Source organism: Vibrio sp. 2096, from assembly GCF_033339595.1.
GTDB lineage: Bacteria > Pseudomonadota > Gammaproteobacteria > Enterobacterales > Vibrionaceae > Vibrio > Vibrio alginolyticus.
On record NZ_JAWOUX010000017.1, the window covers coordinates 1 to 56,166 of the forward strand.

45 protein-coding genes are annotated in these 56,166 nt (G+C 42.5%); 24 read left to right on the top strand and 21 right to left on the bottom strand.

Annotated features, from left to right (window positions below; genetic code table 11):
* Nucleotides 1-3,303 (top strand): VWA domain-containing protein (locus R7Q41_RS21490; RefSeq protein ID WP_318144657.1); only part of this gene is annotated, 3,303 nt, incomplete at its 5' end.
* 52 nt (nt 3,304-3,355) lie between these two features.
* Here the strand turns inward: R7Q41_RS21490 and R7Q41_RS21495 are convergent.
* Together R7Q41_RS21495 and R7Q41_RS21500 are read right to left on the bottom strand one after the other, a co-directional pair.
* The gene (locus R7Q41_RS21495) at nt 3,356-4,549 is read right to left on the bottom strand and encodes a class I SAM-dependent methyltransferase (protein WP_318144658.1); all 1,194 of its coding nucleotides are present in this window, start codon (nt 4,547-4,549) and stop codon (nt 3,356-3,358) included.
* A gap of 161 nt (nt 4,550-4,710) precedes the next feature.
* The gene (locus tag R7Q41_RS21500; RefSeq protein ID WP_017821867.1) at nt 4,711-6,114 is read right to left on the bottom strand and encodes a methyl-accepting chemotaxis protein; all 1,404 of its coding nucleotides are present in this window, start codon (nt 6,112-6,114) and stop codon (nt 4,711-4,713) included.
* A 90-nt stretch (nt 6,115-6,204) separates the two neighbouring features.
* Between R7Q41_RS21500 and yccX the strand changes: the two genes are divergently transcribed.
* Nucleotides 6,205-6,477, top strand: a complete 273-nt coding sequence (gene yccX, locus R7Q41_RS21505; RefSeq protein WP_005377386.1) for an acylphosphatase — start codon at nt 6,205-6,207, stop codon at nt 6,475-6,477.
* A gap of 2 nt (nt 6,478-6,479) precedes the next feature.
* Here yccX and R7Q41_RS21510 read toward each other — a convergent pair whose 3' ends face one another.
* The gene (locus R7Q41_RS21510) at nt 6,480-6,809 is read right to left on the bottom strand and encodes a TusE/DsrC/DsvC family sulfur relay protein (RefSeq protein ID WP_005377396.1); all 330 of its coding nucleotides are present in this window, start codon (nt 6,807-6,809) and stop codon (nt 6,480-6,482) included.
* Between the two features lie 408 nt (nt 6,810-7,217).
* Between R7Q41_RS21510 and R7Q41_RS21515 the strand changes: the two genes are divergently transcribed.
* Nucleotides 7,218-7,592, top strand: coding sequence for a chromosome partitioning protein ParB (locus R7Q41_RS21515; RefSeq protein ID WP_005377398.1), 375 nt, complete (start codon nt 7,218-7,220; stop codon nt 7,590-7,592).
* 76 nt (nt 7,593-7,668) lie between these two features.
* Here the strand turns inward: R7Q41_RS21515 and R7Q41_RS21520 are convergent, their stop codons facing one another.
* From R7Q41_RS21520 to R7Q41_RS21540, 5 genes are all read right to left on the bottom strand, one after another.
* Nucleotides 7,669-8,331 (bottom strand): Bax inhibitor-1/YccA family protein, encoded by a 663-nt coding sequence (locus R7Q41_RS21520; RefSeq protein WP_005377399.1) that lies wholly within the window; start codon nt 8,329-8,331, stop codon nt 7,669-7,671.
* 249 nt (nt 8,332-8,580) lie between these two features.
* Nucleotides 8,581-9,330 (bottom strand): amino acid ABC transporter ATP-binding protein, encoded by a 750-nt coding sequence (locus R7Q41_RS21525; protein WP_005377400.1) that lies wholly within the window; start codon nt 9,328-9,330, stop codon nt 8,581-8,583.
* A 23-nt stretch (nt 9,331-9,353) separates the two neighbouring features.
* Nucleotides 9,354-10,451 carry an amino acid ABC transporter permease gene (locus R7Q41_RS21530; RefSeq protein ID WP_017821868.1) on the bottom strand — a complete coding sequence of 366 codons (1,098 nt, stop codon included), beginning with the start codon at nt 10,449-10,451 and terminating at the stop codon, nt 9,354-9,356.
* 1 nt (nt 10,452) lies between these two features.
* A complete protein-coding gene (locus R7Q41_RS21535; protein WP_005377402.1) occupies nt 10,453-11,658 on the bottom strand; it encodes an amino acid ABC transporter permease in 1,206 nt (401 codons plus the stop codon).
* A gap of 218 nt (nt 11,659-11,876) precedes the next feature.
* Complete coding sequence (locus tag R7Q41_RS21540) at nt 11,877-12,905, bottom strand: amino acid ABC transporter substrate-binding protein (protein WP_005377403.1); 1,029 nt, start codon at nt 12,903-12,905, stop codon at nt 11,877-11,879.
* Between the two features lie 460 nt (nt 12,906-13,365).
* Between R7Q41_RS21540 and R7Q41_RS21545 the strand changes: the two genes are divergently transcribed.
* On the top strand, nt 13,366-14,286 hold the full coding sequence (locus R7Q41_RS21545; protein ID WP_005377406.1) for a bifunctional precorrin-2 dehydrogenase/sirohydrochlorin ferrochelatase: 921 nt from the start codon (nt 13,366-13,368) through the stop codon (nt 14,284-14,286).
* 102 nt (nt 14,287-14,388) lie between these two features.
* Here R7Q41_RS21545 and R7Q41_RS21550 read toward each other — a convergent pair whose 3' ends face one another.
* Nucleotides 14,389-14,871, bottom strand: coding sequence for a YajQ family cyclic di-GMP-binding protein (locus R7Q41_RS21550; RefSeq protein WP_005377415.1), 483 nt, complete (start codon nt 14,869-14,871; stop codon nt 14,389-14,391).
* Between the two features lie 21 nt (nt 14,872-14,892).
* Nucleotides 14,893-15,951 carry a 3-deoxy-7-phosphoheptulonate synthase gene (locus R7Q41_RS21555; RefSeq protein ID WP_005377417.1) on the bottom strand — a complete coding sequence of 353 codons (1,059 nt, stop codon included), beginning with the start codon at nt 15,949-15,951 and terminating at the stop codon, nt 14,893-14,895.
* Between the two features lie 372 nt (nt 15,952-16,323).
* Here R7Q41_RS21555 and R7Q41_RS21560 point away from each other — a divergent pair, with 372 nt between their 5' ends.
* Nucleotides 16,324-16,821, top strand: coding sequence for a DUF4442 domain-containing protein (locus tag R7Q41_RS21560; protein ID WP_005377418.1), 498 nt, complete (start codon nt 16,324-16,326; stop codon nt 16,819-16,821).
* Nucleotides 16,822-16,854: 33 nt separating this feature from the next.
* Here R7Q41_RS21560 and R7Q41_RS21565 read toward each other — a convergent pair whose 3' ends face one another.
* Nucleotides 16,855-18,207: a hypothetical protein gene (locus R7Q41_RS21565; protein WP_005377421.1), complete on the bottom strand. Its 1,353-nt coding sequence runs from the start codon at nt 18,205-18,207 to the stop codon at nt 16,855-16,857.
* 192 nt (nt 18,208-18,399) lie between these two features.
* Between R7Q41_RS21565 and R7Q41_RS21570 the strand changes: the two genes are divergently transcribed.
* Nucleotides 18,400-19,233, top strand: a complete 834-nt coding sequence (locus R7Q41_RS21570) for a S1 RNA-binding domain-containing protein (RefSeq protein ID WP_005377423.1) — start codon at nt 18,400-18,402, stop codon at nt 19,231-19,233.
* 283 nt (nt 19,234-19,516) lie between these two features.
* On the opposite strand, the gene rsmF is transcribed toward R7Q41_RS21570, so the two are convergent.
* The 4 genes from rsmF to R7Q41_RS21590 form a co-directional block, all read right to left on the bottom strand.
* A complete protein-coding gene (gene rsmF / locus R7Q41_RS21575; RefSeq protein WP_005377425.1) occupies nt 19,517-20,953 on the bottom strand; it encodes a 16S rRNA (cytosine(1407)-C(5))-methyltransferase RsmF in 1,437 nt (478 codons plus the stop codon).
* A gap of 150 nt (nt 20,954-21,103) precedes the next feature.
* Nucleotides 21,104-23,752, bottom strand: coding sequence for an MlaD family protein (locus R7Q41_RS21580; protein ID WP_005377427.1), 2,649 nt, complete (start codon nt 23,750-23,752; stop codon nt 21,104-21,106).
* Nucleotides 23,745-24,995, bottom strand: a complete 1,251-nt coding sequence (locus R7Q41_RS21585) for a paraquat-inducible protein A (protein WP_005377429.1) — start codon at nt 24,993-24,995, stop codon at nt 23,745-23,747. The genes R7Q41_RS21580 and R7Q41_RS21585 overlap by 8 nt, the downstream gene beginning before the upstream one ends.
* Before the next feature lie 24 nt (nt 24,996-25,019).
* A complete protein-coding gene (locus R7Q41_RS21590) occupies nt 25,020-26,816 on the bottom strand; it encodes an ABC transporter ATP-binding protein (protein ID WP_005377431.1) in 1,797 nt (598 codons plus the stop codon).
* A 92-nt stretch (nt 26,817-26,908) separates the two neighbouring features.
* Here R7Q41_RS21590 and R7Q41_RS21595 point away from each other — a divergent pair, with 92 nt between their 5' ends.
* The 14 genes from R7Q41_RS21595 (at nt 26,909) to rmf (ending at nt 48,048) form a co-directional block, all read left to right on the top strand.
* The gene (locus R7Q41_RS21595) at nt 26,909-27,382 is read left to right on the top strand and encodes a GAF domain-containing protein (RefSeq protein WP_005377433.1); all 474 of its coding nucleotides are present in this window, start codon (nt 26,909-26,911) and stop codon (nt 27,380-27,382) included.
* 97 nt (nt 27,383-27,479) lie between these two features.
* Entirely contained in the window at nt 27,480-28,106 is a 627-nt protein-coding gene (proQ, locus tag R7Q41_RS21600; protein ID WP_005377435.1) for an RNA chaperone ProQ, read from the top strand.
* A 17-nt stretch (nt 28,107-28,123) separates the two neighbouring features.
* On the top strand, nt 28,124-30,130 hold the full coding sequence (gene prc, locus R7Q41_RS21605) for a carboxy terminal-processing peptidase (RefSeq protein WP_005377437.1): 2,007 nt from the start codon (nt 28,124-28,126) through the stop codon (nt 30,128-30,130).
* Nucleotides 30,131-30,324: 194 nt separating this feature from the next.
* Nucleotides 30,325-30,990: a hypothetical protein gene (locus R7Q41_RS21610; RefSeq protein ID WP_005377438.1), complete on the top strand. Its 666-nt coding sequence runs from the start codon at nt 30,325-30,327 to the stop codon at nt 30,988-30,990.
* Between the two features lie 226 nt (nt 30,991-31,216).
* A complete protein-coding gene (gene pepN, locus R7Q41_RS21615) occupies nt 31,217-33,823 on the top strand; it encodes an aminopeptidase N (RefSeq protein WP_005377439.1) in 2,607 nt (868 codons plus the stop codon).
* A gap of 65 nt (nt 33,824-33,888) precedes the next feature.
* Nucleotides 33,889-34,107, top strand: coding sequence for a DUF2835 domain-containing protein (locus R7Q41_RS21620; protein WP_005377440.1), 219 nt, complete (start codon nt 33,889-33,891; stop codon nt 34,105-34,107).
* Nucleotides 34,108-34,308: 201 nt separating this feature from the next.
* Complete coding sequence (locus R7Q41_RS21625) at nt 34,309-39,150, top strand: NAD-glutamate dehydrogenase (RefSeq protein WP_005377441.1); 4,842 nt, start codon at nt 34,309-34,311, stop codon at nt 39,148-39,150.
* Between the two features lie 311 nt (nt 39,151-39,461).
* The gene (gene pyrD, locus R7Q41_RS21630; protein WP_213907255.1) at nt 39,462-40,472 is read left to right on the top strand and encodes a quinone-dependent dihydroorotate dehydrogenase; all 1,011 of its coding nucleotides are present in this window, start codon (nt 39,462-39,464) and stop codon (nt 40,470-40,472) included.
* Nucleotides 40,473-40,640: 168 nt separating this feature from the next.
* Nucleotides 40,641-41,183 (top strand): cell division protein ZapC, encoded by a 543-nt coding sequence (locus tag R7Q41_RS21635; protein ID WP_005377444.1) that lies wholly within the window; start codon nt 40,641-40,643, stop codon nt 41,181-41,183.
* A gap of 487 nt (nt 41,184-41,670) precedes the next feature.
* Nucleotides 41,671-43,791 (top strand): bifunctional 23S rRNA (guanine(2069)-N(7))-methyltransferase RlmK/23S rRNA (guanine(2445)-N(2))-methyltransferase RlmL, encoded by a 2,121-nt coding sequence (gene rlmKL, locus R7Q41_RS21640; protein WP_005377445.1) that lies wholly within the window; start codon nt 41,671-41,673, stop codon nt 43,789-43,791.
* A gap of 21 nt (nt 43,792-43,812) precedes the next feature.
* Nucleotides 43,813-44,055 (top strand): glutaredoxin family protein, encoded by a 243-nt coding sequence (locus R7Q41_RS21645; protein ID WP_017821808.1) that lies wholly within the window; start codon nt 43,813-43,815, stop codon nt 44,053-44,055.
* Nucleotides 44,033-45,952, top strand: a complete 1,920-nt coding sequence (locus R7Q41_RS21650) for an ABC transporter ATP-binding protein (RefSeq protein ID WP_005377449.1) — start codon at nt 44,033-44,035, stop codon at nt 45,950-45,952. Before R7Q41_RS21645 ends, R7Q41_RS21650 begins: the two co-directional genes overlap by 23 nt.
* Nucleotides 45,953-45,959: 7 nt before the next feature.
* The gene (locus R7Q41_RS21655) at nt 45,960-47,693 is read left to right on the top strand and encodes a DUF3466 family protein (RefSeq protein WP_005377451.1); all 1,734 of its coding nucleotides are present in this window, start codon (nt 45,960-45,962) and stop codon (nt 47,691-47,693) included.
* Between the two features lie 181 nt (nt 47,694-47,874).
* Entirely contained in the window at nt 47,875-48,048 is a 174-nt protein-coding gene (rmf, locus tag R7Q41_RS21660; RefSeq protein WP_005377453.1) for a ribosome modulation factor, read from the top strand.
* Nucleotides 48,049-48,188: 140 nt separating this feature from the next.
* Here the strand turns inward: rmf and fabA are convergent, their stop codons facing one another.
* Both fabA and R7Q41_RS21670 read right to left on the bottom strand, forming a co-directional pair.
* Complete coding sequence (gene fabA / locus R7Q41_RS21665) at nt 48,189-48,707, bottom strand: bifunctional 3-hydroxydecanoyl-ACP dehydratase/trans-2-decenoyl-ACP isomerase (RefSeq protein ID WP_005390081.1); 519 nt, start codon at nt 48,705-48,707, stop codon at nt 48,189-48,191.
* A gap of 70 nt (nt 48,708-48,777) precedes the next feature.
* Nucleotides 48,778-50,418, bottom strand: coding sequence for an AAA family ATPase (locus R7Q41_RS21670; protein WP_005377458.1), 1,641 nt, complete (start codon nt 50,416-50,418; stop codon nt 48,778-48,780).
* 210 nt (nt 50,419-50,628) lie between these two features.
* Here R7Q41_RS21670 and matP point away from each other — a divergent pair, with 210 nt between their 5' ends.
* From matP to R7Q41_RS21690, 4 genes are all read left to right on the top strand, one after another.
* Entirely contained in the window at nt 50,629-51,078 is a 450-nt protein-coding gene (gene matP / locus R7Q41_RS21675) for a macrodomain Ter protein MatP (RefSeq protein ID WP_005396497.1), read from the top strand.
* Nucleotides 51,079-51,093: 15 nt separating this feature from the next.
* Nucleotides 51,094-51,405: a DUF3634 family protein gene (locus R7Q41_RS21680; RefSeq protein WP_005377468.1), complete on the top strand. Its 312-nt coding sequence runs from the start codon at nt 51,094-51,096 to the stop codon at nt 51,403-51,405.
* A 115-nt stretch (nt 51,406-51,520) separates the two neighbouring features.
* Entirely contained in the window at nt 51,521-51,844 is a 324-nt protein-coding gene (locus tag R7Q41_RS21685; protein ID WP_065274540.1) for a hypothetical protein, read from the top strand.
* A 499-nt stretch (nt 51,845-52,343) separates the two neighbouring features.
* Nucleotides 52,344-52,709, top strand: a complete 366-nt coding sequence (locus R7Q41_RS21690) for a regulator (RefSeq protein WP_213893856.1) — start codon at nt 52,344-52,346, stop codon at nt 52,707-52,709.
* A gap of 52 nt (nt 52,710-52,761) precedes the next feature.
* Here R7Q41_RS21690 and R7Q41_RS21695 read toward each other — a convergent pair whose 3' ends face one another.
* From R7Q41_RS21695 to R7Q41_RS21710, 4 genes are all read right to left on the bottom strand, one after another.
* Entirely contained in the window at nt 52,762-53,298 is a 537-nt protein-coding gene (locus tag R7Q41_RS21695; protein WP_213893855.1) for a hypothetical protein, read from the bottom strand.
* Between the two features lie 218 nt (nt 53,299-53,516).
* Entirely contained in the window at nt 53,517-54,092 is a 576-nt protein-coding gene (locus tag R7Q41_RS21700) for a hypothetical protein (RefSeq protein ID WP_213893854.1), read from the bottom strand.
* Nucleotides 54,089-54,808 (bottom strand): AHH domain-containing protein, encoded by a 720-nt coding sequence (locus tag R7Q41_RS21705; RefSeq protein WP_050450751.1) that lies wholly within the window; start codon nt 54,806-54,808, stop codon nt 54,089-54,091. The genes R7Q41_RS21700 and R7Q41_RS21705 overlap by 4 nt, the downstream gene beginning before the upstream one ends.
* Nucleotides 54,809-54,958: 150 nt before the next feature.
* Nucleotides 54,959-55,885: a hypothetical protein gene (locus tag R7Q41_RS21710; RefSeq protein ID WP_318144659.1), complete on the bottom strand. Its 927-nt coding sequence runs from the start codon at nt 55,883-55,885 to the stop codon at nt 54,959-54,961.
* Between the last annotated feature and the right edge of the window lie 281 nt (nt 55,886-56,166).

Genomic DNA, 56,166 nt, shown 5'->3' on the forward strand with positions numbered 1-56,166 from the left:
GAAGGCCCTGAAGATTTCAGTGTGACAGTAACCGGCATTGCCGCAGTACAAGGCAGTGATACGGGTACGGCAACGATTATTGATAATGATGCTCCTCCTTCTATTTCAAATGTTGTGAATGCAGTTGTTTCGGAAGAAGGTTTAGCTAATGGTATCCCTGATAATACAGGATCACCTTCAGACACTACTAACTCCGCAAGTTTCTCAGGAACATTCACAGTTGCCGATCCAGACACGGCGAATGTTTCAGTGGTATTGGCAGGTCCTAACAACCTAACATCAGGAGGGGAGCCTATATCGTGGACGTGGGACAACAGTACTCAAACGCTGACTGCGAAAACTGCTCACCTGAGCGTTGTTGCTACTGTTGTGCTGAGCGAGCCTTCAGCTTCAGGTCAAGGCTCTTGGGACTATACTATTACTCTGTTTGAGCCACTTGATCATCCTGTTAATGATGTGGAAGACATCATCAACTTTGATTTACAGATTTCTGTAAGTGATGGACAAACAACAACATCTCAAAGCTTAAATGTGGCCGTTGAAGATGATTGCCCATACGTGCCTGTGGTTGTTCAACCCGTCGATGTGTCGCTTACTGGTGCACCTAACGTTCTGACAGGGCGCATAGATTTTGCAGGAAGTGAGGCAGACGCAACCAGTCGAACATTTGGGGATGTTGTTGTGACTGCAAACGGTTTTGTGTCTGACGAATCTGTGATGCTGGGAACAGCTGAAATCAATCAATCATCAGAAGGGATTGGCGTTAAAAGTTCTGGTAACAACGGCTTCCAATTAGAAAACGAAGTCGATTATCGATTCGCGGGTAATGAGGGTGTATCAGAGCAGTTAATCATAGACTTAGGCAATAAAGTTGCTTACGGAGCAGAAATAGAATTTGAGAAAATGTTTGGTGGTGAACTTGAGAAAGGAATCGCATCTTTTTATAGAGATGGTGTATTAATTGCTCAGCAATCGTTCAGCTCTGACGCAAGCAGTGGTGATTACGCGGCAAATTTCAATGTTCAACAGGGAGGCTTTGATAAAATCATCCTCGAGGCGACCAGTAATGGCAATGGCCCGGATACTGAAGACAACAGTGACTTTACCGTTAAATCAATAACCTTTACAGGTGCGTACTCTGGCGTGCCAATTGCTAGTGCGGATGGGAACCTCGGTGCTGTATATGGAGCTGATGGCCCTGGTTCTATAGTTTTAAATGGAGGTGAGGTTGGTTTAGAGACTCTAGATGGTAAAGACGTGTTGATATACGTCGATCCACAAAACTCTAATAGACTGATTGCAGAGGCTGATGGAGAGCTTGCATTCGAAGTTCAACTTACACCTAGCACTGGAAAGTGGGAGTTCTTCCAATACTTGCCTTTGACCTCACCTTATGGCGATGGGGATATCGATTTTAACTACACGATTACTGATAATGATGGTGACAGTAAAACGGGGTACTTTTCTGTCAACCCTTACGCCCCACCAATTGTAGAAGGTGTAACACTAAACGTTTCTGAGGAAGGCTTAAGCAACGCCATTGCTGATGACTCTGCTCTAAACGGCTTTGATGACACAACTGACTCGAGTACTGATGTAGAACAATTGACGCTGGGTCAAACCGTTGATTCTGTTACGCTCAGTGAACCATCTACGGCTCTTACTAGTAACGGGGTCTCTGTAACGTGGACGTTATCAAATTACGACCAAATGCTTATCGGTTCAGCGAACGGTGAAGAGGTTATCAAAATATCAGTCAATGATACTGGAGTGGTATCTACGGAGCTTCTTGGTCCGATTGATCACTCCAACCCATCTGGAGAAGACACCTTAAATATTGAGGTGCCTGTGCTTGTCTCGAATGCTCGTGGTCTTACTAACTCCACAACGGTCAACGTTATTGTGGAAGATGACTCACCAGATTCTGCATCTATTATTCACGATGTAGTTGCAGAAACTAAAGAAAGTGCCAACGTTCAGCTCATAATGGATGTCTCGGGTTCTATGCGAACGGATAATCGCTTGCAGATAATGAAAGATTCGGCAACTCAGTTATTGAATCAATATGAGTCTATCGGTCAAACGCGAGTTCAAATTATTACTTATAGCAGTACAGCATCCACTTACGCTATAGGTGCTGCGACGTGGCTGACGGTCGAGGAGGCCAAAGCGTATATTGAGACGCTAACTGCGGGTGGCGCGACTAACTATAACAACGCGCTAAATGAAGCAAAACAGTCATGGGATGATGTAGGTAAGTTAACCAGTGCGTCGAATGTTAGTTACTTCTTGTCAGATGGTCAGCCAAACCCTGCGTCATCATTTATAAACGACGCTCGCGAGCAGAGTTGGATTGATCACCTAACCGATCCTGATAATCAGATCACAGCCCTAGCGTATGGTATGGGCGTTAATCTTATGCCGGAGCAATTAGATCGCGTAGCATATGATGGCTTTTTGAATCAAGACCTTGATGGTGTTGTGGTTCCTGACGTAACTCAATTACCTCCGGTTATGTTGCAGTCAGTGATTCAACCTGTTGGGGGGAACTTGATGTATACCACTTCTCCAGATACAGGTATTGGTGCAGATGGTGGTTATATTAGCGAAATAGAACATGACGGTGTCACTTATTCGTTTGATGGTACAGACCTAATAGTAACTGACAATAACGATGGTATTTCGCATGCATTTGACGACACAACGATGCAGCTTACTATCTATATCGACAGCAAACATACTCTGGAAATCGACCTAAACGATGGTGCGTATGCATTTTATGGTGCGGTGGGTGATACAGTTGAAACGTTAGACTTCGATTATGTATTGACGGATAACGATGGCGATCAAAGTGAGAATACCCTGCAATTCGTTATTGATGAAAACGGAGGAGTAAATGCTTCAAGTAATGGCTCTGCAAATATTATTGAAGCTGAAGTAGACGTAAGTCATGACATCTTGATCGGTAATGATAACGAGGCAGATGTCTTTAAATGGGTCAACGACTCCTTGGATACAGGAACAGATCTAATTAGAGGTTTTGAGAGAGATTTGGACACCTTAGATCTGAGTGAAGTCGTTGAAGATGCAGGGCACAATACGATAGAAGAACTTCTTAATAGTATTGACTTGAACATTGATGGCGATGACTTATCTCTAGAAATAACCCATAACGATGGAAACTCAATTCAAACTATCGTAATAGAAAACGGGGCGACAGAGTTTAGTGATTTAATCGTGGGAAATGCGGACTTTGAGAGAGATGTGTTATCCGCACTAACTAAGGTTAACTTAGAGCCATAATGAAAAGGGCCAGTAGGCCCTTTTCTTCTGCTTTGTCTTACTTATTCGTAGCCTAAAGCACTTTACATGCAAAACCTTTTAAGTAGAAGCCTTCTGGATATGCTGTATCGGTTGGGTGGTCAGCGGCTTGCTCAAAACGCTCCACAAACTTTACTTGGCGGTTAGCGTCTACGGCTGCATCAGCGATGATTTTCTGGAACAGAACTTGATCCATCAAGCCAGAGCACGAGTAGGTCAGTAGCGTGCCGCCCGGTTTTAGAATTTGCATTGCTAGCATGTTGATGTCTTTGTAACCACGACATGCACCGTTTAGTTGTGCTTTGCTCTCTGCGAACTTCGGTGGGTCCATAATAACCACATCGAACTGAGTTCCTTGATCGCGATACTCACGAAGTAGCTTAAACACGTCTGCATTTAGGAACACGGCACGCTTCTTCGAAATATCAAACTCGTTTAGCTCTGCGTTGAATTTTGCGGTATCTAAAGCAGGTTGCGACACGTCAGCGTTAATCACACGCTTTGCATCACCTTTTAGAGCGTAAAGTCCGAAGCCACCTGTGTAAGAGAAGCAGTTAAGAACTTCTTTGCCTTTCATATATTTCATCGCTTGCTGGCGACTATCACGTTGATCTAGGTAGAAACCTGTTTTGTGTCCGCCAACGATATCTACACTAATCTTTACGCCATTTTCTTCGATGACGACCGATTGAGGTGGCTCTTCGCCGTGCAAGACGCCCGTGATCTCTTTTAAACCCTCTTTTTTACGAACGGCCACGTCAGAGCGCTCGTACACATTACAATCAGGGAAGCACTCAACCAGAGCGTCAACAACAGCCTGCTTATTGTGTTCTGCGCCAGCACTGAGAAGTTGGCACACTAAGAAATTTTGGTAACGGTCAATCGTAACGCCTGGTAAGCCGTCAGACTCTGCTGCGATAAGGCGATAACCCGTAAGGCCATCACGTTCGATAATGTCTTCACGAAGAAGTTGTGCGTCTTTAAGTCGTTTAACGAAAAACGCGGTGTCGATTTCTTCTTTATCAAAACTCCAAATACGAGCACGAATTTGTGAAGCTGGCGAATATGCCGCCTTAGCTAGCCATTTACCGTCGTGAGTGAATACATCAACCGTTTCGCCAAGAGCAGGTTCGCCCTCAACTTTGTTGATGCCTCGAGAGAAGATCCAAGGGTGCTTGCGCTTGACCGATTTCTCACGACCTTTAACCAAATAGATAGCAGCTGTCATTTCATTAGCTCTTGTTGAATTTTGAAAGGGGCGTATTGTCCGGGATGTGAATGGTAAAAGCAATATCCCTCGGCAATCCAGTACATTGTAGTGACTTTTAAATACAAAAAAGGTCACTAAAGTGACCCTGTTATTTGAATTTGCTGTAACAGATTCCGTTGCTATGCTTTAAGTCCAGTAAGTAGAGCTTCCATTGTGTCGCTTTGCTTACGCAGTTGATCAACGTTTTGTGAAGTCGTGCTTATCATATTGCACACGTTATCTGCTTGAACTCGAATTTCTTCAACGCTTGAGGCGATATTGTCCGCGACTACACCTTGCTCTTCAGCTGCTGTTGCAATTTGAATGCTACTGTCGGAGATAGTTTGATTTTTATCTGCCAAAGAGCCGATTTCGTGATTCACTTCCGTCATGAGGTTTTGTCCCTCATTTGCATTATTAACTGTCACTTCCATCAGCTTAGTAAGCGACTGGCTGTTACGCTGTAACGATTCAATCATCGTTTGGATTTCAACTGTCGCTTGCTGAGTGCGTCCCGCAAGAGCGCGAACCTCATCCGCAACGACCGCAAATCCACGACCTTGTTCTCCAGCACGTGCAGCTTCAATAGCCGCGTTCAGAGCAAGTAGGTTGGTTTGCTCGGAGATCCCATTGATGGTTGTCACGACTTCATCAATTTGTGCGGCATTGGCATCTAACTCGGCAACGGCTTGAGACGCAGATTGAATCTCATTAGAAAGGTTCGAAATCGAGTGAAGCGTATTCTCAACTTTCACTTGTCCAGACTGAGCCACGTTACGTGCATCATCGGTTTGCGTGCTTGAATCGTGAGCTAGTGTCGCGACTTCTCGAATCGTTGATGCCATCTGTTCAGTTGCACTCGCAAGAGAGTTGAGGTGTTCCTGCTGAGTCGCTGAAATATCTGAACTGTGATGAATCGATTGATTCAGGTCTGAGCTAATTTGTTGCATTAACGCCACAGACTCTTGAATCGACAGCACCATTTGTTGCTCTCGTTCTGCAACTTTGTCTATCGTAATAGCAATTTCACTAAACTCGTCGCGAACAGGGAAGAAGTTCATTCTCGCAGTTAGGTCGCCACCAGCAAGAGTGTTTAAGGCTTTGTTCATCGTGAACATCGCGCCGCCAATAAACGTCATGATGTAGTAAACGCCAAGAGCGAGAATAAACAAGCTCACACAGATGATGCTTACTTGAGTCGTTGATAGGGCAGTCCATAAAGAAAGTTCATGGTTCGCAACCAAACTGTACGCACCATTTAAAACAGACACGGATTGCGAACCAGAGCCAATAGAAACGGTTTCTGAACCCGCTATGAGGCTTGCTACTTGAGATTGAGAAAGGTTGCCTGCCTCTATCAGACCTTTCATAAGCATGAGCTCTTCTTGGTACATACTTGAGATCAGTGTATTAGCCGCGCTATTAAGGACGAGAGTGAGAATGACTAAAGCAAGAAGAGGGAGAACGAAGAGCAAATAGAACTTTTCTTGAATCTTTAAGTGAATGAGATACTTATCAATCCAGCGGAATGGAATTTCTTTCATAATTATAATAACCGTGCAAAAACCCACTATCCTTAGTGGGGTGAATAGACGAAAAGAATATATCACTCAGTAAAAAGAAGCGGTACAAAGATGAACGTAAAGTGTGAGAGATTTATAGTAAAAGGTCACGTTCAAGGCGTCGGCTTTCGTTACCATACTTCCCATCAAGGATTGAAGCTAGGGTTAACAGGTTATGCGAAGAACCTAAACAATGGTGATGTTGAAGTGATGGCGTGTGGAACAGACGCGCAAATAGTTGCGTTTTCGGAATGGTTACAAGAAGGACCGCGAACGGCAACAGTAGAGCAAGTGATGCAGGAGCCTGCGTCGTATAAGCCGTTACGCGGTTTTAAAATTTTATGAATCTACAAGCATTTAGCTGGCTTTGGTAGGCCGGCTAATTTGGTTGCTTGTTTGGCTGGTCCCTTTTTAAACAGCTTGAATAGATACTTACTGTTACCTTTTTCCGGGCCGTGCGCTTTTTCCATCGCTTTCACAAGCATACGCACTGCAGGGGAGGTATTAAACTCTTCATAAAAGTCTCGCACAAAATGCACAACTTCCAAATGAGCATCCGTAAGCTCGATGTCTTCTTCTTTTGCTAAAAGCTCAATCATACCTTCTTCCCATTGAGTATGATCCAATAAGTAGCCTTGAGCATCCGTTTCAATTTCTTTGCCGTTGTAAACGAACATAACGTTTTATCCGTTAAGTAAACATGGATGTTTATAGATTAGCGACAGCCGAGAATGTTCTCAACAAAAGAATCTCGAAGTCGTATCGAGCGAAGCAAAAGCGTACAAAATGGTGAGTGCTTTTTGACAGAGCTAGGCACTTTGATATAAATGCTCTTTTATTCAAATAAATAGGAAACTATTCAGTTTGTTAGAAATTTTACGGGGTGAGTACCAACGAAATTGCATGGATACCCAGGCTTATTCGTTTTTGTTTTGGTTTTTTCTTGGCTACTTGTCTGATTATGGGATTTTATGGGTGAATGAATAGCTTAAACGTTGTGTTTGTTTTCATAGACCGATATTCTCATTGGATTAATAAAAGCCTGTATTCAGGTTAGAAACAACAATGATGACAAGGAGTTAGTCATGTCGAAACAACGTTACATTGAGATTAATGACAATGTAAAATCCACTTGGTCCATCGAGCGTATTTGGCAACTTGCAGAATCCTTACCTGTAGAAGAAATTTCGATTGATGATATCAAAGGCCCAAATGAAGTGACTTGGTTTAGTCATGAAGGGCCACAGCCAACCTGCCGTGAAATTGCAAAACATTGCCAACGAATCAACAATGCTGATTTGTCGTATCCGGTAATCTTAACCAGTGACTATCGTGTTTTTGACGGTATGCACCGAATCGCCAAGCAAATCATGTTAGGAGAGGAAACGATCAAAGTGAGACGCTTTAGAGAAAATCCAGAAGCTGACGAAGTTATCGAGTTGTCAGTAGAGCAGGCGTAATACACTGAATTGCACACAAAGAAAAAGCCCGAAGGAATTACCTTCGGGCTTTTTGATTCTACTTAACGAGAAACGATTAATCGTCGTTCATGATGCCTAGAATGCTTAGTAGGCTGATGAAGATGTTGTAGATTGATACATACAAAGTTACTGTCGCAGAGATATAGTTTGTTTCACCGCCACGAATAATGCCTTGTGTTGTCATCAGGATCGCCATAGTAGAGAAAATGATAAACAAGCTGCTCAACGCCAAGTGTAAAAGGGTTGATTGAATAAAGAAGCTTGCAATCATGCCCACAACCAGCACAACAAATAGTGATAGCATTAAGCCACCCATCATCGATAGGTCACGTTTCGTTGTTAGTGCGTATGCCGATGCTGCCATGAAAGATAGTGCCGTACCACCGAGTGCGGTTAATACGATATCGCCCATGCCGGCACCGATGTACATGTTTAGAATAGGGCCAACGGTGTAACCTAAGAAGCCAGTAAATAGGAACGTAAACACAAGGCCAAGACTGTTGTTACGGTTTTTTTCTGTTAAGAATAATAGGCCGTAGAAACCAACCAGCATTAGGATGATACCTGGATGTGGAAGGTTAAATGCCATTGCAACGCCAGCAACGACTGCCGACCATAAAAGTGTCATTGAAAGTAGAGCGTAAGTATTACGCAATACTTTGTTCGTTTGTAGAGCACTTTCTTGAGTTGAAGTGCGGGTAAACATTGGACTGTTCATAATCTTCCTCGATAAGAGACTTTCTTTTAAGTACATTTATGGGATTGAAAGTTCAAAAAATCAAGCCCTAACCATACGTAACTTAGATAAAATAATAATAGAAATAAGATGTTATGTATTTGGCAACTTGTAACACAATATTACTGCCTAGCATAGCTATGTTGATTCTTACACAGATTTTTGAATTTAGTAACAAAAAGCACTGGCTTCATAGAAACCAGTGCTTTTTTATGTCGATTCGGCTAAATCTTAGTGGTGTAAGATTTGCGCTAGGAAATTTTGGGTCCTATCCGATTGAGGATTTTCGAAGAAATCAACAGGGTTGTTTTCTTCGATGATCTCTCCTGCGTCCATGAATATCACGCGATCGGCAACTTCTTTAGCAAAGCCCATTTCATGTGTCACACAAAGCATAGTCATGCCTTCCTCGGCGAGTTCGACCATTACATCCAGTACTTCGCGAACCATTTCCGGGTCGAGTGCAGATGTTGGCTCATCAAAAAGCATGACTTTAGGGTTCATACACAAAGAGCGAGCAATCGCCACGCGTTGTTGCTGACCACCAGACAGCTGACCGGGATACTTCTCCGCTTGGTCTGGAATTTTAACACGTTCCAGATATTTCATCGCAACTGCTTCTGCCTCATCTTTTGGCATCTTCTTCACCCAGATAGGCGCGAGCGTACAGTTTTCCAGTACGGTTAAATGAGGGAAGAGATTAAAGTGTTGAAAGCACATGCCCACTTCTCGGCGTACTGCTTCAATGTTCTTTAAGTCTTCAGTTAATTCCGTACCAGAGACGTAAATGCTGCCTGCTTGGTGCTCTTCAAGGCGGTTAATACAGCGAATCATCGTTGATTTTCCCGACCCAGATGGGCCACAGATAACGATTTTCTCCCCGCGCTTAACGTCGAGGTTAATATTTTTTAGTACGTGAAACTCACCATACCATTTATTCATGTCCTTCAATTGGATCATGTAATCTTGTTGTTGCGTCATAATACGTCCTTGATCTTGATGAGTTATCGTTTGTGACCGGTATGAAGTTTGTTTTCAAGCCATATCGAATAGCGCGACATGCCAAAACAAAATACCCAAAACACTAACGCGACAAATACATAACTTTCTGTAGCAAAACCTAACCATTCAGGGTCGGTGTTTGCTGCTTGCCCTATACCGAGTACGTCAAACATACCAATGATGAGTACCAAACTGGTGTCTTTAAACAAACCGATGAAGGTGTTCACGATAGAAGGAATAGTAATCTTTAGCGCCTGTGGCAAGATAATCAGCCCAGTCTTTTTCCAGTAACTTAACCCAAGCGCATCAGCGGCTTCATATTGACCTTTCGGAATGGCTTGTAGACCACCGCGTACCACTTCTGCCATGTAAGCGGAGGCAAACATAACCACACCGATAAGGGCGCGAATCAGTTTATCTGTCTCTGAACCTTCAGACATAAATAATGGAAGCATAACCGAAGCCATGAACAAAACCGTAATCAGCGGAACGCCACGCCAAACTTCAATGTAGACGGTACAAATGCTGCGAATGATCGGCATCTCTGAACGTCTACCAAGCGCAAGTACCACACCAATTGGCAGTGAAACTACGATACCAACTAACGCAATAATGAGCGTAACGAGTAATCCACCCCATTTGTGTGTATCGACCACTTCTAGTCCAAAGACACCCCCGTACAACAGCCCAGCGATGATGAATGGGTAGATGTTTACGAAGAAAAGCCAAATCCACATCCGTTTCGGTGTCTTCTCATACGCGAGTAAAACAGTAAACATGGCCAATGTGATATAGAAAAGGCGAGGGCGCCATAGTTCGGACTCTGGATAAAAACCATACATGAACTGCTCCCAGCGCACGCTGATAAATACCCAGCAAGCACCATCTCGGCTACAGTCGTCACGCGTTGAGCCAATCCAGTCTGCGTTAATAAACGCCCAATCCACGATATACCATATTGCAGTTACGACAATATACGCAAGAATGACAGTAACAATGGAATTGATAGGGCCATTAAATAGATTTTTCCGCATCCAACCAACGAAGCCTACAGTATTGGCGGGTGGCGGGAGATCCGGTTGAAATTGATGAGTACTCATATTATCTCTCCACCAGCGCGACTTTACGGTTATACAAGTTCATTAATGCAGACGTAATCAGACTTAATGTCAAGTACACGCCCATCGTCATCGCAATGATCTCAATCGCTTGTCCCGTTTGGTTCAGGGTAGTACCAGCAAACACAGAGACAAGATCTGGATAACCAATCGCCATCGCTAACGATGAGTTTTTGGTGAGGTTGAGATATTGACTGGTTAAAGGTGGAATAATAATTCGTAACGCTTGAGGAATGACAACAAGCTTTAAAGTTTTCGAGCGTGGTAAGCCTAGCGACATCGCTGCTTCGGTTTGACCATGGCTAACCGCATTAATACCAGAGCGCACAATCTCAGCAATGAAAGAAGCTGTATAAACACTCAATGCCAAAAGTAGCGCAGCCAATTCAGGAATAATGCTAATACCACCTCGGAAGTTAAACCCTTTTAGTTCAGGATAATTCAGTGAAATTGGCATACCAGCAAGGAAGTACACAACCAATGGAAGGCCAACAACTAAACCCAAAACTATTCTTCCCATTGGGGTTTGTTGCCCAGTGAGACGTTGCTTATTATTCGCCCATACATTAATTAATAAGCTTGCGATTACCCCGAAGATTAACGCGGCAATAACGTAGCTACTGCCAGGTTCCATAGTCGGTGCAGGGAAATATAAGCCACGAACGTTCAGGAAAATAGCTTCACCAAGACTTAAGCTTTGGCGTGGTGAGGGTAATGCTTGAAGAACAGCGAAATACCAGAAGAATATTTGCAGAAGAAGGGGGATATTTCGGAAAGTTTCGATATAAACTGCCGCTAAACGACTAACTAACCAGTTAGAAGAAAGGCGGGCAACCCCCATGGTAAAGCCAATCACAGTAGCCAGAATAATACCTAATACAGAGACTAACGCCGTATTAAGAAGGCCGATGATAAATGTTCTACCGTAAGAGTACGTTTCATCGTATTCAATTAATGTTAACCCAATACCAAACCCGGCTTCTTGATTCAGAAAACCGAAGCCCGTTGCAATACCACGAGCATCTAAGTTATTGAGAGCGTTGTTTACAATCGTGTAAAAGAAAAATACCAGTGCAGCAATGGCAATGATCTGGAAAATAGCAGAACGAAAGGCAGGATTATAAATCAGGCTCTTGCTTCCGCTTGGTTTGGACATCGTACTTGGCGATGCATCTTGTGTCGGTTTCATACAGCGATAACCTCAAACCTTAGTTATAGATATCGGCCTGTATAACGAAGTTTCGTCCTTGCTGGCTAAAGAATAACGCTCTCATGTCTAGCGGCTTACGAACCTTTAAAGCCGTTCCACAAAGCGAGCGCTTTTCGCCATCCAATGAGCGATCCTTACTCATACAGTGAGATATAATCAAGAAAAAGGGCGGCATGAACCGCCCTGATTAACTCTTTCTATCGGATTGGTGGCGCGTACATAAAGCCGCCTGCATTCCATAGCGCATTAACGCCACGAGAGATTTCTAATGGCGAACCAGTACCGACTGTACGTTCGAAGCTTTCACCATAGTTACCAACTTGTTTGATAACCTGGTAGCCCCAATCGTCACGGATACCCAACCCTTTGCCTTTAGGGCCATCAACACCGAGGATACGTTTGATGTTTGGATCTGTTGACTTCAGCATTTCATCCGCATTCTTCGAACTAATACCGTATTCTTCAGCGTTAATCATCGCAGACAATGTCCACTTAGCGATGTTAAACCATTGATCATCGCCTTGACGAACGACTGGACCTAGTGGCTCTTTAGAGATGATTTCTGGAAGAACGGCCGCAGAGGACGGATCTTTCAAATTCAAACGTAGTGCATAAAGGCCAGATTGGTCAGTTGTTAATACGTCACAGCGTCCCGCATCAAAACCTTTCGAAGTTTGCGCCGCTGTGTCGAATACCACTGGTTTGTACGCCATGCCTTGGTTGCGGAAATAATCTGCAAGGTTTAGCTCGGTTGTTGTACCTGATTGAACGCATACCGACGCACCATCAAGCTCTTTAGCACTTGATATACCAAGTTCCTTCTTCACCATAAAGCCTTGACCGTCGTAGTAGTTCACACCTACGAAGTTTAGGCCCAGTGCAGTGTCACGGTGGAGAGTCCAGGTCGTGTTACGGGAAAGCACATCAATCTCACCAGATTGAAGCGCAGTGAAACGTTCTTTTGCGGTTAGGGGTACATATTTAACTTTCGTTTTATCCCCAAGAACGGCTGCAGCCAGTGCTTGGCAATATTCTACGTCGATACCTTCCCATTCGCCTTTTGAGTTAGGGTTAGAGAAACCAGGTAGACCGGTACTTACGCCACAAGTAAGAAAGCCTTGTTTTGTGACTTTGTCCAGAGTAGTGTCTGCTGCTTGAGCTGATGTTGCCATCATCGCAGTAGAAGCCGCTACGACGGAAGCAAGAACTGTGAGTTTATTTGCCATTTGTATCCTTCCTGTATGATCCATGTTTAATCAGGAGTGACCTGAAATAACGTGTCCAATTCGTTAGAGTTATCGTCCTACGTGATTGATTTTCGAAGAAACGGCATTCGATAGATCAACCAGTTATAAGCGTAGGAAAGGATCTGTTAATTCTCAAATATATAATTTAAATGAAGTTTTGAGAGAACTTACAAAGTGCCTTGAGATTTAGAATGACGAAATGTTAATTGTTTGTAAATAGTGCAATTCATGGACAATTTGGTGCATCAGAACAATCAATAGAAGAGTGAACAATACAAAAGAATAAAAAGTTGTTATTAAAACTGTCATTAGCTGAGCAAGGTGAAGTTCAGTAAAAATTCAAACAAAAATTATTTGTGATGCCGAAACAGGGTGATGAGCTTGCCCCATTTTTGGTAGCATGGTCTACAACAGCTAATTAGAGTAATCATGGATTGAAATGCGATATTTTCCTCTGTTCTTAGATTTAATTAATAAACCCGTTCTCGTCGTGGGTGGCGGTGAGGTGGCAAGCCGAAAGGTGGAAGCGTTGCTAAAGGCTGGGGCGGATGTGACTATCGTTTCTCCGACGTTGGTTGATTTTCTGTCTAAGCTTGCTTCTGAGCATCAACTGCGCTGGGTACAACGTTTCTATTCGAGTGACATTGTCACTAAAAACTTTGTTCAAGTGTGGGCGACGACAGACAATCCTGAGCTAAATCACCAAGTGTACAAAGATGCCAAAGAGCTAGGCATCTTGGTTAACGTTGTGGATGATAAGCCTTATTGTGATTTCATCACGCCGTCTATGATTAATCGTGGCCGCATCCAAATCGCTATCTCTAGTGGTGGAGCTTCGCCAGTTTTAATTCGAAACATCCGTGAAAAACTTGAATCGATACTGCCACAAAACATGGGGTTGATGGCGGATTTTGCTAACTCAAAGCGAAACTCAATTAAAGAGGCGCTGCCTAGTGTCGATTTACGCCGCAAGTTTTGGGAGCAATTCTTCTCGAATCCCGAGGTGGAAAACGCGCGAGATAATCGTGAGTTAGAAGCAATTTACCAAGCGACCATGGCAACACCCTTAGATGAAAAGGGAAGTTGTACTTGGGTTCATGTTGGGAAAGATGTTGAGATGTTGCCAATAAAAGCCGTACGCTATATGCAACAAGCGGAGCTGGCTCTGTACTCAACTCGATGTGAAGCGAATGTGTTAGAACTAATACGAAGAGATGCAGAAAGAGAAGCTTTCTCGAGCGCTGCTGAGCTTTCGGATATGCTGGCCAAGGCTAAAGCTGAAAAGCTTCGAATTTGCGTGTTCATACCACAAGGAACGAGCGAATTCGTATTGCTGCAAGGGCAGGACTTGGTTATCTAGCAATGCCAAATGCTAAAAGTGGATACGTAGTTCGTTACACAAAAGCCAATAAAAAACGCCAGTGGATTATGCGCTGGCGTTTTTACTTACTTCTCAGATTGATTAATCACGGAAGTTGTTAAACTGGAATGGGATACCCATCTCTGCTTCACGAATCGCTGCCATTGTCGCTTGCAGGTCGTCGCGTTTCTTACCAGTAACACGTACTTTGTCGCCTTGAATAGAAGCTTGTACTTTTAACTTTGCGTCTTTGATAAGTTTCACTACTTTTTTCGCCGTTGGAGTATCAATACCTTGACGGAAAAGCAGAGTTTGGTGCCAGTTTTTACCAGTAACGTCTGGGTCTTGTGCATCCATTGCGTTCGCGTCAATGTTACGCTTCGCTAAGTGGCCGCGTAAAATGTCGCGCATTTGCTTAAGTTGGAAGTCACCTTCCGCAGACATTTTTACGTTTTCTTCTACTAGCTCAAAGCTCGCATTTACGTTGCGGAAATCGAAACGAGTAGACAATTCACGGTTAGCATTATCAACGGCGTTACGTAGTTCAACCGTATCGATTTCAGAAACAATATCAAACGATGGCATGAAGATTCCTTGATTATTTTGTTATAGGGACTTTCGGGACTTAACAGCGCTTGCCAGCATATCTAGCATTGTAGCAGTGTCTTCCCAACCTAGGCACGGATCTGTAATAGACTGACCATACGTTAGGTTATTGATGTCAGTCATTGGCTGATTGCCTTCAAGAATAAAGCTTTCGGCCATGATACCCGCAATACGAGTGCTGCCTGACTTAATTTGGTTACAAATGTCTTGAGCTACGTCGATTTGTTTTCTGTGTTGCTTCTGACAGTTTGCATGGCTGAAATCCACAACCAAACGTTGTGGCAATCCAAACTCAGCTAAAGCATCACATGCTTGTTTGACTGATGCTTCATCAAAGTTAGGGCCTTTTTCTCCACCGCGCAGAATAATATGACCGTAAGGGTTGCCACTTGTGCGGTAAACCGTCATTCGACCGTTCTTATCTGGCGAGTAGAAGTAATGCGATGCTTTCGATGCGCGAATTGCATCAATTGCAATTTTTACGTTGCCATTTGTGCCATTTTTGAAACCAACTGGGCAAGATAGTGCCGACGCCATTTCACGGTGAATTTGTGATTCCGTTGTGCGAGCACCAATCGCGCCCCAAGTAATCAAATCCGCGATGTATTGACCAGTGATCATATCAAGAAACTCAGTAGCAGTCGCAAGACCAAGCTTGTTGATATCCAGTAGTAGTTTACGAGCTTTATGAAGACCAGCTTCAAGTGCGTAAGAACCATCTAGGTTAGGGTCCGTAATCAAACCTTTCCAACCAACTACTGTACGAGGCTTTTCAAAGTAAGTACGCATCACGATAAATAGCTCGTCTTTGTACTTGTCTTGGATTTCACTCAGACGAGTGGCGTAATCAATGGCAGCTTCAGTGTCGTGAACAGAACACGGACCTACAATCGCAAGAAGGCGATTGTCTTCACCCGATAAAATGTTTTCAATCTGACGACGAGATTGAGCGATACGGTCTGCAACGTCATCCGTAATAGGATGTACACTACCTAGCTCTGCTGGGGTAGGCATTGGACCCAAAGGTTGGGTTCTCAATTCATCTGTTTTTATAGGCATGTTATAGCTTTATTCTCTATTGCGAAGGGGTAAAGATAACGGAATTACAGGCAGGAATAAACCGTTTCACGGGAATCTTCGCCAGGAAATACCGAATTGTATACAAAGGTGTAGGTATTCATTTAAATGACTTATGTATAAATGACAAAACTTGATCATTAAATCAATATATATACATTTGAATTTATAACCATTTTCTCTATCTCGCTGTAAGGTAATCTAAGTAACTGCGATAAACTTCATACCTTACGGGTGACGCCGTCACTTCCTGAAGGTTAAATAACTCGTGAGATCGAGCTTTTGTTAACATTTCTTTGACATCTATTTCTTTCGTTGATTAACTGGTCTGACTAGATTGGTAAGGAGACCAAAATGTTATCAGCTCTACGTCGTGCGAATTTGTATCTAAATCTGTTTGGCTTTTCAAAAGTGCCGCTGATTTGGCTTTGCCACCCTAAAATCATTGCGATAGATAGCAAGCATGTTGAGGTTCGTATCCCATTGCGCAGAAGGACGAAGAACCACCTGAATAGCATGTATTTCGGCGCTTTAGCCGTTGGCGCTGATGTTGCTGGTGGTTTTCTTGCTATGAGTAAAGCGCAAGAAAAGGGAGAAGCGATCTCGCTGGCATTTAAAGGGGTGAAAGCCGAGTTTTTAAAGCGCCCGGAAGCCGATGTGCACTTTGTTTGTAACGATGGTCATGTCATTGATGAGATGCTCGAGCACACCTTGGCAACGGGTGAACGAGTAAATCGTGACGTAAAAATTGTCGCGCTGTGTCCTAACTTACATGGTGACGAGCCAATGGCTGAATTCTCGCTTACTCTTTCGATAAAAAAAGCAGCCCAACAAAGAAAAGAGGCTGCCTAGTGGTTTGTGGCTCGTTTGTTTAAAGGCGTTGGCTTAATTGAGTTCAATCTTCTCGATAGAGACGATTTTGGAGCGATTTAAGACCACTTTCCAGCGGTAATAAACAGGCTCATCGGTGTGGTTGTCCTCTTTGACAATCACATTGAGCAAATGACGTTTCTCTACTGACTCTTTGGTTACTTGACCTTCATTTAAACGGTAAACTCGGTTTGAGCTTTTATCCATCAAGCGGATGATAGGGCGTAAACTGATGTTCAATGTTTCTCTCGTTTGTTCGTAACCACTCAAGAAAAGAGAGGTCGCCATTTCGGTTTTCTCGTGATAATGAAGAATCTGCTCTTCACGTTGAACGACGCGTTTTTTACGTATTCTTTGAATCTTATCCGGCAAGCTACTTAAGGTACGATAATCGAGCCACTCCAATTTTTTGCCAACCACTTTTTTCGTCGTTGGATCAACATACTTCTTACGCCATTTTGGCTTGCCTTTACGGATCCATCGCCACATGGCATCGCGTAAATCATCTTTAAAGATTTCTCGTAAAGCGTAAATAAAAGACATCGCGATAATGAATGAGGCAGAAATTTCCCCCAGATAATCGCGAGCGAGAATCACTGTCGAGGTCACGACAACCATCACTAAACCGGTTGCAATACCTTTGATAGCGCGCTTAATGTTGTTACCCATCGATATGGTTTCTTCACGAAGCACGATAGGGTGTTCAATCAATCGCCTTAGCAAGCGCATTTTGTTAGATAGGCGAGTAACGTCTTCAACGACTCTTGATGAGTTGTATTTGTTGAGTTTACGATGGGCTTGCTCTTTCTCACATAGCGTGATCAGGCGCTTCTTGATCGTGCCATAGTCGCCTTCACGTGGGAGATGAGCCACCAGTGACAGGAACTTTTGCTCGGTATACCAAGACAGATAGTTATCGATGTTAACGTAGTAGCGTTTTAAGTTCTCTTCATAAGGAATAGAACGCCGCAAGCGCTTTAAGATCTCAAGCGTGAGCTCGATAACTTCGTCCACTTCATCTTCCGTTACCGAGTTGTTCTCATGCTTGTTTAAACTTGCTACCGCTTTGTCTAGCGCGATAACGTATTGGTAAGCGAACAAACTCAAACTTACTCGGTATTGCTGATTCGACAGGCGTCCACGTTTGGCAAGTCGACTGTGTACTAGCGGAAGAAGGATTTCAGTACTGTAATAAGATCGTTGCTGTGTGATTGAGGTGTAATAAAATTCGGATTCACTGATGATATCGGCGTTTAAACCAAGCTCACCAGGTATAAAAAAGTAAATATCTAGGTCGACACTTTTGCTCTTTGCGAGTGCATGACTGATTTTTAATGTTATTGAGTCTTGTTTATCGACGGTGACCAAAGAAAGCTCCTGACTTTGCTAAAGCATTCTTAACTTATGCGTTCCGTTGAGCAGGTAAGTATAAGAGTGCTAAAAGAGTGACTGGGGCATATAGCTGAACGACAACAGCATAACAGAGCACTATGCTTTTCTCTCTGATTTTCTTGTTAGTTTAGGTATAATTCCACGTAAATTTAAAAAGAGACAAAATCAATGATTAAAATTGGTCAAATTAACAGCTTAGAAGTCATTAAAAAGGCTGATTTTGGCGTATTTCTGGATGGCGATGATTACGGTTCTGTTCTACTACCTAGTAAGTATGTACCAGAGAGTACTGAAATTGGTGAGCATGTAGACGTATTTCTGTACTTCGATTCAGAAAGCCAACTTGCTGCGACCATTGAAAGACCAATTGCCCAAGTGGGTGAATGGGGTTTAATGAAGATTGAGGGTGTGAATGCGACAGGTGCTTTTGTAAATTGGGGCATCAAAGAAAAGGACTTACTGATTCCTTTTAGTGAGCAACGCACTCGCTTCTCTGCCGGACAAACCATTTTAGTGTATGTTTATACCGACAAAGCGTCAGGTCGCATTGTTGGTACGACTAAGTTCAATAAATGGTTAGATAAAACTCCAGCGAATTATGAAGTTAACGAACAAGTTGATTTGATCATCGCAGAGCGTAGTCAACTTGGTTATAAAGCTATCGTTAACGGTAAGCATTGGGGCATGATTTTCCCATCGGATGTTTTTGGTAAGCTTTACATCGGTAAAAAGCTGAAAGGCTTTATTAAGCACATTCGTGAAGATGGCAAAATCGACCTTGCTCTACAAAAAGTCGGTGTGGCGAAAATGGACGATCTTTCTAGTAAGATCCTTGACCTGCTAGAGAAGAAAGGCGGATTTTTGCCTTTGAATGACAAGTCGTCTCCTGAAGCGATTTTTGATGCTTTCCGCACAAGTAAAGGGACTTATAAAAAGACCATCGGTGGCTTATACAAGCAGGGTAAAATTGTCATTGAGAAAGACGGTATTCGTCTAGCGTAGTCCAAACTCACGTATAGCGGATCTACAGCCAAAAAAACGGCCCAAACTTTTCCTTTTTTTGGGCCTAGGGGAAACGGCTCCGCAGAGCCTGCGCTAAACTTGTCCAACAATAATTTTGTTGGTGAACATAGAGAGAAATGCCACATCAAAGCATTACTTTGATACAACTAGTTTAGTACAGCGTGTCCGGATCGCTAGCGAGCCCACTTGCTTTCATACTTACGAATTAAAAAGCCATCGCAAATACGATGGCTTTTTAATTATTTATGGTTCGTTACGTCTTTTAAAATAAGTTCTTATCTCGTACTAATTCGCGAGGGAGGCCATTCTTTATTCGGTTGCTTACCCACTTGCCAAGGCCAATAACTGCGCCTTGATAGGTGACAAGTACTTCGCCTTTACCTGTTTTCATTCCCTCAGGAATGGTTTGTGGGCGAACATCACGCCCCATGTACCATTCGCGCGCTTCTTCAATACTGAGTTCAATGGCGTTGCTTTCAGAACCTGTCGCCAGGGCAGTCGCGACTTGGTGTTGCCAACGGTAGCCATTTTTATGGGCTTCCGCGATCTTTATACCCATACGGGAGAAGCGTAATTCGCCGATCATCGGTTCTAAAGCATTAGGGAATAACCAGACATCTTTATCGCGAAGCCATACAGAACTGTCATTTGGAAGTTTAATACCTAACGCGCTTTGGAGTTGTTGAGCAATTTCTGTCGATTCTTTTTTTGAAGTTTTAGCAAAGGGGAATTTCCCCATGCGCTTTTTGACTTCTGGCGCCTCAACAGCAGCCTGTTTGCGAATTCTTGCAACAAAGAACCCTTCACTGTCGTAGACCTGCGGGAAAATATGCAAAAAGCCTTCTTCAGTTAGAGCTGCCTCTGCGTTTTCAAACAAGTTCTCAAGCCTTTCAAACTCTACAGCATCCCCAAAGGTTTCTTTCAAGTGTTGACAAACTTGTTGGTTTTCTTCTGTACTGAGCGTACATGTTGAGTAAACCATCACACCACCGGGCTTTAATGCATGGAAGGCGCTTTCAATAAGATCTTTCTGTGTGTCAGCGATGTCGAGTACGGAAGCTTGCGTCCAGTTTTTCATCGCATCTTCGTCTTTGCGAACGGTGCCTTCTCCAGAGCAAGGCGCGTCGAGCAAAACCGCATCAAATTGTTCTGGTAGCCAACCGCCAAAAACGCGTCCATCGAAGTTACTTAGTGCGGCGTTACGTACCCCACAACGTTCCACATTAGCGTGCAGTACTTTTACACGACTTGCGGCGTATTCATTGGCCACAAGTACACCTTCGTTGTTCATTAAAGCTGCAATTTGAGTGGTTTTTGAGCCTGGAGCGGCTGCGGTATCTAACACGGCATCGTAAGATTCATCATTCATAAACAGAGCAGATACCGGCATCATCGAACTGGCTTCTTGAATGTAGAATAAGCCAGACATGTGTTCTGCTGTGTTGCCTAATGGTACAACTGACTCATCCGCTTCAATCCAAAAACCTGTGTCACACCAAGGCACAGGAGAAAGCTTCCAGCCTTTTGTTTCTGCTCGTTCTAGAAACGCTTCAACACTGATCTTCAACGTATTAACTCGAATACTTTTGCGCAGTGGCTTTTGGCACGAAGCGATAAAGTCTTCCATGTTGAGGTGAGCAGGAAGGATGGTTTGGATTTTTTCCAGAAACGCGTCTGGGATGTAAACATTAGGATGCAATGTGGGATCTCGTTTGCAGAATTTGTGGCAAATAATATACGAAAGCGAAGCAGAAACGAATAGTGACAAGGGCCGAGCAATAAAAAAGAGCAGCGATTGCTGCTCTTTTAAAGTGATCAAACTTCAATTGTACGTGAATTGAGCTTTATTCTACGGCTTAGGAATCGCTGTACGCCATTGAGTCCAACCTTCTTCAGCTTGTGGATACAAAAAGAAAGATTGCCCACTCTTTGCCGCTGGTGGAATAGTCGATTGCTCTGGCGTTGAAAACGCAATTCCTCCGCGAACTAAACTATCAAAGGTTCCCGCTTTGATGTTAGCGCCGGTAAGCCCGATGGAAACATCTACTCCTGAAACATTCCAGAACACACTGTTTTGACGAACGAGGTAAGCATATTCAGGCTGTATTTTGATAGTCGTGACGATGCGATCAGCAAATTCTCCTAGGCTTACGTCGGTCACTTGGCCAACTTCCATCTGGCGGTAAAGGATAGGGGTACCGACTTGTACTGAGCCTCTTTGTTCACTTTGTAACGTAAACATGATTCCATGCACGCGTTCTGAACTATTTTCTAACTGAAAATCAAATTTGGCTTTACCTTTACCTGGTTCAACACTGATGGATTTCGACACCAACGCTCCGAGGTTTTTAACGCCACCTAAACCAATTTCTGGTTCAGTTAGCCAAAAATGTGAACCTTCAACCGCAATGTTTTCTACGTATTCAGGTAGGATCCTTGCAGTGACTTCAACCATGTTACGACGAAAATTCGGTACAACCAGAGTGATTTCACCAACTTTAACACCTTGATATTCAATCGGCATTCCTTTAGCAATCTCTTGTGAACCGTCGGTTTCTAAAGCAATGACGCGCCCAAACTTGCGAGCGGTTTTTTGATCAGAATACAGCTTCCAGTTTTCTCCGATTTTGTTTTCAACGCCTGGCACGGAGTCAAAAGCGATGCCACCTTCGATTAACGACTTCAAAGGGTGTGCTTTCACACTGACGCCAGCTAATGATGCATCTATCTCAATCCCTGAACGATTCCAAAAAACGGTTTTTGGCGTTACAAGATAAGCGAAGCGGTTTTCGATAGTAGCCTTAATTAGTACTCCGCCATCAACTAGTTGGAAATCGGAGACGTTACCAACTGGAAGATTACGATAGAGTAGAGGACTGCCTTTGGAAATCGGCGGCAATTCAGAAGCAAATAGTGTTAGCGCCCTAGAGCCACTTTGATTGTACTGCGCCAATTCAGCCAATGATTCATTTTGGAACAGTTGATACTCTTTTTGAATATCTTGCTTGCCTTCGCTCACAAAACTAATTGACCCGGTTAACAACTGCTTTGCTGGAGGAACGGTAACGCTGAGCCCGGATTCAGTTAACTCTGCTGATGCACTGCCGGTTACATAAAAACGATTGTTTGATTTGATCAGATGTTTGTATTCATGGTCAATCAATACATCCATAAATACTTCGTGTTGTGATTTTTTATCTTCCTTAACTAGGCCCACTTTGATGATTGAACCAACAACGATGCCTTTATAAAGTACATTGGCACCGCTATCTAGGCCAAACGAATTGTCGGACACCAACCGAATCGCGATGGACTTTTCTTGCTGTTGGTTAAACACGTTTTTACGAATGGCAGTAAAGCGGCGAGAGCGTTCACCCGCGCCCGGCACGATCGTTAAGAAGTTTCCTCGCACTAAATTAGCAATGTTTTCAACACCAGAAAGGGACACTTTTGCTTCTTCTAAGACAAATCGAGTACCTGTCGTCAGCATGTCACTAAAAGCGGGTTGAATTGCCGCTGACGCCAATATCACTTCTCGGCCTTCGGAAAGGCTCAAGTCCGTAACTTGGCCAATTTCGATTCCGCGATACATAATTGGAGCGCCTTCTCCGCTGATCTTGCTGTCATCAGGTAGGACGATTTTAACCGCGATGCCTCGACCAGCAGTTTTCAAATCTTTATACAAACGGAACTCGGTGTTCTCTTCTACAGGCTCACCATCATCCGGAGAGTCGACGGCGATGGCGCCACCTAGTAAGGCACTCATGCTTTCTAGTCTTACATCGACACCTTCAAAACCGATGCTGGCACCAATTCCACTGACGTTCCAGAATCGACTGCGGTTGTTAATGATATGTCGGTATTGATCCTGAATGTTGGCTTGAATAGTGATAGATTTTGCATCTTCATCTAGCTGGTAACTGTACACTTCACCGATTGGGATTTTCCTATAAACAATTTGAGAGCCAACCGATACACCACCTAAATCACGGCTTTTGAGCTTAATATTCAAACCTTGAGAAACGCGTAAATCTGTTGGGGCAGAGTCTAACGCATGGAATGTTGTCTCAAACTCTTGACCATCTCCGGGTTGAATCGAGATGTAGTTACCTGAGACGAGCGCATCCAGTCCGGAAACTCCCGTTAGGCTAGCTGTTGGTTTTACTAACCAAAAGCGTGTTTTATCGTTCAGTAACTTTGCAGCTTCAGGATAGATATCAGCATCGACATAAATACTGCCGAGATCTTCGGTGAGGTTAATGTCTCTTACCATGCCGACTTCTAATCCTTGGTAACGGATAGTGGTTCGGCCGGCGACAAGACCAGCGGCATCAGAAAAATAGATTTGCACTCGTTGTCCTGCATCGTGTATCGACTTCACAACAAGCCAGCCAGCTAAGACCATGGTCAAAATTGGCAACAGCCAAAGAGGAGATATGCCTTTACTCCGCTTTACATCTGGTACGTATGACGTTTGAGAACTGTTCTGATCACTCATTCATTGACTCTTTTTCTGATTGTTTTGGGCTTGTTTGGTCCCAGATTAGCCTTGGATCAATACTTTCTGCTGCAAGCATGGTCAACACTACGACAACACCAAATGCTACGGCGCCATATCCTGGTGTGAAATCCAGTATCTGACCACGATCGACTAAGGTCATCATGATAGAAATAACAAACAAATCCATCACAGACCATTTACCGATCCATTTAACAACAAAGTAAACCATCATTCGTTGTCTCTTAAACACCGAACGTTTGAATTGGATGCAAAGCATGATGTAGGCGAGCCCAAGTATTTTAATCACCGGGACAACGATACTGGCAACAAAAATGATCGCAGCGATTCCATACATGCCGCTTTTTACCAAACCAGCCACGCCTGAAAAAATAGTGTCCTCCAAACGCTTACCATTGGTAAGCAAGATGGAAATAGGGATCAGGTTAGCGGGGAAGATGGCGACCGTTGCTGCGATGAGGTAAGCCCATGTTTTCTGAATGGAGTTTGGCTTGCGATGATATAACTCGTGATGACAACGCTGGCAATGGTCACCTTCAGGCTGGGACAAGTGGCATTCATGGCAATGCACATCTTTATGCTCAAAAGCATATAAACTTTCTGGTTTCCAAGCTTCCCAATAACGACGCACGCTGATTCTTGAAACTAACAAAACGGTAAATATCTGCAAAAGAACCAGACCAATTAACCCTGGGCCGACGAAAATGTCGGAATAATCTTGGAGTTTAAAACAGGAAATGGCGATGCTAACTAAGAACACATCCAACATAACCCAATGCTTCAAATGTTGAATTAGCCACAGTGAGATACGAAGCCCACGGAACCATCGTTGATGTAAAGAAATATGCGCCGTTACCACTGAAACACAAACCGTCAGTGGCGCTAGAGAGCTACAAAATAGAATGAGCAATGAAAGAAGAACAAATCCTTCTTCCATCAATGTGATCATCCCTGAAGGCAGGGTGGCCGGAATCATCACACCAAAGAGTCGGATGCTAATAAAGTTAAAAAAGTGCGATGGAATAAATAGTAGGATACAGGTTATCGCGACGGCTAGATTACCAGAGAGGCTAGGGCTACCTCCGCGATATAATTGTGTACCACAACGAGGGCAGTGTGCATTTTTGCCATGGGGTAAGTCGACGATGTCGACAGGCAATTCACAACCTTGGCACAAACGTACGTTATTGGGTTGCATGGCGTGCTTAGACAGAGAGGTCATAACGACCTCTCTAGCTTGAACGATTTAAGCGTGGGATTGTATGCCCCCATATAAGGTTTGATATAAGCCTTCTTGCTCAACTAACTCACCATGAGTACCTGTTTGCGTCACTTTCCCATCTTCAAGCACGTAGATCAAATCGGCTTGTTTCACAGCGGATAGTCGGTGCGCAACGATTAATGTTGTTCTACCACGTAAGAACTCGGTCAGTGCTTTGTGTAAAGCCGCTTCAGTAGCGGTATCTAGCGCAGACGTGGCTTCGTCTAAAATAACAAATTGAGGATTACTCAGCACCATTCTAGCAATGGCAAGCCGTTGTCGTTGACCTCCTGACAAACGAATGCCATTACGACCAACTTGAGTATCCAAGCCGTGGTTAAGTTGAGAAATTACATCATGCAGCTGAGCCACTTCAAGCGCACGCCAAAGTGACATTTCGTCAAAATTCCCACCAAGCGTTAGATTATGCCTCAAGGTATCGTTAAATAGTATAGGTTGCTGTAATACCACGGCAATTTTGTCGCGAATTACTTCAAAACCAATATCTTCTGTTAATTCATCATTAAAGCGAATGCTACCGGAGTTTTGACGGTAAACCCCAATAAGTAATTGTATCAAGGTTGACTTACCACCGCCGCTTGCACCAACCAACGCCACTTTCTTTCCTGCCGGCATATGTAAAGAAAGATTATCTAGGACTTTGTTTTCATTATTGTAAGAGAAATTAATGTTTTCTACTTTAACATCAACTTCTCTACCTTCTTTGAAAGGATTTACCTTAGGAACCGGTCTCTGCTCTTCTTCTAACTCTAATAAGTCGTTGATGCGTTTTAATGCCGCTTTAGCGCTATACCAAGAAAACTGAATCCCAAGCAACTCTTGAACAGGAGACAGCATGAACCATAGGTAACCAAAAACGGCAAATATTTGGCCAATAGTAAGGTCACTGAACATGACCATTAACATTGCGACAGCTCTGAATAATTCAAAGCCGATCAAAAAGAGAAGGAAAGAAACGCGACCAGCCGCTTCAGATTGCCAAGCATACTTGTCTGCATCAACGCGAACTTGGTTCGCACTGTCTTTGAGTTGCTGGAGAAATTCTCGCTCTTTATTGGCCGCGCGTAGTTGGTAGATTCCATCTAATGTTTCAACTAAACGGTTTTGGAAAATTTCAAAAGAATGATTTTCCTTCCGTTTCAGATGTTTAACCATACTGCCTAGTTTACGTGAGAAGTAAATGACAATAGGGTTAACTAACAGGATAAACAGACCAAGTCGCCAATCGAGCCAAAGTAGAACGATAGCAGTACCAATAACAGTCAGAAAACTGATAACGAATTTTGCTAACGTAGAACCAATAAATTTATCAATGGTCTCAATGTCAGTGATAAGGTGTGCGTTGATTCCTCCGCTACCTTTGGTTTCGTATTGTCGGATGCTGATACGGCCGAGTTTGTCGATCATTTTACTGCGCATCTCAAACGTGATGGTTTTTGAAACAAGCGTAAATTGTCGGCTTTGAAGGATATTTAATCCTTGGCTCGCAGCTCGCATAAGAACAACCAAGAACAGGGTGAAGAAAATATAGCCTGTCGGAGTGTGCCACGCTTCAGGGAGAATGGCATTCATGGCATCTAAGCCTTTTGCAGGTTGGTCCAATAAGACCTCATCAACCATCAAAGGCATGAGGAGGGGAATTGGAACACTAATCAAGGTTGCAAGCACCGCTATCAAGTTCGCTATGATCAGCTTGGACTTGTGCTTTTTTACTTGTGTTATCAACCAAGAACGGCTAATAGTGTCATTTTTCAGAAGCATTGTAATTGAGAATAAGTCCTATTATAAAGTAGGGCTGCATTTTAGCGCCATACATTGAGAATGGAAGCTTTTATAGTAAGTAGGAAGTTAATATGAACTTAGAACAATACCAAAGACTAACCAAACAAGCTGTTGCTCTAATTGAGTCTGAACCAGACTTTATTGCGAACCTAGCAAACTTGAGCTCATTGCTTTTCATGGAACTTGACGATCTTAACTGGGCAGGCTTTTACCTAACAAAAGGTGAAGAGCTTGTTCTTGGTCCGTTCCAAGGAAAACCAGCTTGTGTTCGTATCCCAATGGGTCGAGGCGTCTGCGGTACTGCTGCACAAACTAATACTATACAAAGAGTATACGACGTTCACGAATTTGAGGGGCATATTGCGTGCGATGCAGCGAGCAATTCAGAAATTGTGATTCCATTTTCTATTAATGGAAAGGTGGTTGGTGTACTTGATATTGATAGTCCAAGTATTGGCCGATTTAATGAAACAGACGAAGAAGGTCTCACTCATTTCATGGTTGAAGTAGAAAAGCTGCTTAATTCACACGCGAACGACGCATAAATTAGCCTTCGAGTGTGGTTTTTCCTTGGCATGTCACTATAATACGAGAATATTTTTTCTTAATGCTCGCGGAAATCCGCTCAAATCAGGACCCCTCATGACTGAAAAGTTAAAAAACAGCAAAGAAGTTATTGCATATATTGCTGAATGTTTCCCTAAGTGCTTTACTTTAGAAGGTGAAGCAAAACCTCTGAAAATTGGTATTTTTCAAGATCTTGCGGAACGTCTAAATGAAGACGAAAAAGTAAGCAAAACACAGCTTCGTGCAGCGTTAAGACAGTACACTTCATCATGGCGTTACCTACACGGTGTAAAACCAGGTGCAGTACGTGTAGACCTAGATGGCAACCCTTGTGGTGAGCTAGAAGAAGAGCACGTTGAACACGCGAAAGCGACACTTGCAGAAAGCAAGGCGAAAGTTCAGGCTCGTCGTAAAGAACAAGCACAAAAAGCTCGTGAAGAGGGTAAGGCGAAAGCGAAACCTGCGGCTAAAAAGCCTCAACAGCCTCGTCGTACTAATAAACCAAAAGTACAAAAACCAACTAAGCCTGTAGAAACGCGCGCTCTAAATGCTGATGAAATCACAGTAGGTAACGCAGTTAACGTGAACATGGGCAAAGGAAACATGGCAGCGACCATTGTTGAAATCAATAAGGATGATGTACGTGTTCAACTTGCTAACGGCCTACAAATGGTTGTGAAAGCGGAGCACTTGCGCGCATAAAGGAGATACTCCTACGCATGAATTGCCGTTCAAAAGTGACCCTGATTGCTGCTAGCTTATGGCTAGCAGCATCAGCTCAGGCTCTTGAAGCCAAACTACATAAAGATGACCTGCCGGTTCTTTCTCCTGAAGTTCAGCATGAAACAGCTAGCAAACGAGTCACCTCGCGATTTACCCGCTCTCATTATAAGCACTTCAGCCTCAATGATGATTTCTCTAAAGCGATCTTTGAACGCTATGTAGAGTTGCTTGATTACAATAGAAATATTTTCACTCAAGCAGACATCGACTCATTTAAAAATTGGTCAGTCGAGCTTGATGATCAGCTTAAATCGGGCAACAACCAAATTGCTTTTGATGTTTACAACCTCTCAATGCAGAAGCGTTTCGATCGTTTTGCTTATGCGTTAACTCTACTCGATGAAGAGATCAAGTTTGATACCGATGACGAGATAGAGTTAGACCGCTCTGACGCCGCATGGCCAAAAGACGAAGCAGAGCTCAACGAGTTGTGGCGCAAGCGTGTGAAATATGACGCGTTAAATCTGAAACTGACTGGCAAAGAGTGGCCAGAGATTAAAGAAGTTTTAGAGAAGCGTTATAACAACGCGATGAAGCGCATCACACAGACCAACAATGAAGACGCATTTCAGTTGTATATGAATGCCTTCGCGCGACAGGTTGACCCTCATACAAGCTACCTTTCTCCACGTAATGCCGAGCAATTCCAATCGGAAATGAACCTTTCTCTAGAAGGCATCGGCGCCGTTTTGCAAATGACAGACGATTACACAGTAATTCGTTCACTTGTTGTTGGCGGTCCGGCGTCGAAGAGTAAGCAACTTGGTGAAGGGGACCGAATCACTGGTGTTGGACAAGACGGTGAAGAAATTGTCGACGTGATCGGTTGGCGTCTGGATGATGTTGTTCAGTTAATCAAAGGCCCTAAAGGCACAAAGGTTAATCTACAGATCTTGCCAGAAGGTAACGATGCGAAGAGTTACATTGTCACAATTGTTCGTGACAAAGTTCGCTTAGAAGATCGTGCGGTTAAGTCAGAAATCATCAAAAAAGACGGTAAGAAGATTGGTATTTTAGAAGTACCAAGTTTCTACGTCGGCTTATCGAAAGACACCGATAAATTACTAGCTGAGTTGAAAACCAAAAACGTTGACGGCGTAATCGTTGATCTACGTAACAATGGTGGTGGTGCGCTAACAGAAGCGACGGCATTGACAGGTTTATTCATTAAAGAAGGTCCTGTAGTTCAAGTTCGTGACAGCTATGGCCGCATCAAGGTGAATGCCGATACCGATGGAAAAGTGAGTTATGATGGCCCATTGACGGTATTGATTAACCGCTACAGTGCTTCAGCATCTGAAATTTTTGCAGCGGCAATGCAAGATTATAATCGTGCAATCATCTTAGGTGAAAACTCTTTCGGTAAAGGTACAGTTCAGCAACATCGTTCACTGAATCATATTTACGATCTTTTCGATAAAGAGCTAGGTTATGTTCAGTACACGATTCAGAAGTTTTATCGTATTGACGGTGGAAGTACGCAAAATCGTGGTGTTGCACCAGATATTTCGTACCCAACGCCAATTGAGGCTTCTGAAACAGGTGAAAGTGTTGAAGACAATGCTTTACCTTGGGATCAGATTGATAAAGCACAATATCAAACGTTTCCAAGTAACGACGCCTTAGTTGAAAAACTTACTGCTCTTCATAACAAGCGTATTTCTGATGAAATGGAGTTCCGCTTTATCAATGAAGACATCGAGAAATATCGTAAAGAAAAAGACGATAATACTTTGTCTTTGAACGAAAAAGTTCGTAAAGCTGAATCGGATAAAGCGGAAGCCCTTCGATTACAACGCATAAATGAACGTCAAGTTGCTTTGGGTAAAAAAGCATTCAAAACATTGGATGACATACCAAAAGATTACGAGGCTCCTGATGTTTATTTAGATGAGTCTGTCGCGATTATGGTCGATCTACTTAAGCAGGAAAATCAGTCATAATAACTGGCAATTTAGAATAAAAAGAGTGAGTCTTTCAGATTCACTCTTTTTTTATGCCTTTTTGTCTCCCGCTGTCTCGATATCGAGCAAGATATTCGCTTATTTTCCCCCAATAATTTACGTGATCTACATCTAAAATTTCGCGAAAGTGAGGACTACTGGCTAAGCTAAAAGAAAACGATAAGGATGCCGATATGAAGTGGTTCTTTATTTTACTTAGCTTTTGCTGCTTTAGTGTGTTTGGTGGAGAAAACACCAGAGAAGATGAATTAAGTCACTTTGACACGCCGTTTCTCATCGGAGACTGGTATTTGATGAACCCAAACCCCGAAGAGTCGGCTGAAAACTTTCGTGCGATCAAACTCTCATTAGGTTCTGACTACAGCTTTTCTATTGATATTCAAAAGAAAGACTATTCCGTTGACCATTGGGAAGGGCTGTATAACGCAAATGAAGACACCATCGTTCTTGGTTTAAACACCGACGAGCCTCAAATTTATGCCTATCGCAACAACCATAACACGCTTGATCTTAATGGTGTAACATTCACTAAGGGATTATCCAATTCACTTGCAGGTATTTGGTCTAGCTCTCACGTATCTGGCGACGGTCTTGTGGCAAACAACATTAATCAGATGGATTTGATACTTCAACCTGATTTCGTGTTCATGTTTAGGGTTTCGAACGAAGAAGGGGATGAGTCCATCAAACAAGGTGTGTTTTACACAGAAGATGAGTTTTTGGTTCTGTTGTATGAAAATGGCGAGCATGGAACCACGTATAAGCTCAACAAGAATGAGCTAACGATCGAAGATTCCAATGGTGATATGTACGCCGTACTCAATAGAGTTACGCCATGATGCCTTTAACATGCGCCAAATTACGCGTGCGTACGGTAAGTCATTAATGTTGTTTAAATGTTAATCAAAAAACGGAGCTAGAGCACTAAAAGCTCCGTTTTTTGATGGAAAGACTTGTATTCTGATACCACAACCCCTACAAATAGCTTATATAGTGATACCAGAACTGCATTTTTGATCATGCAGTCTGGTATTTTTGTTGTTCGACATACAAGGATTTATGCTCATGTCTCAAGCTCCCCAGGCCAAATATCGTAAAGATTATAAAGAGCCATCTCATGCGATTACTGATATCGATCTTACTTTTGATCTATATGACAATGACACAATCGTTACGGCGGTATCAAAAGTTGCTCAAAAAGGCGATACAACAACGCTAGAACTCGATGGCGAAGGACTTGAGCTACACGCTGTAAAAGTAAATGGTGAGGATTGGGCTCATCACGAGGTGAAGGAGTCATCGCTGGTACTGACCGATCTTCCATCCGAGTTTGAACTTGAAATCGTCACCAAAATTGATCCTGAAGCGAATACAGCACTCGAAGGTTTGTACAAATCAGGCGGCGCATTTTGTACTCAGTGTGAGGCTGAGGGCTTCCGCCGTATCACGTACTATCTAGACCGTCCGGATGTTCTAGCAAAATACACAACAAAAGTGATCGCAGATAAAGCGGCTTACCCATATTTGCTGAGCAATGGTAACCGAATTGCAGAAGGTGATGCAGAGAACGGTCGTCATTGGGTTCAATGGCAGGATCCGCATCCAAAACCAGCTTACTTGTTCGCCCTTGTTGCAGGCGACTTTGATGTATTGCGTGACAAATATACAACGATGTCAGGTCGCAGTGTTGATTTAGAAATCTTTGTTGATAAAGGTAACTTAGATCGTGCAGGTCATGCGATGACATCTTTGATCAACTCGATGAAGTGGGATGAGGAACGCTTTGGCCTGGAATACGATCTGGATATTTATATGATCGTTGCTGTTGATTTCTTCAACATGGGTGCAATGGAAAACAAAGGCTTGAACATTTTTAACTCAAAATATGTTCTGGCGAACGATCAAACTGCGACAGATCGTGACTATTTAGGTATCGAAGCTGTGATCGGTCATGAGTACTTCCACAACTGGACTGGCAACCGTGTCACTTGTCGTGACTGGTTCCAACTAAGTCTAAAAGAAGGCTTAACCGTATTCCGTGACCAAGAATTCTCCTCTGACTTAGGCTCTCGTGCTGATAACCGTATTGATAACGTACGTATTATTCGTGGTCCTCAATTTGCGGAAGATGCAAGCCCAATGTCTCACCCGATTCGTCCTGACAAAGTCATTGAGATGAATAACTTCTACACGCTAACGGTCTATGAAAAGGGCAGCGAAGTTATTCGTATGTACCATACACTCCTTGGCGAAGAGGGCTTCCAAAAAGGAATGAAACTTTATTTTGAACGTCACGATGGTACCGCCGCGACGTGTGAAGACTTTGTTTCTGCAATGGAAGATGCCAGCGGTGTTGATTTAAAACAGTTCCGTCTGTGGTACGGCCAATCGGGTACACCAACGCTGCGCGTAAATAGCGAATACAACGCTGATGCAAAAACTTACGCACTAACGGTAGAGCAATTTACGGAGCCGACGCAAGACCAAGCAGAAAAACAAGCGCTGCATATTCCGTTCGATATCGAGTTGTATGATTCGAAAGGTCGAGTTATCCCATTGATGAGTAACGGTGAATCTGTTCATAACGTGCTGGATATTAAACAAGATAAGCAAACGTTCGTATTTGAAAATGTCGAAGAACAGCCAGTGCCATCTTTGTTGCGTGAATTCTCGGCACCAGTCAAATTAGAATACGATTACAGCGATGACGAGTTAGTCTTCTTGATGAAGCACGCAACGAACGATTTTGCTCGATGGGACGCTAGCCAAATGCTATTGGCTAAATACATTCGTCAGAATGTGAAAAACGTTCAAGCGGGACAAGAAGTATCGCTTTCTGAAGGTGTGATAGATGCTTTCCGCGGTGTGCTGTTGGATGAAACGCTTGAGCCAGCTTTCATTGCTCAAGTTTTCTCTATGCCTTCAATCAATGAGATTACTGGTTGGTACCAGCAAATTGATATCGATGCCGTAGACAAAGTGCTAAACAGCATTACAGTGTCACTTTCTAAGGAATTAGAAGATGAGCTAAGTGCGACTTATCACACGCTTAAGCAAGCAGAGTATACGATCGACCATGCTGCTATTGGCAAGCGTGCTTTACGTAACCGTTGCCTACAGTACCTAGCACATACGGCAAAAGGTAATGATTTAGTCAATGCGCAGTACGCATCTGCAAATAACATGACAGATACGATTGCTGCGATGAGTGCTGCAAATAACGCTCAGCTTGAGTGTCGTGAAGCACTTATGGCTGATTATAGCGATAAATGGAAGCACGATGGTTTGGTTATGGATAAGTGGTTTGCACTTCAAGGTAGCAATCCTGCAGAGGATGCTCTTGAAAAAGTAAAAGCAACCATGAACCACGAAGCATTTAGTTTGAAAAATCCGAACCGTACGCGCAGCTTAATTGGCTCGTTCTTAAGTGCGAACCCTGTACGTTTCCATGATACATCCGGCGTAGGTTACCAATTTGCCGGTGAAATTCTTCGCCAACTAAATGATTCGAACCCACAAGTAGCTTCTCGAATGATTGATCCTTTGCTTAAGTTCCGTAAATACGATGAAGCTCGCCAAGCAATGATTCGTGCAGAACTTGAAAAGCTCAAAGCAATGGATAATCTTGCTAAAGATCTATTCGAAAAAGTGACTAAAGCACTAGACGAATAGTAAACAACACAATAGGGTGGTCATTAAGACCACCTTATTTGTTTATGTCACTTAGTTTTCACTTCATGAACTATTACTACTTCAATCTCAACATTTCATATCAAACGTTTTTATCTCATTACTCTGGTGCGGCAAGTGTTGTTCAAGTTGTCACACACAACGGTTTGCGTTTGCAGTTACCCGCCGCGAGATTTAGACCATTTCTTAGTCAATTGGGCGTTAGAGGCCAGTTTAGACTAACAACTGACCAAAATAATAAGTTTCTTAAGTTAGAAACTCTGTGATGTATTGTATTTGCAGAGAGTTAAATAGGAATCTTAGTCACAGAATCGGACATTTCACCTCTTACCACTACGATTAGTTGTTAAACATTTGTAATTATGCTTTTACAATGGGCACATGCATTACCTATGCTTAGTTTCTAAGGTAACAACCTAGCTACTAAGTCCCCCTACAAAACAACAATTCTAATGTGGAGTGTGAATATGACCGCGCGTGAAAATGTAGTGCCGGTTCTGCTTGAAAAGGTTTACCAACTGATTCAAGACAAACTCGAGCTTTCTCACCAAACGCTTGTAACTAAACTTGCTCAACACTTATTCAGTAACATTGCTGATGATGATCTAATTCAGCGAAACGAATCCGACCTTTATGGTGCTGTCGTTAGCCTTTGGCACCATATCAATGAAAAAAAACCAGAAGAGATTTCGGTTCGAGTATTTAACCCGACCGTAAGTCGTCAAGGCTGGCAATCCACACACACAATCGTAGAAATTGTTGTTCCAGATAGTCCATTCTTAGTGGACTCAGTCAAAATGGCTTTAGCACGTTTGGATCTTGTTTGTCACCTAATGTTGAATAACCCAACACAGATTCAGCGTGATAAAAAAGGCCAAGTTACAGACGTAAACGGTGAGGGTGGTGTTCTTCAATCACTTTTCCACATAGAGGTAGACCGCCTTACTAGTAAAGACGAGATGCAAGCGCTTAAAGAAGAGCTGTTAAGAATTCTATCTGATACTCGCTTAGTCGTTGATGACTGGAAGCAGATGGTTGATAAGCTTAAGTTTGTTACTGATGAACTTGAGAAAAATAAAGATCGTGTTTCTATCCAAACTGATCGTATGGATGAAACGATCGCATTTCTTCGTTGGCTAGAAGATCATAACTTTACCTTTATGGGTTATAAAGATTATGACTTAAAAGAGGTCAATGGTGATACCGAACTTGTTCCTGCTAAAGAAAAAGGACTAGGTCTGTTTGCTGATGACAAGCGCGTGCGTAGCGTCAAGCTCTCTGAATTATCAGATTCAGCGCGATTAGAAGCGAAAAAACCATACGCTCTGATCATCACCAAAGGTAACAAAGCATCTCGTATCCACCGTCCAGCTTATACTGATTACATCGGTATTAAGAAGTTTGATGAAAACGGTAAAGTAATAGGTGAGCATCGCTTTACTGGTTTATATACCTCCGCCGTTTACAACCAAGCGGTACAAAGTATTCCTCTGATCCGTGAAAAAGTTGACCGTATCCTTGAAGCAAGTGGATACCGTCACGGATCATACTCATACAAAGCATTGCACAATATCTTAGAAAACTACCCACGCGACGAGTTGCTTCAAGCTAATGAAGAAGAGCTGCTTGAGGTGGGAATGGGTGTTGTACAAATGCAAGATCGTGACTTGCTGCGTTTGTTTGTTCGTAAAGACCCATTTGGTCGTTTCTTCAGTTGCATGGTTTATGTCACTAAAGATCGTTACAACACAGAATTGCGTCGTCAAACTCAACGCATTCTTAAGCAGTACTTTGGTTGCGAGCAAGAGGTTGAATTTACAACGTACTTCTCAGAAAGCCCACTAGCGAGAACACATTACATTGTTCGTGTAGACAATAACAACATTGACGTAGACGTGAAAAAGATCGAGCAAAATCTAATGGAAGTTTCTACCTCTTGGGATGACAGACTAAAAGAATCCATCATTGCTAACTTTGGTGAAAGCAAAGGCCTTCCTCTTTCAAAAGAATATATGAGTGCGTTCCCTCGCTCATACAAAGAGGACATGATGCCAGGTTCTGCGGTTGCAGATATCGAGCGCTTAGAAGCGTTAAGTGATGATAATAAACTTGGCATGTTGTTCTACCGACCTCAAGAAGAGGGTGCAGATTCCAAAGCTGTCCGCTTAAAGTTATACCATCGCGATGAACCAATTCACCTTTCTGACGTAATGCCGATGTTGGAAAACCTTGGTTTGCGTGTGATTGGCGAATCGCCATATGAGATCGAGAAAAACAACGGGCAGACTTTCTGGATCCTTGACTTCTCTATGCTGCATAAGAGCGAGAAAACCGTTGACCTTCGTGAAGCTCGTGATCGTTTCCAACAAGCATTTGCTGCCATTTGGGCGGGTAATCTTGAAAGTGATGGTTTCAACCGATTGTTATTAGGTGCGTCGTTATCTGGCCGTGAGATTTCCATTCTTCGTGCTTACGCACGATACATGCGCCAAGTCGGCTTCCCATTCAGTCAGCAGTACATCGAAGACACGCTAAGCCACTACCCAGACTTAGCGACAGGTCTAGTCAAGCTGTTCACCAAGCGATTTGATCCGAAACACAAAGGCAGCGAGAAAGGCCAAAACGATCTAATTAAAAAGCTAACAGAGCAGTTGGATCGTGTAGAGAGCTTGGATGATGATCGTATTATTCGTCGTTATATTGAAATGATCATGGCGACGCTTCGTACCAACTACTACCAAGTAGACGAGAATAAGCAGCCTAAGCCTTGGTTATCTTTGAAAATGAAGCCAAGCGATATTCCTGAGATTCCGCAGCCTGTACCTGCATTCGAGATCTTTGTTTACGCACCAGATATTGAAGGTGTTCACCTTCGTGGTGGAAAAGTGGCTCGTGGTGGTTTGCGTTGGTCAGATCGTCAAGAAGACTTCCGTACGGAGATTCTTGGCTTAGTAAAAGCGCAACAGGTTAAGAACACTGTAATTGTACCAGTGGGTGCAAAAGGCGGCTTCGTTTGTAAACGCCAGCCATCTCTCACCACTCGTGATGAAATTTTTGCGGAAGGTCAGCGTTGTTACAAACGCTTTATCCGTGCACTGCTAGATGTGTCAGATAACATCATTGAAGGAGAGGTGGTACCACCACAAAACGTTGTTCGTCACGATGAAGATGACCCATATCTAGTAGTGGCTGCCGATAAAGGCACAGCAACCTTCTCAGATTTGGCAAACTCTGTTTCTGCAGAATACAACTTCTGGCTAGGTGACGCATTCGCTTCAGGTGGTTCAAACGGTTACGATCACAAAGCAATGGGAATCACCGCAAAAGGTGGTTGGGAATCTGTTAAACGTCACTTCCGTGAAATGGGCATCAACTGTCAGACCACTGATTTTACTGCAATCGGTGTAGGTGATATGGCAGGTGACGTGTTCGGTAACGGTATGCTGTTATCGAAGCATATTCGATTGCAAGCTGCGTTTAACCACATGCACATCTTTATTGATCCAAATCCAGATTCAGCCAGCAGCTGGGAAGAGCGTAACCGCTTGTTTAATTTGCCAAGATCAAGCTGGGAAGATTACAACAAAGACTTGATCTCTCAAGGTGGTGGCATCTTCTCTCGTCGATCAAAATCGATCCAGTTGACGCCAGAAATTCAGAAAATGTTAGGTACTAAGAAAGCATCTTTAGCGCCTAACGATCTGATAAAGATGATCTTGAAAATGAAAGTCGATCTGCTTTGGAATGGTGGTATCGGCACTTACGTTAAATCATCGACAGAAACTCATACAGATGTTGGCGACCGTGCTAACGACATGCTGCGCATTGACGGCCGTGACTTAAGAGCCAAAGTGGTTGGCGAAGGTGGTAACTTGGGTATGACTCAGCTTGGTCGTATCGAATACGCACTAACTGGCGGTCGAGTGAACACGGACTTCGTTGATAACGTAGGTGGCGTTGACTGTTCGGATAATGAAGTCAACATCAAGATCTTCCTCAATGGACTGGTTTCAAATGGCGATCTTACGGTTAAGCAACGTAACCAAATTCTAGAGTCTATGGAAGACGAAGTGGGTGAAATTGTCTTGGATGATGCTTACCGTCAGTCGGAGTCGATCTCTGTTACTGAACAGCAAGGTGTTGGCATTGTTAAGGAGCAAATTCGATTCATCCACACTATGGAGAAAGCAGGGTACTTGGACCGTGCTCTCGAATACATTCCTGATGATGAAACGCTAATCGAGCGTGAAAAACAGGGACTAGGTCTGACTCGCCCTGAGCTATCAGTGTTAGTTGCCTACGGTAAAATGGTACTTAAACAGCAACTTGTTACGGATGAAATCGCAAATGATGAATTCCATGCAAAACAACTTGTTGAATATTTCCCAAGTGCGTTACGACGTAACTATAAAGATCAAATGGTTAATCACCCACTGCGAGCTGAAATTATCGCTACAGCATTGGCTAACCAGATGGTTAACGAAATGGGCTGTAACTTCGTTACTCGTTTGCAAGAAGAAACTGGTGCAAGTGTTGTCGATATTGCCAACGCTTACAGTGCGGCTAGAGAAATCTTTGATTTAGAAGAAATCCTCAAGCAAACTCGCAAACTTGATAACGTTGCGACAGCGCAAGCTCAATACGAAATTATGTTTTACGTGCGCCGAGCACTGCGTCGAATTGCACGCTGGTTGCTTCGTAACCGTAGCGGCAAATGCACGGTCGGTGAGTTGATTGCTATCTACAAGCAAGATGTCAATGTTATCACTGAAACCCTAGACACTATGTTAGTTGAGTCTGAAGTTGAAGAACACAATGAGTTGGCTCAAGGTTGGATAGAGAAAGGGGTTGAAGAGAAACTCGCTCACCAAGTTGCCCGCTTATCAAGCTTACAATCTGCACTGGATATTTCATCAGTAGCAAGTGAAACAGGTAAAACGGTTGAGCAAGCATCGAAACTCTACTTTAACTTGGGTGACCGTTTATCGTTGCATTGGTTCTTGAAGCAAATTAATAGCCAAGCCGTTGATAACAACTGGCAAGCACTTGCAAGAGCGGCATTCCGTGAAGATCTGGACTGGCAACAACGTCAACTTACCGCTCAGGTACTGACTTGTGGCTGCTCAACCGAAGAGCTTGACGTGATGGCTGCGTTAGAAGATTGGATTGAAACTAACGAACAATCGTTGCACCGCTGGGAGAGTATCTTAAACGAGTTCAAAGTTGGCTCAGTACACGAATTTGCTAAGTTCTCTGTAGCACTTCGAGAGCTAGTACTTTTAAACCTCAACTGCTCATCGAAAGAGTAGTGGAATAATCAAGTCATAAGTAAAAGCCTCGTTATTTAACGGGGCTTTTTATTATCTATTATTCACATTTGGAACGAAAATAGTTACATTGTCACATTGAATTGAAATTAAAACAGAGTGAAATCGATTGCTTTTAAGCGGTTAGTTACGATTTTTATCGCAGAAACTTGATTGTAATTGTTTGTTTTATATTTAAAAATCTTATAAAGATATAGGTTTTTACTTATTACGTTCATTTTCATTGAATTACGATGAAAAACGGTAAATAATATTGTCCCGTTTATACGGGGCTTTTTTCTTTCGGAGGCACAATGCTTTACCGTCTAGCCAGAACTGGCTTTTTCCAACTCGATGCCGAGAAGGCACATGATCTTGCAATCAAGAACTTCCAACGCTTTAACGGCACACCACTTGATCTCTTTTACCGCCAACAGTTACCAACTCGTCCAGTTGAGTGTATGGGTCTAACATTCCGTAACCCTGTTGGTCTTGCGGCTGGTTTAGATAAAAACGGCGAATGTATTGAAGCATTTGATGCCATGGGCTTTGGCTTTGTCGAAGTCGGCACTGTAACGCCACGACCACAACCAGGTAATGATAAACCACGCTTATTCCGTTTAGTGGAAGCAGAAGGGATCATCAACCGCATGGGCTTTAATAACCTAGGCGTTGATAATTTGATCGAGAATGTTAAACGAGCAAAATTCAATTGTGTTCTCGGAATTAATATCGGTAAAAATAAAGATACGCCAATTGAGAAAGGGGCAGAGGACTACCTGATTTGTATGGAAAAAGTGTATGAGTATGCTGGCTATATTGCAGTAAACATCTCATCGCCAAACACTCCAGGTCTTCGTTCACTTCAATATGGTGAAGCGCTTGATGAACTGCTTTCCGAATTAAAAGCGAAACAAGCGGAGTTATCAGAGAAGTACAACAAGTATGTCCCGTTAGCATTAAAGATTGCGCCAGATTTAAGTGACGATGAAATCTGCCAAATCTGCGATTCTTTATTGAAAAACAATATAGATGGTGTGATCGCGACTAACACAACTTTGGATCGCACGATCGTAGAAGGGATGAGACACGCCAATGAGGCAGGTGGCTTGAGTGGTCGCCCTGTGCAATCACGCTCTACGGAGGTCGTACGTAAGCTTCATGAAGAGCTTGGAGACAAACTTCCAATTATCGGTGTTGGTGGTGTAGATTCCTATGTTGCAGCCAAAGAAAAGATCATGGCAGGCGCTAAACTTGTTCAAGTCTACACTGGCTTTATTTACCACGGCCCAGGTCTCGTAAGTGATATTGTTAAGAATCTTTAACATATACATCAAAAACTACTGAAAAATCAGTACCTGTTACATAAAAAAGAGGACTTTGTTTCCTCTTTTTTTTTATCCGTTCGTTTGTAGAATTTAAAAATCACGAGTAGGTAATTAAGCGTCTTACCTCTTTACCACTGATTTAACTAGTCAAGAGAGAACGGAATAATGCTTAAACCCAGCGACAAATGGAATTGGTATTTTGACGAGCAAAAAGCTTGCTTAATGCTGGATCTGGGGGAGGAAATGATTTTCCAAACCAATCTATCCCGAAAATTGTTGGTTAACTGTGCCTTCTCAAACAGTGAATTTACCGTTGATGACGCCAGCGCATTTCAAACGTTTAATGAGCGCATTCGCTGTCTCGATATCAGTGAATATCGCCAAGCTGAATTAACACTGTATTGTGTTGCTGCAAAGCGTTTTCATAAACCTGTACAGCCTAAGAGCTGGTTCTTCGATGCACAGTCCTCTGATTATGAACCTCAAGAAGGGGACATGGTCTTTCTCACAAATCAATATTCTGATGGTATGTTCATCGTTCTAGAACCAGGCGAAACATCGAGCTTATGTGCTTATGTTAACCAAGAAGCCTTTGTTCTTGATGGCAATAAGGCGCTTCAATTTGGGCAGCCGATTAAAGTAATGCATGATCGCATGGCTTGTGCAAATCACCTCTTTGCAATGACCCCTATGGCAATGGTGGGTTAAAGCTGTTTAATTTTTCTTTATTTCGTTCCTTTGTTTGCCTTAATCGACCTTGTTGGGTCGATTTTTTTTTGTCCTTTCCTCTGACACTCCAATCCGAAAGACCATGAAACTGTTTGTTTTCTATGCATGCAAACATGAAGCTGGTCACTTTTATTTTACTTATTTCAATTTGATTACTCCTTTAATTAGGCAACCTAGCGCCTAAAACAACCCTATTTATTCCCCTATAAAGGGCATTTGTAAGTAATTTACATCAACCAATCACGACTGGTATATACCAAAATGCATGTAAATAAGTATTCACTTCTTCTAAAGGAAACAAAATACGTTCATGAATGAAAAACATTCAAACTAAAGATGTTGAAAGTTTTAGATCATTTGAGTGGTGATGATTTGAACTAACGGGTGGGAAAATACCTTTAAAAACGAGGCATTGATCGTAAAGTCAGGTATAATTGAAGCCATTTTTTATCAGCGAAAGAACACTATGAATCAATATCTCGCGGTAACTTCAAATGGCATGGAAAATTTGCTTGTTGAAGAACTGACTAAACTAGGCATTGAAAATGCGAAACCAGTACAGGCAGGCGTAAAATTTAAAGCGACAAACGAACAGGTTTATCGCTGTTGTTTGTGGAGCCGTTTAGCGTCTCGATTTGTACGTGTTTTATCTGAGTTCACGTGTAACAACGACATGGACTTGTATCTATCCACTTCCACTATTAACTGGGTTAACCAATTTCATAGCTCTAAACGCTTTGTTGTGGACTTTAACGGCACAAACCGTGAGATTAGAAATAGCCAATACGGAGCTATGAAGGTCAAAGATGGCATCGTAGATTGCTTTGAGAATAAAGGCTTGCCACGTCCTAATATCAGCAAAGAACGCCCAGATATTCGTATTCACGTTCGTTTGCATAAAGATAAAGCGTTGCTTGGGATAGACATGGTAGGTAGTGGTCTTCATCAGCGTGGTTATCGACCAGAATCGGGTCGTGCGCCATTACGTGAAACGCTTGCTTCTGCGATTATCATGCGTTGTGGCTGGGATGGGCATCAACCATTACTCGATCCAATGTGTGGTTCTGGTACTTTGCTTATTGAAGCGGCAATGATGGCAGCCAACATGGCACCTGGCGTTAAGCGCAAACAATGGGGCTTCGAAGTTTTGGAAGACTTTGAACCGGAGACCTGGGCTGAGATTAAATCAGAGGCTAATGTTCAAGCTAGACGGGGTGTCAAGAAAGTTGACGCTAAGTTTTTTGGATTCGATAACGACCCCAAAGTATTAAAAGTCGCTCAAGAAAACGCCCGCAGAGCAGGTGTTGAAGAGTTGATTGAGTTTGCGCAAGGTGATGCTGCAACTATTACTCGTCCCGCAGGATTTGAACACGGTGTTATCGTTTCAAACCCACCTTACGGTGAGCGTCTAGGAACTGAGCCGGGGCTGATTGCGCTCTATACCGCATTCGGTGGACAGCTAAAATCTGAGTTTGGCGGATGTAAAGCATCTATCTTCTCTAGCTCGGACGAGCTCTTGAGTTGCCTTCGTATGCGCGCTGATAAACAGTTTAAATTGAACAACGGTGCGTTACCGTGTCACCAAAAGAACTACAGCATTGCCGAGCGCAGCGCTGATGAAGTTAAAGGTGCAGATACTAACGTTCAAATCGCACCAGACTTCTCAAACCGTTTGAAGAAAAACATTGGCAAGATTGGCAAGTGGGCTCGTAAAGAGAAACTAGACTGCTATCGTATCTACGATGCAGACCTTCCAGAATACAACGTAGCGATCGACGTGTACGGCGATCAAATTGTGATTCAAGAGTACGCAGCACCTAAGAACATCCCTGAAGAAAAAGCCAAGCGTCGTCTAACGGACATTATCCGTGCGACGATTCAGGTGACCGGTGTTGAAGCGAACAAAGTTGTACTGAAAGTTCGTGAGAAGCAGAAAGGTCGAAGCCAGTACCAAAAATTAGGTCAGGTATCAGAGACGCTCGAAGTAAACGAGTACGGTGTGAAGCTGATCGTGAACCTTCATGACTACCTAGACACAGGCCTGTTCTTGGATCATAAGATCACTCGTCGTCGTCTTGGCGAAATGGCACAGGGTAAAGATTTCCTTAACTTGTTTGCTTACACTGGTAGTGCAACAGTGCACGCTGCAGTTGGTGGTGCTCGGTCCACTACAACTGTCGATATGTCAAACACCTACTTGAATTGGGCGAAAGACAATATGCAGCTTAATGGCTGTGTAGGGCGCCAACATAAATATGAACAAGCGGACTGTTTGCAATGGCTAGAAAACGCAAAAGGTGAATACGACTTGATCTTTATTGACCCACCTACGTTCTCTAACTCTAAGCGTATGGAAACATCATTCGATGTACAACGTGACCACATTAAGCTAATGAAGAACCTCAAACGCTTACTGAGAAGTGAAGGCACAATCGTATTTTCAAATAACAAACGTCATTTCAAGATGGATGAAGAATCACTCGCTGAATTGGGTTTGAAGGTTCAGAATATTTCTTCTCAAACGTTACCATTAGATTTTGCGCGTAATAAACAGATTCATAACTGTTGGCTAGTAACGCACGCGTAGTATAAACAAAAGGATTAATACGTGCTGATATTGTATAGCACGGAGGGATGCCATCTTTGTGAGATGGCATTTGCTCTAGTAGACCAAGTCGGTTTGGCCGAGCAAACAGATATCATTGATATTGCGTTTGATGATGTACTATTTTCTCGTTACGGCGTCACAATACCCGTATTAAAATATCAAGATTCTGAGTTGAACTGGCCGTTTGACTTAGAACAACTCACACATTGGTTGGATAATAATGGCATTACTTACCATTCATAACGCACAACTTGCATTTGGTGACCACCCATTGCTAGACAAAGCGGAGTTCGCTCTTCAAGAAAACGAACGCGTTTGTTTAGTTGGTCGTAACGGAGCAGGTAAGTCCACGTTAATGAAAGTGCTTGCCGGCGACATTTTGTTGGATGATGGCAAGATTCAAATAACTCAAGACGTAGTAGTTTCTCGGCTTGAACAAGATCCACCGCGCAATCAAGAGGGTACGGTTTACGAATACGTATCTGGCGGTTTGGCTGAAATCGGCGAACAATTGAAGATTTATCACGATCTTCTCGATCTTGTTGCTCAAGACCCAAGTGAGAAGAACATTAACCGTTTGGCGAAAGTTCAAGAGCAGCTTGATCATTCTAATGCTTGGCGCTTTGATGACCGTGTTAAGAACGTACTTGGCGCTTTAAAACTAAGCCCTGAAACCAAACTGACCGATCTATCCGGTGGCTGGCAACGTAAAGCTGCTTTAGCTCGTGCGCTGGTTTGTGATCCTGATGTATTGCTTCTTGATGAACCAACAAACCATCTCGATGTGACAACGATCGAATGGTTAGAGAACTTCTTAAAAGACTTCAAAGGCTCGATCATCTTTATTTCTCACGACCGTGCATTCATCAAGTCGATGGCGACACGCATCGTCGACTTAGATCGCGGTCAATTAGCTTCTTTCCCTGGTAATTACGAACAGTATTTGAATGACAAAGAAGAAATGCTTCGCGTCGAAGAAATGCAGAATGCTGAGTTCGATAAGAAACTAGCTCAGGAAGAAGTGTGGATTCGTCAAGGCATTAAAGCACGTCGTACTCGTAATGAAGGCCGTGTTCGAGCCCTTAAAAAACTTCGTGAAGAGCGTCGTGACCGTCGTGAAGTTCAAGGTAAAGTTAACCTAAACATCGATGATGCTTCTCGTTCTGGTAAGATTGTATTTGAAGCAGAAAATGTATCTTTTGCTTACGAAGGCAAGACAATTGTCGACGACTTTAGCTTTAACATCATGCGTGGTGACCGTATTGCACTTATCGGACCAAATGGCTGCGGTAAGAGTACGGTACTTAAATTGCTATTGGGGCAATTGGAAGCGCAGTCTGGTCGTTTACACTGCGGAACAAAATTAGAAGTCGCGTACTTTGATCAGTACCGAGAGATTTTGGATCCAGAAAAGACAGTGATCGATAACTTAGCGGATGGGAAACAAGAAGTAATGGTTGGGGGACGTCAGCGTCATGCGCTGAGTTATCTTCAAGACTTCTTATTTGCACCTAAGCGCGCCAGAACCCCGGTTAAGGCACTTTCTGGTGGTGAGAAAAACCGATTATTGCTAGCCCGTATCTTGTTGAAACCAAACAACTTACTTATTCTTGATGAACCAACTAACGATTTGGATATCGAAACGTTGGAACTTTTAGAAGAAATGCTTGCCAATTATCAGGGTACATTATTGTTAGTGAGTCACGACCGTGAGTTCGTAGACAACACAGTAACAACAAGCTGGATTTTTGAGGGTAACGGTATAATCGAAGAGTTCGTTGGTGGTTATCATGATGCTAAACAACAGCGTGACCAAGTTCTTGCTTCGCGCAGTCAGGTTGAAAAACCAACGAAGAAAGAGAAAGTGGTTGAGGAAACTCCCAAAACTACGCAACCTAAGAACAATTCGAAGAAGTTATCGTATAAGCTGCAAAGAGAATTAGAGGCTCTACCAGCTAAACTTGAACAATTAGAGTCGGATATCGAGAGCCTTCAGGAGCAAGTGAACGATCCAGAGTTCTTTGCTAAACCTGTAGAGCAAACTCAGCCGGTATTGGAACAGCTTGCTGCACTAGAGCAGGAGTTGGAAATCGCATTCGAGAGATGGGAAGAACTCGAAGCAATGCAACAGGATAGTTAAGAATTCAATGAATTGTAGTAATAAATTCAAATTGACCGCCATTGCAATGATGGTTGGTACCACAATGAACGCACAGGCGGCATTGTATCAAGTTGTTGAGGTTTCACCTCAGGATCATGGTTCAAACGGTGACTACCAAACGGCTTACGGGGTTGCAATTCAACAGGGCGATGCAGGTACAGATCCTTCAACAGGTTCACCTTTCGCTTTAGGCTGCTTTGATGCAGCAGCAAACTGCACGCCAGAGCAGTTTAAACTTGCAATGGAAACTCGCACTACACCGATTTCAGCGACACAAGCCGTGGATGGGAACAGCTATCGTGAAGAAATCCCATTCGGATTAGACGCTGGCTTTTATTACATCCAAGAACTCAAAGACTTTGAGCGTTACTGTTACAACCAGCTTCGCTATTCCACCTGTGACTCTTGGGCCTCAGTAAACTGGACGCCGTGGAATAAAGAACGTAGTAAAGACTTTACTTCTAATGCGTTAGCGTTCATAGAAGAAGATTCTGCTGCTTATAAAAATGAATATAACAATGTTATCAACCAGCTTACCGAGGATGGTGCAGCTGTCGGTAATCAGAGTAAAGTTAGCACAGAAAATGCTTCTACATTAGAAACAAGAAATACCGTAGTTGCACCAGTAGAGCCAAATATTCTTACTGGCGATAGTGACGCAAGTGTTGTGCAAAGCCATGCTTGGAGCACAGACGGCATTTTTACTGTTGGCAGTGTTTCTCGAACAGCAAGCAATACCAATGGATCTCACCATACATCAAAAGCAGCGATTTGGGATCAAAGCGGAACCGTCAGTGAATTGGCTTGGCCTAGTGGCACATCTAAAGATGGAGAAAGGTTAGCTCAAGGGAGCATGCGTGACCTTGTCACTGATGGAACAACGGTCTATGGCGTAGGTTACAACACTTACAGTGATGATAACTACCTGAATGCGACTGTTTTTGTCGGAACTCTAGAAGCCGAAGGTAGCGTTGAAAACGCAACTTGGAAAAATAAAGTTGTTGTAGGAGCTAGACAGCGCGAAGGTGATGATACGGTTCATACAAACTCACGCTTAACCGACGTTAACTCTAATTTTGTTGCTATTGGTGAAGCGAAACGTTCGGGCGGATACTTAATGCCAACGGGCTCTGCTCCGAATCGTCTCTTTATCGTAGATGATGTTCGTAAGGATTCTATTAGCGCTTTTTACCCAACTACTGGCATTTTCTTTAGCGGTGCGGGCGGTAAGATGGGCGGTATCAACTCTTACAATGAAATCGTCGGGCAACTTGATGCGGAAACGACTCGTGAAGACGATGGCAAGCCACGTCGTAAGCGCGGTTTTATCTATCCATATAGCCTAGGTGGCGAGACTAGTGAACGTGCTGCAACATTGTTTAATGGAAAAGCTTGGTTCCTAGACAGTTTGACTAATGGCGGTGATTACTCTGAACAAAACAATCAGTTCCGTATTATCGACGCAACTGATATCAATGATGCAGGTGTGATCTCTGGTACTGCTATGAAATGTGCAGGTGGTTATAGCACAACAGCAAACAATGCGACATGTAGCTCTGAAGAGCAAATTGTAGCAGTCAAACTAGTACCTATTGCTGCCGCAACTAAGGACGACATCGTATCTCGAAGCATTGACTCAACGACGACAGAGCGTCAAGGTGCAGGCCTTGGTTGGTTAGCTTTGACCATGCTTGGATTGTTTGGGTTCCGTAGAAAATAGTTAAAAATCGTCAGTAATTTTTAAATCAAGCAGAGGCTCACACATTTGAGTCTCTGCTTTTTTTATGCCTTGAGAAATTGCCTACTTTGATCGATTCTTATAAGTGGAGTCATAAAAACTCCATCAAAGTTTCACAATAACAGCTGTACGTTAGTAAATGGACCTGTATGAGGAATTAACTATGAAGAGACAAAAGCGTGATCGCCTAGAACGAGCTCAATCTCAAGGCTACAAAGCTGGATTGAATGGAAGGTCTCAAGAGGCTTGCCCATATCAACAAGTTGATGCTCGGTCGTATTGGTTAGGTGGTTGGCGTGATGCCAGAGATGAAAGACAATCTGGTCTCTACAAATAAACTCTCCACATACAAAAAGAAGGATTCGAAAGGGCTCTACGGAGCCTTTTCTACATTATAGGGACATAGGGAAGTAGGTTAACACTCGATAACAAAAAGGCTCCTAAATAGGAGCCTTAATAAATCGATTAAAATCGTGATTAGAAGCTTGAAGTGTCTTGGAACAAGCCAACTTTCAAATCTTTTGCTACGTAGATTTCTTTGCCGTCCACACATACACGACCGTCAGCCAAACCCATCACAAGCTTACGGTTTACAACGCGTTTCATGTGGATTTCGTACGTCACTTTTTTCGCTGTTGGCAGGATCTGACCTGTAAACTTCACTTCGCCAACACCCAGAGCACGACCTTTTCCTTTGCCACCAACCCAGCCAAGGAAGAAACCAACAAGTTGCCACATCGCATCAAGGCCAAGACAACCCGGCATTACAGGGTCGCCAGGGAAGTGGCAGTCAAAGAACCACAAATCTGGAGTAATATCCAATTCCGCCAAGATCAAACCTTTACCAAAATCGCCTTCAGTCTCAGACATTTTAGTAACACGATCCATCATTAGCATGTTTGGCGCAGGAAGCTGAGGGTAACCAGGCCCAAACAGTTCGCCTTGGCTAGAAGCAAGTAGATCGTCACGGTTATAAGAATCACGTTTGTTTTGCATTATCAATTACTCCAATTTTTGATAGCTGCATCTTAGTGAACACGTGTACGCTAAACAACTCCGATCAGTACTAGACAAACCAGTTTTTGATGCGCTGCACAATTCCTTCTGGATGCTCATGTCTTTCAAAGTTTTCAATACGTTCCGCTATTTTGCCAATAATGCTATCGTCTTCACCTCTAAAAGGTTTATTCATTACAATCGGAATAGCTTCATCTACGGTAGAAACGGACCAAATATGGAACTCACCATTTTTAATGCTTTCTATTACATCTTTATGTAATGCAAGGTGTTTAAGGTTTGATTTTGGCATCACAACACCTTGATTTCCTGTAAAACCTTGATGTTTACAAACCTGATAAAAACCTTCAATTTTTTCGTTCAAGCCACCAACGGCTTGCACTCGACCAAACTGATCAACAGCCCCTGTAACCGCAACTTGTTGATTAATTGGAGATTCAGATAAAGCACTTACCAAGCAACAAAGTTCTGCAAGAGATGCGCTGTCACCATCAACTTCACTATAAGACTGTTCAAATACGATGGAGGCTGAGTAAGGCAGTGGTTCATCCAGTTTCAGAGCAGAGCTCAAGAAAGCTTGCATAATCATCATGCCTTTTGCATGTAGATTGCCTCCAAGCTCAGCTTTGCGCTCAACATCGGAAACATCGCCATCACCAAAATGAATTACACAAGATATTCGCGCAGGCTCACCATAGCTGACAGGGTGCCCAGCCATATCAATAACGGTTAGGCCATTGATTTGACCAACTTGTTCCCCAGTTGTCTCAATGATGACTTGTCCATCTAAAATATCGTACACGGCACGCTGAGGAAGGTAAGATTCTCGGTAATACTTATCGTCAATCGCTTTATCTAACGACTTGTAATCTAATGCGTGGCCATCACTGAACTGGCTAGCAAGCGTTAGAAGTTGAGAGTGCCACATTACTCCTAAAGGCAGATAATGTTGATCTTCAGTAAATCTCATACCGGCCAGCAACAATCTTCTAAAACCACATTCAGTTAAGTGAGGCAGCTGATATTGAGAACATATCCAGTTCACTAAACCAAAGTAATCTGTCAAATTCTGCTCTGACAGATGAATATCTTCTTCAACTTCCGTATACATGGCAAAGCCAGAACAGAAGTCTTCATCGATGTATTCTAGCTCTGCTAACTGACTTCTTTCTCCTGTTACAATCAGTTTTACATCATAAGCTTTAGCTTGCGGTACTGAAGTAGGTAAACGAGTAGGGCTTAGGTTCAGTGGCTCGATAAGGTTTTGTTGAATTGCAGACTTTATATTTGGCCAAAGCCCTGGGTTAGCCAAAATTAGATTAGCCGGTACAATTAAGTAACCGTTATCTGCCTGTGAAATTAAACCAGGTTGGAAGGCAATATCACCACTTACATCAACACTGTAACGGTCAAATAAACGTTTGGCATCAAGTGATTCCGAAAAAACTATCGCAGCGTTAGACTGGCTCTGAAGAGCTTTACTGATGAACTCTCTATATACAGAATTATCTACGCAGTTAATGAGTAGTACTCGCGTCAATCCGGAAATTTTTGAAAAACGAGATATCGTTGCCGACATTCTCGGTTGGAGATCAGTAAAAGACTTCTTTGGTAACGAAGGTGCAGACTTTAAAAGTGCTTCGTACTGCTCAAGTGAAGGTGTTACGTCTTGCCAATTAAGTTGGTTCATTAAAATTCATCGTAATTCAATCTTGCCGACATTATAACGAAACGGACTATAACACCCTAGCACCAATTTGGTTTGCTCTCGGCATTCATCTCTCAATGAACAATACTTAGACAAATGAGTGATCAACATCGATACTTCTAAGAGTTTTATTTGCCCAAGTAAACCATCTGGGTTACGCTGTCACTAGGTTATGTTTATGGGTCGGAACAAATGAAATATCAGCAGCTTGAGAATCTAGAATGTGGGTGGAAATGGAAGTATCTCATCAAAAAATGGAAAGATGGTGAAGCGATTACCCGACATATTGATACAAGCGAAGCAGATGCAGCGGTCGCAGAACTAAAACGCCTTGAACACGAGCCTACACTTGTCTTGGCTTGGATAGAAAACCACATGTCAGAAGAGTTAGATAATAAACTCAAGCAGGCTATCCGAGCGAAACGGAAACGTCACTTCAATGCAGAGCAAGTCCATACAAAGAAGAAATCCATTGATTTAGATTACCGAGTTTGGGAAAAGCTTTCTAGTAGAGCGAATGAACTTGGTTGTACGTTATCTGACGCAATTGAATATTTGCTTTCCGAAGCGTCGAGAAGTGAAAAAGCGAGTCAAAAAGTTACCTCAATTAAAGAGGATTTGAGTAAATTGCTATCTAGCTAGGATAGGGAGTGCCAAATGTTATATGTAATCTTAATTGCAGCCATCGTGATCTTTTGGTTGATCGCAGTCGATAGGCCGGTGTTAAAAGTAAAGTTCGATAATGGCCATATTAGTAACGTAAAAGGGCATCTACCTCCTTCTTTCAAACACAACTTACAGGATATTAGTGAGCATAACCCGTTTACTGGTGAAATGAAGGTGTATAGCCAACGAACAGGAATGCGCTTAAGCTTTTCCAAAGGCATTCCCAAAAAAGTTCAACAGAGGATTCGTAACGTTTTTCCTCATCAGGGCTTCAAAGCAAACAAAGGCAAGAAGCGCGCTTAATTACATATCAGTTACTTCATCATGTTAAATGGGACGCAATGTGGCGTCCCATTTTCGTATCTACAGAAAAATTACTTATCATCGAACAATCCAACAACATAAACGGACCAAAACGATGAGATACGTTGTAACTTTAATGATACTGATCTTTGCAAGTACTTCAGTTTTTGCTGACGATTCAGAAACGAACCTGTTGGCTAAAAAGATTAAGACTAAGCTTCAAAAGAAAGTAGACAATAAGTTTGATGGCTACCAAGGGTATTGTGACGTCATGATAGAAATGGAGCACAAAAGTAAAAACGCAGTAATAAAAAGAGTAACAGGCAGTGGTGACCAAAAAGTGTGTAGGTACGTTAAGTCCAACTTGAAGAAAGGAAAACGCTATCGTTACAAATACCCCGAAAAGTACATTCGCCTCCATATAACCACAGGCTTATAAATGTTTCAGAACGCCTTGATTAAGAGCGAGTGAACTGAGCTCGTGATTTTTGGCAGATTTCGTTGCGGAGCGATTAGAGCGTTTAGCTGATTTTTGCTCAGCAGCGCGTTTGAGTTCGTTAAAGTAGTGATGACATTGAATGGCGAACTCAGTGAGTTGGCCATCACCATCATAGATATATTGATTCTCAGGTGTTTAAGGAAGAACACACCAGTAAAGTAAGTCGAGGACTAAGCGCGCATCAATTTTCAATAAGAGATTTGATTTGCTTCGTAAGCATAACCACAAACCAAACTAGCGATTGCAAGTCTACGGGAACCTCGGTTAAAGCCTCAAAAGCAAACAATGTTGTTAATCTTAGGAGGACATTTTAAAGTAGCTAAAACCGGACATTATTGCTTTGAGATTCCACCCCCTTGGTGCGCATTATATCTGCTTATGTTGAATGCGATTGCATATGCCAGTCCTATAAAATGTCTCTCTTTTGAGGGACTATTCAATGAAGTATCACGAAATGACTAAAAACTATATTTTTCGTGAATTTGAATGTGGTTTATCCGTCGAACAAGCTGCTGAACTTTGTTTGAAAACTGTGAGAACGGTCAAAGAATGGGATAAGGGGAAAACCATTCCTCCTGAGTGTAAACGGCTGATGAGAATGACAAAGGGAAGGGAGCTAAGCCCATCTGAACAATGGGAGCATTTCAAAATGCATTACGATAGATTAGAACTTCCAACAGGGCAACTGGTAACGGCTCAGCAGATTTTGACAGGAATAGCTTTGTTAGAAATTGGAGCATTAACTGATTTAGAAGCAGCAGGGAAAGTGCTGAAATATGCTAGAGCGCTAAGAAAGATAATGTAGTAAAGGCTCCAATAGGAGCCTTTTACTTGGTAAACTAGGTGTGTTGTAAGGCCTATAACGGCTCTATATTCGCACTGTTCCAATATTTAGAAAACCCCAGAGCTGTAACAGTAATTTTATCAAATCCTTCGGCATTATCGGATTCGACTAAGACGCTATTACTTTTGATGAATGAATTAGTCACATATCTTTTCCCTCGTTCAGTTTCAGGGGTTAAATAGATATACGCGTAATCTACATCATTTTCTTTAACGCAAAACCCAAGCATTCTAATGGGTTGCCCATTAAATTTTTGTATCCTGGTACCTTCAAGTATATGTTGGTTCGTGTTGTTTACGTCCTTAAGCTCCCTATAGTTGCATGTATCTCTACTAGTATCTACCAGAGTAAAAAACAAGCCCAATTTCCCGTTCAAGTTATGCTTTGCTTGAGCAACAAAAAATCTTCCTGTCTGTTCTTCTTCATTCAAGGATATCATCATAACTGTACCACCTTGTTCCCATGAGTAGTTAGGTGCTGGTATCCACTCTTCTTTAGCTGAAGCAAAGAAACTGGTTGCCATAAATATAAGTAAAGTAAGTTTCCGCATTAAATTTCCGCAAAATAGTCTTATTTAATTTGTGGTTATTGTAATTCAGTGGAAGATAGTTTTGGGACCTTAATTGTTAGAGGATATGTAAGTAATCATCATCAAAACATAAACAAATAGAATTATAAGCTTACATATGCAAGCATTATTTCATACGATGCAAAAAGGCTCCAAAGGAGCCTTTTGCGTGTAAATGTCTAACTAATAATTCTGCTGAATCAATCTTCAAATACATCGAGTAGATCTGTATCGAACGAAAGTCCCTTTAGATTGTGCTCTTCACATAACGATATGAGTTTGTCATCACAATAAATTGACATACAACCTTCATCTTTTGATTTAAAGACATATTTATTTGAAAGATCGCTTTCTATAAATGCCAGTTTCTCTAATAATCCTTGTTCTCCGTCAATGTCTTCAAATTTGATTTTCTGCTTGTCTTCTTCTCCAAAGGACATCACGTTGAACACGGTAAAACTTTCATCATCGATTGTAATCGGTAAGAACTCACCGTCAGAATCAATTACATCTCGTACTACCTGATATGCATTTTCTCTCAAGACAAGAAATGTTCTCCATTTAGATATGTCTGGGATTGCTTCAGCAGATTTAAAGTGTTGAGTAAATGTTGCATATTCATTTACCCAAACATCTCTCAAGCTTGTTGAATCAACAGGGGCTCTTCGAAGTCGTCTTAACAACTGAAGGTCATCTGAATCGAGAGCTCGCTTATAAGGGTCATGCTCTAAGACCTTAAATTCTCGAGGTTTATTTTTTAATTTGTATACAGTCATACAGTAGGTTTCCAGTTAGCATCTTTCTTCTCAAGAATTTTCTCAGGATGAGAACCGTCTTGTATTTGCTTTTTCATTTTCAGCAGTGTGGACTTAAATACATTCTCACTATGCCTAATTCTTCCTAGCGTGCCAATCCAGTTCTGATAATTTGTACCATGTATTCGTGAATGAGGTGGAGCTTTTGGAGTAGTGTAGTGATCTTTGTAAGCACTGGATCTAGGTAACCAAACACCATTAATTGCATCATTAATACCTATACCAAATTCGAACATTTGTAATTTTGCATCAATCATCGCAGCAACCTTACCGTTTCCCATCACAATATGATGTGCTGCGTGATTTGGGCTAGGTTGAGGTTCTGCTACGGCATAGAGGTTTCTAATTAGCGAATTCGTAGGATGATGTTTCTCTTTAGATAGTTGGTTTTCATCTTTAGCCTTGTTTTCTTGACGGTACTTCTTGAGATCTTCATAGAGGTCGTCTTGTAAGCGAGCATGGGCTTTAATTTTTGCTCTTTCGCGTTTCAAATGTTTAATTGTTGCCTCAACCTCTTCAAGCTCGGATTTACTGGCATTGGCCAAGTTACTAACCTTTTTATAGTGTTTCAAAGCTTCGACTTGATAGTTATATATAGCTAACTCTAATGCTGAAGGATTTGTTGGCCTTGGTGGTTTCTTGAATACGGGTGAAACTCCCAGTGTCGTAGTACTCATATCTGTTCCTCAAAGTCAGAGATAAGAAGTTTATCTAACACATAGAGTTAAAAGATTCAGGTTAAAATAATCACAACAAAACCTGAATCTAACTTTTAAGTAACAACAAATTTGTAAATTACACTTCGTCTCTAACTCTAACTAAGAGCGCTAACTTTCTGGTTGAGCTTCAGCAAGTAGTTTTCTTATATTGTATTCCCAGTTGATATTATGAATGATCCTTTCTTTACACAATGAGCCATGGATAATCTCAGCTTTAGTTAACTGACTTAATTCTTCCCAAGAGTCTTCAAAAACATAAGTTGCGTTGTTTTCATTTATACTTTCAAGAATAAACAGGTTATTACTTTTAAATCCATACACAAAGTAATGATTAAACCCTCCGGCACCAAAAGCAAGCATATCAGGCCCAAGCTCTTCTAATGTTTTAGTTCTTCTATTAAATTTCGCGCGCTTTTGGCTAGATAGCTTTGCAGTTATAGTATTTTTAAAAGTACTACCTCTAGCCCAAGGGTACTCACCTGGAGGAAGTATATGCCAATTGAGCTCTTTTCTTTCCGCTTTGAATATCTGCTTCTTATCCTTATCGACAATTTCAAAAAATCCAAAGCACGAAAGTAACAAGTTACATATATGAATGTTGTACTCTTCATTAGCATCAATTTTTAAAACATCATCAGTTGTAAGATATAGTTCAGAGTCAATTTCTACTATGTAGAAGTTACAGGAATATGCTTCACTATATTCTTTTACATAACGCTCACGTTCAAACCAAACAGTTTTAGAATGTGAAGCTCCAGACCAATCTTCCCAAGTGATGTCCCATTCTACGGTGTACTTTTCTTTTGGAAGGTCCCTTCTGATTGTTGCTTTACCATTAGCGTTTTCTGTAGTTCTTTTATTGATACTGGCTGGCAGGATAGTTTGACCAGCTTCAATTTTGTTGGTGAAACCAAGCTTCTGTAGCAAACTGCTATCAATACTTGATACAGGTACCACTAGTAATAGGTGATTCGTTCCTTCTGTTAACTTATAAAGCTCAGTTAGTGAACGAAGGTATTTTTTTCTAATTTCCATTATTGACACCTTTTGTTGTATATGAATCAGCTCACGCACAATGCTACTTAAAATTTGATATGCAATCTGTTGTTTTGGTCATGACTTTGAAGCTATTGGGTAGCATTAGGTTCGTTTCTTTGAACCAAAAATTTGAACTCAAAGTTTTGGTACCAACTCTTAGTATGCATGGGATAGACTTACGACGTTTTGTTAAGTACGGACTGGGAATTTACCCCCGTAATACAGATTCGGGGGTTTGCTCCGCTTTTAGGTCCCTCCCGCAAAGCGGGCCCCTCCCA

Bases quoted from the DNA above. Each gene is read 5' to 3' on its own strand.
- R7Q41_RS21590 (WP_005377431.1), bottom strand. From the start codon at position 26,816: ATGCTTCTGAAAAATGACACTATTAGCCGTTCTTGGTTGATAACACAA.
- R7Q41_RS21555 (WP_005377417.1), bottom strand. From the start codon at position 15,951: ATGCCTATAAAAACAGATGAATTGAGAACCCAACCTTTGGGTCCAATG.
- R7Q41_RS21620 (WP_005377440.1), top strand. From the start codon at position 33,889: ATGAACTATTACTACTTCAATCTCAACATTTCATATCAAACGTTTTTA.
- R7Q41_RS21535 (WP_005377402.1), bottom strand. From the start codon at position 11,658: ATGAAACCGACACAAGATGCATCGCCAAGTACGATGTCCAAACCAAGC.
- pyrD (WP_213907255.1), top strand. From the start codon at position 39,462: ATGCTTTACCGTCTAGCCAGAACTGGCTTTTTCCAACTCGATGCCGAG.
- R7Q41_RS21695 (WP_213893855.1), bottom strand. From the start codon at position 53,298: ATGCGGAAACTTACTTTACTTATATTTATGGCAACCAGTTTCTTTGCT.
- R7Q41_RS21610 (WP_005377438.1), top strand. From the start codon at position 30,325: ATGAAGTGGTTCTTTATTTTACTTAGCTTTTGCTGCTTTAGTGTGTTT.
- R7Q41_RS21710 (WP_318144659.1), bottom strand. From the start codon at position 55,885: ATGGAAATTAGAAAAAAATACCTTCGTTCACTAACTGAGCTTTATAAG.
- prc (WP_005377437.1), top strand. From the start codon at position 28,124: ATGAATTGCCGTTCAAAAGTGACCCTGATTGCTGCTAGCTTATGGCTA.
- R7Q41_RS21670 (WP_005377458.1), bottom strand. From the start codon at position 50,418: ATGAACCAACTTAATTGGCAAGACGTAACACCTTCACTTGAGCAGTAC.
- R7Q41_RS21625 (WP_005377441.1), top strand. From the start codon at position 34,309: ATGACCGCGCGTGAAAATGTAGTGCCGGTTCTGCTTGAAAAGGTTTAC.
- yccX (WP_005377386.1), top strand. From the start codon at position 6,205: ATGAACGTAAAGTGTGAGAGATTTATAGTAAAAGGTCACGTTCAAGGC.
- R7Q41_RS21685 (WP_065274540.1), top strand. From the start codon at position 51,521: ATGAGATACGTTGTAACTTTAATGATACTGATCTTTGCAAGTACTTCA.
- R7Q41_RS21690 (WP_213893856.1), top strand. From the start codon at position 52,344: ATGAAGTATCACGAAATGACTAAAAACTATATTTTTCGTGAATTTGAA.
- R7Q41_RS21680 (WP_005377468.1), top strand. From the start codon at position 51,094: ATGTTATATGTAATCTTAATTGCAGCCATCGTGATCTTTTGGTTGATC.
- pepN (WP_005377439.1), top strand. From the start codon at position 31,217: ATGTCTCAAGCTCCCCAGGCCAAATATCGTAAAGATTATAAAGAGCCA.
- R7Q41_RS21550 (WP_005377415.1), bottom strand. From the start codon at position 14,871: ATGCCATCGTTTGATATTGTTTCTGAAATCGATACGGTTGAACTACGT.
- R7Q41_RS21585 (WP_005377429.1), bottom strand. From the start codon at position 24,995: ATGACCTCTCTGTCTAAGCACGCCATGCAACCCAATAACGTACGTTTG.
- proQ (WP_005377435.1), top strand. From the start codon at position 27,480: ATGACTGAAAAGTTAAAAAACAGCAAAGAAGTTATTGCATATATTGCT.
- R7Q41_RS21635 (WP_005377444.1), top strand. From the start codon at position 40,641: ATGCTTAAACCCAGCGACAAATGGAATTGGTATTTTGACGAGCAAAAA.
- R7Q41_RS21570 (WP_005377423.1), top strand. From the start codon at position 18,400: ATGATTAAAATTGGTCAAATTAACAGCTTAGAAGTCATTAAAAAGGCT.
- fabA (WP_005390081.1), bottom strand. From the start codon at position 48,707: ATGCAAAACAAACGTGATTCTTATAACCGTGACGATCTACTTGCTTCT.
- rmf (WP_005377453.1), top strand. From the start codon at position 47,875: ATGAAGAGACAAAAGCGTGATCGCCTAGAACGAGCTCAATCTCAAGGC.
- R7Q41_RS21655 (WP_005377451.1), top strand. From the start codon at position 45,960: ATGAATTGTAGTAATAAATTCAAATTGACCGCCATTGCAATGATGGTT.
- R7Q41_RS21510 (WP_005377396.1), bottom strand. From the start codon at position 6,809: ATGTTCGTTTACAACGGCAAAGAAATTGAAACGGATGCTCAAGGCTAC.
- R7Q41_RS21500 (WP_017821867.1), bottom strand. From the start codon at position 6,114: ATGAAAGAAATTCCATTCCGCTGGATTGATAAGTATCTCATTCACTTA.
- R7Q41_RS21560 (WP_005377418.1), top strand. From the start codon at position 16,324: ATGTTATCAGCTCTACGTCGTGCGAATTTGTATCTAAATCTGTTTGGC.
- R7Q41_RS21530 (WP_017821868.1), bottom strand. From the start codon at position 10,451: ATGAGTACTCATCAATTTCAACCGGATCTCCCGCCACCCGCCAATACT.
- rlmKL (WP_005377445.1), top strand. From the start codon at position 41,671: ATGAATCAATATCTCGCGGTAACTTCAAATGGCATGGAAAATTTGCTT.
- R7Q41_RS21650 (WP_005377449.1), top strand. From the start codon at position 44,033: ATGGCATTACTTACCATTCATAACGCACAACTTGCATTTGGTGACCAC.
- R7Q41_RS21515 (WP_005377398.1), top strand. From the start codon at position 7,218: ATGTCGAAACAACGTTACATTGAGATTAATGACAATGTAAAATCCACT.
- R7Q41_RS21545 (WP_005377406.1), top strand. From the start codon at position 13,366: ATGCGATATTTTCCTCTGTTCTTAGATTTAATTAATAAACCCGTTCTC.
- R7Q41_RS21495 (WP_318144658.1), bottom strand. From the start codon at position 4,549: ATGACAGCTGCTATCTATTTGGTTAAAGGTCGTGAGAAATCGGTCAAG.
- matP (WP_005396497.1), top strand. From the start codon at position 50,629: ATGAAATATCAGCAGCTTGAGAATCTAGAATGTGGGTGGAAATGGAAG.
- R7Q41_RS21580 (WP_005377427.1), bottom strand. From the start codon at position 23,752: ATGAGTGATCAGAACAGTTCTCAAACGTCATACGTACCAGATGTAAAG.
- R7Q41_RS21705 (WP_050450751.1), bottom strand. From the start codon at position 54,808: ATGAGTACTACGACACTGGGAGTTTCACCCGTATTCAAGAAACCACCA.
- R7Q41_RS21540 (WP_005377403.1), bottom strand. From the start codon at position 12,905: ATGGCAAATAAACTCACAGTTCTTGCTTCCGTCGTAGCGGCTTCTACT.
- R7Q41_RS21525 (WP_005377400.1), bottom strand. From the start codon at position 9,330: ATGACGCAACAACAAGATTACATGATCCAATTGAAGGACATGAATAAA.
- R7Q41_RS21700 (WP_213893854.1), bottom strand. From the start codon at position 54,092: ATGACTGTATACAAATTAAAAAATAAACCTCGAGAATTTAAGGTCTTA.
- R7Q41_RS21595 (WP_005377433.1), top strand. From the start codon at position 26,909: ATGAACTTAGAACAATACCAAAGACTAACCAAACAAGCTGTTGCTCTA.
- R7Q41_RS21520 (WP_005377399.1), bottom strand. From the start codon at position 8,331: ATGAACAGTCCAATGTTTACCCGCACTTCAACTCAAGAAAGTGCTCTA.